The organism is Rhodococcus sp. NPDC057135, assembly GCF_042670865.1.
Taxonomy (GTDB): domain Bacteria; phylum Actinomycetota; class Actinomycetes; order Mycobacteriales; family Mycobacteriaceae; genus Rhodococcus_F.
Genome location: NZ_JBHUUU010000001.1, coordinates 497599 through 555269 on the forward strand (window position 1 = coordinate 497599; position 57671 = coordinate 555269).

Annotated in this window: 55 protein-coding genes (2 of these 55 only partly in view); 31 read left to right on the forward strand and 24 right to left on the reverse strand. The window is 62.0% G+C overall.

The window, feature by feature from the left end; all coding sequences use genetic code 11:
- On the forward strand, positions 1-1294 hold the 3' portion of the coding sequence (locus tag ACFT1A_RS02325) for an MFS transporter (protein ID WP_378445669.1). It extends 179 nt beyond the left edge of the window; only the last 1294 of its 1473 coding nucleotides appear in the window; its start codon lies beyond the left edge, outside the window; it ends in the stop codon at positions 1292-1294.
- Here the strand turns inward: ACFT1A_RS02325 and ACFT1A_RS02330 are convergent.
- Entirely contained in the window at positions 1281-1859 is a 579-nt protein-coding gene (locus ACFT1A_RS02330) for a TetR/AcrR family transcriptional regulator (RefSeq protein ID WP_378445670.1), read from the reverse strand. The two genes, ACFT1A_RS02325 and ACFT1A_RS02330, sit on opposite strands and share 14 nt — an antisense overlap.
- Before the next feature lie 200 nt (positions 1860-2059).
- Here ACFT1A_RS02330 and ACFT1A_RS02335 point away from each other — a divergent pair, with 200 nt between their 5' ends.
- The 11 genes from ACFT1A_RS02335 (at position 2060) to ACFT1A_RS02385 (ending at position 13736) form a co-directional block, all read left to right on the forward strand.
- Complete coding sequence (locus ACFT1A_RS02335) at positions 2060-2638, forward strand: MaoC family dehydratase N-terminal domain-containing protein (RefSeq protein ID WP_378445671.1); 579 nt, start codon at positions 2060-2062, stop codon at positions 2636-2638.
- Positions 2635-3063: a Zn-ribbon domain-containing OB-fold protein gene (locus tag ACFT1A_RS02340; RefSeq protein ID WP_378445672.1), complete on the forward strand. Its 429-nt coding sequence runs from the start codon at positions 2635-2637 to the stop codon at positions 3061-3063. Before ACFT1A_RS02335 ends, ACFT1A_RS02340 begins: the two co-directional genes overlap by 4 nt.
- Positions 3060-3473 carry an acyl dehydratase gene (locus ACFT1A_RS02345; RefSeq protein WP_378445673.1) on the forward strand — a complete coding sequence of 138 codons (414 nt, stop codon included), beginning with the start codon at positions 3060-3062 and terminating at the stop codon, positions 3471-3473. The genes ACFT1A_RS02340 and ACFT1A_RS02345 overlap by 4 nt, the downstream gene beginning before the upstream one ends.
- Positions 3470-4651 (forward strand): lipid-transfer protein, encoded by a 1182-nt coding sequence (locus ACFT1A_RS02350; protein ID WP_230816589.1) that lies wholly within the window; start codon positions 3470-3472, stop codon positions 4649-4651. Before ACFT1A_RS02345 ends, ACFT1A_RS02350 begins: the two co-directional genes overlap by 4 nt.
- A 34-nt stretch (positions 4652-4685) precedes the next feature.
- The gene (locus ACFT1A_RS02355; RefSeq protein ID WP_378445674.1) at positions 4686-5894 is read left to right on the forward strand and encodes a DegT/DnrJ/EryC1/StrS family aminotransferase; all 1209 of its coding nucleotides are present in this window, start codon (positions 4686-4688) and stop codon (positions 5892-5894) included.
- A gap of 1 nt (position 5895) precedes the next feature.
- Entirely contained in the window at positions 5896-6786 is an 891-nt protein-coding gene (locus tag ACFT1A_RS02360) for an SDR family NAD(P)-dependent oxidoreductase (RefSeq protein WP_378445675.1), read from the forward strand.
- Positions 6783-7913: a steroid 3-ketoacyl-CoA thiolase gene (locus ACFT1A_RS02365; protein WP_378445676.1), complete on the forward strand. Its 1131-nt coding sequence runs from the start codon at positions 6783-6785 to the stop codon at positions 7911-7913. Before ACFT1A_RS02360 ends, ACFT1A_RS02365 begins: the two co-directional genes overlap by 4 nt.
- Before the next feature lie 27 nt (positions 7914-7940).
- On the forward strand, positions 7941-10151 hold the full coding sequence (locus ACFT1A_RS02370; protein WP_378445677.1) for an acyl-CoA dehydrogenase: 2211 nt from the start codon (positions 7941-7943) through the stop codon (positions 10149-10151).
- A 17-nt stretch (positions 10152-10168) separates the two neighbouring features.
- Positions 10169-11377, forward strand: a complete 1209-nt coding sequence (locus tag ACFT1A_RS02375; protein WP_378445678.1) for an acyl-CoA dehydrogenase family protein — start codon at positions 10169-10171, stop codon at positions 11375-11377.
- Position 11378: 1 nt separating this feature from the next.
- The gene (locus tag ACFT1A_RS02380; protein ID WP_378445679.1) at positions 11379-12506 is read left to right on the forward strand and encodes an acyl-CoA dehydrogenase family protein; all 1128 of its coding nucleotides are present in this window, start codon (positions 11379-11381) and stop codon (positions 12504-12506) included.
- Between the two features lie 66 nt (positions 12507-12572).
- On the forward strand, positions 12573-13736 hold the full coding sequence (locus tag ACFT1A_RS02385) for a low temperature requirement protein A (protein WP_378445680.1): 1164 nt from the start codon (positions 12573-12575) through the stop codon (positions 13734-13736).
- Positions 13737-13740: 4 nt separating this feature from the next.
- Here ACFT1A_RS02385 and ACFT1A_RS02390 read toward each other — a convergent pair whose 3' ends face one another.
- Genes ACFT1A_RS02390 through ACFT1A_RS02410 form a run of 5 tightly spaced genes read right to left on the reverse strand, consistent with a single transcriptional unit; the run spans position 13741 to position 18445 of the window.
- The gene (locus ACFT1A_RS02390) at positions 13741-14583 is read right to left on the reverse strand and encodes a hypothetical protein (protein ID WP_378445681.1); all 843 of its coding nucleotides are present in this window, start codon (positions 14581-14583) and stop codon (positions 13741-13743) included.
- Between the two features lie 12 nt (positions 14584-14595).
- Positions 14596-15459 (reverse strand): VWA domain-containing protein, encoded by an 864-nt coding sequence (locus ACFT1A_RS02395; RefSeq protein ID WP_378445682.1) that lies wholly within the window; start codon positions 15457-15459, stop codon positions 14596-14598.
- A 59-nt stretch (positions 15460-15518) separates the two neighbouring features.
- On the reverse strand, positions 15519-16232 hold the full coding sequence (locus ACFT1A_RS02400) for a type 1 glutamine amidotransferase (RefSeq protein WP_003943465.1): 714 nt from the start codon (positions 16230-16232) through the stop codon (positions 15519-15521).
- Entirely contained in the window at positions 16225-17478 is a 1254-nt protein-coding gene (locus tag ACFT1A_RS02405) for a MurT ligase domain-containing protein (protein WP_021332917.1), read from the reverse strand. Before ACFT1A_RS02405 ends, ACFT1A_RS02400 begins: the two co-directional genes overlap by 8 nt.
- A 25-nt stretch (positions 17479-17503) precedes the next feature.
- Entirely contained in the window at positions 17504-18445 is a 942-nt protein-coding gene (locus ACFT1A_RS02410) for an EamA family transporter (RefSeq protein WP_378445683.1), read from the reverse strand.
- A gap of 90 nt (positions 18446-18535) precedes the next feature.
- On the opposite strand from ACFT1A_RS02410, the gene ACFT1A_RS02415 reads away from it, so the two are divergent.
- Complete coding sequence (locus ACFT1A_RS02415) at positions 18536-19429, forward strand: LysR family transcriptional regulator (RefSeq protein WP_378445775.1); 894 nt, start codon at positions 18536-18538, stop codon at positions 19427-19429.
- A 123-nt stretch (positions 19430-19552) separates the two neighbouring features.
- Here the strand turns inward: ACFT1A_RS02415 and ACFT1A_RS02420 are convergent, their stop codons facing one another.
- Positions 19553-19930 carry an SHOCT domain-containing protein gene (locus tag ACFT1A_RS02420; RefSeq protein ID WP_003943489.1) on the reverse strand — a complete coding sequence of 126 codons (378 nt, stop codon included), beginning with the start codon at positions 19928-19930 and terminating at the stop codon, positions 19553-19555.
- Between the two features lie 240 nt (positions 19931-20170).
- The gene (leuA, locus tag ACFT1A_RS02425) at positions 20171-21979 is read right to left on the reverse strand and encodes a 2-isopropylmalate synthase (protein ID WP_003943488.1); all 1809 of its coding nucleotides are present in this window, start codon (positions 21977-21979) and stop codon (positions 20171-20173) included.
- A gap of 270 nt (positions 21980-22249) precedes the next feature.
- Here leuA and ACFT1A_RS02430 point away from each other — a divergent pair, with 270 nt between their 5' ends.
- From ACFT1A_RS02430 to ACFT1A_RS02445, 4 genes are read left to right on the forward strand one after another with little or no spacing between them, the layout of a single operon-like run.
- Positions 22250-22615, forward strand: coding sequence for a hypothetical protein (locus ACFT1A_RS02430; RefSeq protein WP_378445684.1), 366 nt, complete (start codon positions 22250-22252; stop codon positions 22613-22615).
- Complete coding sequence (locus ACFT1A_RS02435) at positions 22612-23568, forward strand: hypothetical protein (protein WP_378445685.1); 957 nt, start codon at positions 22612-22614, stop codon at positions 23566-23568. Before ACFT1A_RS02430 ends, ACFT1A_RS02435 begins: the two co-directional genes overlap by 4 nt.
- 49 nt (positions 23569-23617) lie before the next feature.
- The gene (locus ACFT1A_RS02440; protein WP_003943494.1) at positions 23618-24883 is read left to right on the forward strand and encodes an aspartate kinase; all 1266 of its coding nucleotides are present in this window, start codon (positions 23618-23620) and stop codon (positions 24881-24883) included.
- A 6-nt stretch (positions 24884-24889) separates the two neighbouring features.
- Positions 24890-25924: an aspartate-semialdehyde dehydrogenase gene (locus tag ACFT1A_RS02445; protein WP_283306612.1), complete on the forward strand. Its 1035-nt coding sequence runs from the start codon at positions 24890-24892 to the stop codon at positions 25922-25924.
- A 62-nt stretch (positions 25925-25986) separates the two neighbouring features.
- On the opposite strand, the gene ACFT1A_RS02450 is transcribed toward ACFT1A_RS02445, so the two are convergent.
- Positions 25987-26328, reverse strand: coding sequence for an Imm51 family immunity protein (locus ACFT1A_RS02450; RefSeq protein ID WP_378445686.1), 342 nt, complete (start codon positions 26326-26328; stop codon positions 25987-25989).
- Between the two features lie 44 nt (positions 26329-26372).
- On the reverse strand, positions 26373-27014 hold the full coding sequence (locus ACFT1A_RS02455; RefSeq protein ID WP_378445687.1) for a TetR/AcrR family transcriptional regulator: 642 nt from the start codon (positions 27012-27014) through the stop codon (positions 26373-26375).
- 138 nt (positions 27015-27152) lie between these two features.
- Between ACFT1A_RS02455 and ACFT1A_RS02460 the strand changes: the two genes are divergently transcribed.
- Together ACFT1A_RS02460 and ACFT1A_RS02465 are read left to right on the forward strand one after the other, a co-directional pair.
- Positions 27153-28940: an acyl-CoA dehydrogenase gene (locus tag ACFT1A_RS02460; protein WP_378445776.1), complete on the forward strand. Its 1788-nt coding sequence runs from the start codon at positions 27153-27155 to the stop codon at positions 28938-28940.
- Between the two features lies 1 nt (position 28941).
- Positions 28942-29874, forward strand: a complete 933-nt coding sequence (locus ACFT1A_RS02465; RefSeq protein ID WP_378445688.1) for an oxygenase MpaB family protein — start codon at positions 28942-28944, stop codon at positions 29872-29874.
- Positions 29875-29963: 89 nt separating this feature from the next.
- On the opposite strand, the gene ACFT1A_RS02470 is transcribed toward ACFT1A_RS02465, so the two are convergent.
- Positions 29964-31262 carry a DUF222 domain-containing protein gene (locus tag ACFT1A_RS02470; RefSeq protein WP_378445689.1) on the reverse strand — a complete coding sequence of 433 codons (1299 nt, stop codon included), beginning with the start codon at positions 31260-31262 and terminating at the stop codon, positions 29964-29966.
- 48 nt (positions 31263-31310) lie between these two features.
- Positions 31311-32087 carry a TetR/AcrR family transcriptional regulator gene (locus ACFT1A_RS02475; RefSeq protein ID WP_378445690.1) on the reverse strand — a complete coding sequence of 259 codons (777 nt, stop codon included), beginning with the start codon at positions 32085-32087 and terminating at the stop codon, positions 31311-31313.
- Between the two features lie 66 nt (positions 32088-32153).
- Between ACFT1A_RS02475 and ACFT1A_RS02480 the strand changes: the two genes are divergently transcribed.
- The 4 genes from ACFT1A_RS02480 to ACFT1A_RS02495 are packed head-to-tail and all read left to right on the forward strand — an operon-like array spanning position 32154 to position 36992.
- Positions 32154-33005, forward strand: a complete 852-nt coding sequence (locus ACFT1A_RS02480) for an alpha/beta fold hydrolase (RefSeq protein WP_378445691.1) — start codon at positions 32154-32156, stop codon at positions 33003-33005.
- Positions 33006-33061: 56 nt separating this feature from the next.
- Positions 33062-34828 carry a multicopper oxidase family protein gene (locus tag ACFT1A_RS02485; protein WP_378445692.1) on the forward strand — a complete coding sequence of 589 codons (1767 nt, stop codon included), beginning with the start codon at positions 33062-33064 and terminating at the stop codon, positions 34826-34828.
- A gap of 36 nt (positions 34829-34864) precedes the next feature.
- Positions 34865-36079, forward strand: coding sequence for a CaiB/BaiF CoA transferase family protein (locus tag ACFT1A_RS02490; RefSeq protein ID WP_378445693.1), 1215 nt, complete (start codon positions 34865-34867; stop codon positions 36077-36079).
- 1 nt (position 36080) lies between these two features.
- A complete protein-coding gene (locus ACFT1A_RS02495; protein ID WP_378445694.1) occupies positions 36081-36992 on the forward strand; it encodes a hydroxymethylglutaryl-CoA lyase in 912 nt (303 codons plus the stop codon).
- 6 nt (positions 36993-36998) lie between these two features.
- Here ACFT1A_RS02495 and ACFT1A_RS02500 read toward each other — a convergent pair whose 3' ends face one another.
- The 5 genes from ACFT1A_RS02500 to ACFT1A_RS02520 form a co-directional block, all read right to left on the reverse strand.
- Entirely contained in the window at positions 36999-37304 is a 306-nt protein-coding gene (locus ACFT1A_RS02500; RefSeq protein ID WP_378445695.1) for a hypothetical protein, read from the reverse strand.
- Between the two features lie 112 nt (positions 37305-37416).
- A complete protein-coding gene (locus ACFT1A_RS02505; protein ID WP_378445696.1) occupies positions 37417-38463 on the reverse strand; it encodes a hypothetical protein in 1047 nt (348 codons plus the stop codon).
- The gene (locus ACFT1A_RS02510; RefSeq protein WP_378445697.1) at positions 38460-39503 is read right to left on the reverse strand and encodes a sensor histidine kinase; all 1044 of its coding nucleotides are present in this window, start codon (positions 39501-39503) and stop codon (positions 38460-38462) included. Before ACFT1A_RS02510 ends, ACFT1A_RS02505 begins: the two co-directional genes overlap by 4 nt.
- A 191-nt stretch (positions 39504-39694) precedes the next feature.
- Positions 39695-39961 (reverse strand): response regulator transcription factor, encoded by a 267-nt coding sequence (locus ACFT1A_RS02515; RefSeq protein ID WP_378445698.1) that lies wholly within the window; start codon positions 39959-39961, stop codon positions 39695-39697.
- 167 nt (positions 39962-40128) lie between these two features.
- Positions 40129-40833, reverse strand: a complete 705-nt coding sequence (locus tag ACFT1A_RS02520) for a LuxR C-terminal-related transcriptional regulator (RefSeq protein ID WP_378445699.1) — start codon at positions 40831-40833, stop codon at positions 40129-40131.
- A gap of 192 nt (positions 40834-41025) precedes the next feature.
- Here ACFT1A_RS02520 and ACFT1A_RS02525 point away from each other — a divergent pair, with 192 nt between their 5' ends.
- The 4 genes from ACFT1A_RS02525 to ACFT1A_RS02540 are packed head-to-tail and all read left to right on the forward strand — an operon-like array spanning position 41026 to position 45374.
- Entirely contained in the window at positions 41026-41550 is a 525-nt protein-coding gene (locus ACFT1A_RS02525; RefSeq protein WP_223304522.1) for a TetR/AcrR family transcriptional regulator, read from the forward strand.
- Entirely contained in the window at positions 41547-43031 is a 1485-nt protein-coding gene (locus ACFT1A_RS02530; protein ID WP_378445700.1) for a flavin-containing monooxygenase, read from the forward strand. The genes ACFT1A_RS02525 and ACFT1A_RS02530 overlap by 4 nt, the downstream gene beginning before the upstream one ends.
- The gene (locus ACFT1A_RS02535) at positions 43028-44743 is read left to right on the forward strand and encodes a GMC oxidoreductase (RefSeq protein WP_378445701.1); all 1716 of its coding nucleotides are present in this window, start codon (positions 43028-43030) and stop codon (positions 44741-44743) included. Before ACFT1A_RS02530 ends, ACFT1A_RS02535 begins: the two co-directional genes overlap by 4 nt.
- Positions 44727-45374, forward strand: coding sequence for a hypothetical protein (locus ACFT1A_RS02540; RefSeq protein ID WP_378445702.1), 648 nt, complete (start codon positions 44727-44729; stop codon positions 45372-45374). The genes ACFT1A_RS02535 and ACFT1A_RS02540 overlap by 17 nt, the downstream gene beginning before the upstream one ends.
- Positions 45375-45634: 260 nt before the next feature.
- Here ACFT1A_RS02540 and ACFT1A_RS02545 read toward each other — a convergent pair whose 3' ends face one another.
- From ACFT1A_RS02545 to ACFT1A_RS02575, 7 genes are all read right to left on the reverse strand, one after another.
- A complete protein-coding gene (locus tag ACFT1A_RS02545; RefSeq protein ID WP_378445703.1) occupies positions 45635-45937 on the reverse strand; it encodes a hypothetical protein in 303 nt (100 codons plus the stop codon).
- Between the two features lie 26 nt (positions 45938-45963).
- A complete protein-coding gene (locus ACFT1A_RS02550; protein ID WP_020905939.1) occupies positions 45964-46797 on the reverse strand; it encodes a mycofactocin-coupled SDR family oxidoreductase in 834 nt (277 codons plus the stop codon).
- 49 nt (positions 46798-46846) lie between these two features.
- Positions 46847-47698, reverse strand: a complete 852-nt coding sequence (locus tag ACFT1A_RS02555; RefSeq protein ID WP_378445704.1) for a mycofactocin-coupled SDR family oxidoreductase — start codon at positions 47696-47698, stop codon at positions 46847-46849.
- On the reverse strand, positions 47695-48708 hold the full coding sequence (locus ACFT1A_RS02560; protein WP_378445705.1) for an ABC transporter permease: 1014 nt from the start codon (positions 48706-48708) through the stop codon (positions 47695-47697). The genes ACFT1A_RS02555 and ACFT1A_RS02560 overlap by 4 nt, the downstream gene beginning before the upstream one ends.
- A gap of 8 nt (positions 48709-48716) precedes the next feature.
- On the reverse strand, positions 48717-50246 hold the full coding sequence (locus tag ACFT1A_RS02565) for a sugar ABC transporter ATP-binding protein (RefSeq protein WP_378445706.1): 1530 nt from the start codon (positions 50244-50246) through the stop codon (positions 48717-48719).
- Positions 50247-50263: 17 nt separating this feature from the next.
- The gene (locus tag ACFT1A_RS02570; RefSeq protein WP_143542547.1) at positions 50264-51562 is read right to left on the reverse strand and encodes a sugar ABC transporter substrate-binding protein; all 1299 of its coding nucleotides are present in this window, start codon (positions 51560-51562) and stop codon (positions 50264-50266) included.
- A 72-nt stretch (positions 51563-51634) separates the two neighbouring features.
- Positions 51635-52552 (reverse strand): alpha/beta hydrolase, encoded by a 918-nt coding sequence (locus ACFT1A_RS02575; protein WP_064112001.1) that lies wholly within the window; start codon positions 52550-52552, stop codon positions 51635-51637.
- 278 nt (positions 52553-52830) lie between these two features.
- On the opposite strand from ACFT1A_RS02575, the gene ACFT1A_RS02580 reads away from it, so the two are divergent.
- The 4 genes from ACFT1A_RS02580 to ACFT1A_RS02595 form a co-directional block, all read left to right on the forward strand.
- Positions 52831-54801: a thiamine pyrophosphate-dependent enzyme gene (locus ACFT1A_RS02580; protein ID WP_378445707.1), complete on the forward strand. Its 1971-nt coding sequence runs from the start codon at positions 52831-52833 to the stop codon at positions 54799-54801.
- Positions 54795-56414, forward strand: coding sequence for an AMP-binding protein (locus ACFT1A_RS02585; protein WP_378445708.1), 1620 nt, complete (start codon positions 54795-54797; stop codon positions 56412-56414). Before ACFT1A_RS02580 ends, ACFT1A_RS02585 begins: the two co-directional genes overlap by 7 nt.
- Entirely contained in the window at positions 56383-57126 is a 744-nt protein-coding gene (locus ACFT1A_RS02590; protein ID WP_378445709.1) for a cupin domain-containing protein, read from the forward strand. The genes ACFT1A_RS02585 and ACFT1A_RS02590 overlap by 32 nt, the downstream gene beginning before the upstream one ends.
- Positions 57127-57238: 112 nt before the next feature.
- A protein-coding gene (locus ACFT1A_RS02595) for a Fur family transcriptional regulator (protein ID WP_378445710.1) crosses the window boundary here: on the forward strand, positions 57239-57671 show its 5' portion. 122 nt of this gene lie beyond the right edge of the window; 433 of the gene's 555 nt are visible here — the first part of the coding sequence; it begins with the start codon at positions 57239-57241; its stop codon lies off the right edge, out of view.

Consider the following 57671-nt stretch of genomic DNA (forward strand, 5'->3'; position numbering starts at 1 on the left):
ACGCACAGCAGTGTCCTGGCTGGTGACCGTCACACTGCTGGTCGGCGCCGTGGTCACCCCCATCTTCGGCCGTCTTGCCGACATGTTCGGCAAGAAGAAGATGCTTCTGGTCGCTTTCTCCATGATGACTCTCGGCTCCATGTTGTGTGCGCTGTCCTCGGACATCGCGGTCCTCATCTTCGCGAGAGCGCTGCAAGGTGCCGGGTCGGCCGTCATCCCCATCGGAATCTCCATGCTGCGTGACGAATTGCCGCGCAACAAGGTCAACGGCGCAGTGGCCATGATGAGTTCGACGCTCGGCGTCGGAACGGCTTTGGGGATACCGTTTTCCGCGATGATCGCGCAGTACTCGAACTGGCACGTCCTGTTCTGGGTAACCACGGCTATCGGACTGTCGGTGACTCTTGCTGCGGTGCTGTTCATTCGGGAATCGGAGCCGAATCCGTCGGGGAGATTCGACGGCGTCGGCGCGGTCGGTCTGAGCGCCGCGATGATCGCTCTGCTTGTGCCGATCACGCAGGGGTCGAGTTGGGGGTGGACCAGCGGCGCGGTGATCTCGATGCTGGCCGCGTCGGCGGTGCTGTTCACGTTCTGGGTAATTCAGCAGCGGCGCAACGTCAATCCGCTGGTCGACGTCCGTGCTCTCGTCAAGCGTGCGGTGTTGATCCCGCATCTGGCCGCGCTGCTGGTCGGGTTCGCATTCTTCGGGAACACGCTGATCACCACGCAACTGCTGCAGGGGGTGAAGGGTCCGGGCGCCGGGTACGGCCTGTCGATCATCGCGGCGGCGCTCTGCCAGATTCCGGCCAGTATCGCGATGGTGCTGTTCTCTCCGGTTGCGGTGCGGATCACCGATCGCTTCGGTTCACGGACCGCGATGTTGACCGGTGCCGTATTCCTCGCCGGGGGCTACGGGATTCACGCCGTTGCGGGTAAGCCATTGTGGGGAGTGGTTGCGGCGCTCGGTATTACGGCAGTCGGGACCGCGATCGTGTACAGCACGCTCTCACTGCTGATCCTGGTTGCCGTGCCACGTCAGCGACTGGCAGCAGCCAACGGCGTGAACTCGCTCCTACGGACGTCCGGAAGCACGATCTGCAGTGCGACGGTGGCGACCGTCCTCGCCGCGTTCGTGATCAGCGGTTCGGAACATTCCACGTCGTGGACCGGATTCTCCGTCGCCTACCTGGTGTGCGCGGGTTGCGCGGTGGTCGTGTTCGCGGTGTCGATCCTGTTGCCGCAGGGACGAACCCCGAAACATCTGGATCTGCCGGATCTCGTCAGGCGACCCTGAATCCCGAGAGGAAGAGCGTGATCATCAGATCCGCGAACTCGTCGGTGGTGTATTTCTGGCGGTCCGGCCAATGCGTTGTCGACCACAGGGTGTCTCGTACCGATCGATAGAAAATCTCCGGGGCCACGTCTTGGCGGAAGATTCCCTGATCGACGCCTTCGGCAATCGCTTTCATCCAATGCTCGCGGACTTGGCGAGAAGGCCCGTCGACGGATTGCAGGAGATCGTTGTCGCGTAGATACGCCCGATCGTTCTGATAGATCGCAGTCGGGTGCGGGTGCAGTTCGATCACGATCAGCGTCTCGCGGATCAGGCCGCGTAGGACTTCCTCGGGGCCGGTTGCCGTTTTCTCGACCTGATCGAAGCGGAGCTGAATATCGGTGATGAAGCCGTGCATGAGCTCGGCCACGATCGCATTCTTCGACTTGAAGTAGTGGTAAAGGCTGCCCGAGAACACGCCGGCGGCGTCGCCGATTTCGCGAACGGTCGTGGTCGCGACACCCTTCCTGGCAAACAGCTCGGCTGAGCTCTCCAGGATTTTCTCCCGACGATCTGGTGATGCCACTGAAATCTCCGCTGGTTGTCGGTCCTGCTCAGGGCAGGGTTTCACGGGTGCCGGGCTTCCGGCGTCGAACGTAGCGCAATCCTGCCTGATGGCTCCGGCTCGAACCAATTCGTCGGTGAGATCGCGTGTTTCAACTTCCGGTTTCCTATGCTAGCTTCAAAATCAAGCGCTTGCTCAACTTTCGTTTACGGAGGATTTCAGTGCAGAGCCTGCAGACGCAGTTTCCGAACTTCATCGGCGCAGAGGCCGAACCACCCCGGGTCGCCCGCTACGCCGTCAACGAGGCGATGATCCGCAACTGGGTCGAGGCGCACGACGACCGCAACCCCATCTACGTCGACGCCGAAGCCGCCCGTAGCGTGGGTCGTCGAGATGTCGTCTGCCCACCCGCCATGATCTCGACCTGGGTGATGGCGGGCTACCGACGCTATCGCCAGGTCCAACAGCTTCGTGCCGACGGAGCCTCCGAGGACTTCGCCTATTCACGACTGCTCGCGTTGTTGGACGAGGCCGGATACACCTCGGTCGTCGCGACCAACGTCGAGCAGGAGTATTTCGCGGAGCTGAGTCCCGGAGACCACGTCACCGCACATTTCACCATCGAATCGATCTCGCCGTTCAAACAAACTGCCCTCGGTCACGGGTGCTTCATCACTCTGTTCAAGAAGTACGCCGACCAGGACGGAAAGACACTGGTCGAAGAGCGTTTTCGATTGCTCAGGTTCAAACCAGATGCCCAGACAGATACCCAGCTCGAAGTCCAGGAGGTAATCGCATGAGCGAGACTGGCTCCCGCAACACCGCTGTTCCGAGACTCACCGTCACCGACGACAACGATTTCTTCTTCTCCGCGGCCAAAGAGGGTCGCCTCGAGATCCAACGGTGTGCGGATTGCAAGACACTGCGCCACCCACCCGCGCCCGCGTGCCCGGAATGCCGCTCGTTCAGTTGGGACACAGTCGAATCCACGCGGCGATGCACGTTGCACAGCTTCACGGTCATCCATCACCCGAAGGATCCTGCTTTCGAGTACCCACTCGCCGTCGGGCTTGTCGATCTCGAAGAAGGCACGCGTCTGGTTGCCGACATCGCGGGGATCGATCACGAGGAACTCGAATTCGGCATGGAACTCGAAGTGACCTTCTCCGAGCACGCTCACGGCGAGATGCTGCCGCAACTGAGGCGACGGGGTTCGGCGGAATGACGAAACTGATTGACTGCGAAGTGGGTTCGGTCCTCCCCAACCTCGAATTGCCGTTGGATCGAACGCTGATCGTCGCCACCGCGATCTCTTCTCAGGATTTCGAGGACGTGCATCACGATCCGGGCAAGGCACAGGATCGCGGAACTCCCGACATCTTCATGAGCATCAACACCACCAACGGGCTCATCGACCGCTACATCACCGACTGGTCCGGTCCGGCGTCACGGATCGTCAAAACATCACTACGGCTTGGTGTTCCGAACTTCCCCGGAGACACCATGACATTCACCGGCAAGGTCACCGCCACAGACGGCCGGGCGCTCACCGTGACGGTTCTCGGGAAAAACGCCCGCGGAACACACGTGACGGCCGACGTGACTCTCGAACCGGTGGAAAGGGTAATCGCATGACACGAGGATTTTCGAGGCAAGCAGCCATCGCCGGAATCGGCGCCACCGAGTTCTCCAAGAACTCCGGCCGAAGCGAATGGCAGTTGGCGTGCGAATCTGTGATCGCCGCACTCGACGACGCGCACATCGAGGCAGAAGAGGTGAACGGATTTGCGCTGTTCACCATGGAGAACAATCCCGAGATTGCGGTCGCACGTGCCCTCGGGATCCCGGAACTGACGTTTTTCAGTCGTATTCCACACGGCGGCGGCGGTGCCTGTGCACCGGTTCAACAAGCAGCGCTTGCCGTCTCCAGCGGAGTTGCCGACGTTGTGGTCGTCTACCGCGCCTTCAACGAAAGATCCGGCCACCGATTCGGCGCCGGGCCGCCACCTTTTGCGTACAACGCGTCGACGGACCAGGAATACCGGAATTGGATCAACCCGTACGGGCTTCTGACGCCGGCGCAGCAGGAAGCCTTCCTGGCCAAGCTGTACATGCACAAGTACGGGGCAACCAGCGCCGACTTCGGCCAGATCTCGGTTCTTTCGCGCAAGCATGCGGCGAACAACCCCAAGGCCTGGTTCTATGAACGCCCGATCACCATCGAGGATCATCAGAACTCGCGCATGATCGCCGACCCCATCCGCCTGCTCGACTGCTGCCAGGAAAGTGACGGCGGACAGGCGCTGGTCATCGTCAGCGCGGAGCGCGCCCGCGATCTCCCTCATAAACCTGCGATCATCAGCGGTGCCGCGCAAGGTGTAGGTCCGCAACAGATTTCGATGAGCAGCTACTACCGGGACGACATCGACAGTATGCCGGAAGTCGAACTGGTCGCGCGCCAACTGTGGGACCAGGCCGGTATCGGGCCGGACGACATCGATGCCGCAATTCTCTACGACGCCTTCACTCCGATGGTTCTGCTTCAACTCGAGGAGTACGGATTCTGCGGACGGGGCGAGGCAAAAGACTTCATCGCCGACGGCAATCTCGAGCTGGACGGCCGCCTACCGATCAACACTCACGGCGGTCAACTCGGTGAGGGATATATCCACGGCGTCAACGGCATTGCCGAAGGCGTTCGTCTGATCCGCGGCACCTCCACCAACCAACCCACCAAAACTTTGGACAACGTGCTCGTGACCGGCGGTTCCCCCGTCCCGCACAGTGCACTCGTCCTCTCGGCAGATCGCTGAATCTGCCGCACACATTCGAGAAAGCAGGAACACGATGAGTGAGCGGATCACCTACGCCAGGGCCACCCACGGCGAGGAAGAAATACAGGCTGTTGTCGACGTCTTGCGCAGCGGGCATCAAGGATTGCGCATCGGCAAGAACGTCTTCGAGATGGAAGAGCGTATCGCGGCCTTGGCAGGCAAGAAGTTCGGCGTCATGTGCAACTCGGGATCCTCGGGTCTGTACTTGGCTGTCGAGCTGCTCGGACTGCCTGCCGGCAGCGAGGTCATCACATCGCCGTTGACGTTCTCCACCGACATCGCGCCGATCGTGCGTGCCGGTCTGGTGCCGGTGTTCGTGGACGTGGAACCGAACACGTTCAACGTCGACGTCACCAAGATCGAGGCCATGGTCACCGAGAAAACCGGCGCCATCCTGATGCCGAACTTGGCCGGCAACTGCCCGGACTGGGACGCCATCCGCGACATTGCAGATCGCCACGGGCTCAAGGTGATCGAAGATTCGTGTGACGCGATCGGCGCCACGCTCCGCGGCACTCCGACCGGCTCTCGGGCAGACATTGTTGTCACCAGTTTCTCGATGGCACACATCATCACGTGCGCGGGAACCGGTGGAATGGTGTGCGTCGACGACGAAGCCAGCCGTGACAAGGCTCTACTGCTCCGCCGCTGGGGCCGTCGTAGTGAGCCGAACCTGTTCGGCAGCACCAAGTCCGGCCGAGTGTTCCGTGAAGAACTCGACGGTGTCGATTACGACAACGATTTCATCTTCGAGCTCATGTCGTGGAACTTCGAGCCCTCCGAACTCGGCGCAGCCTACGGCGTCGTGCAACTCGACAAGCTGGAGGAGAACTACAAGACGCGCAAAGCCACGTTTGCGGCCTTCACGGCGGCGTATGGGGCTCATCCCGAGTTCTTCACGACGCCGGTAGAACTCGACGGTCTTGATACGGCGTGGCTGTGCTACCCCGTGATGATCAACGAGAATGCACCCTTCACGCGTAGCGACCTGCAGGAAGCCATCGAGGCCGACGGCATCGACACACGAACTGTGTGGAGCGGCAACGTCACTCGTCACCCGATGATGAAGAACATCGAATTCCGTCAGCCGGCCGAAGGTTTGCCGGAAGCCGACGCGGTTTTTGCCCGCGGCATGACGCTCGGCATGAGCCACGGCCTGCGTGAAGACGAAGTTGCTCGGATTGCGGAGAGCATCAATCGCTTCGCCTCGAAGTTCAAATAGCATGACGAGGCGTTTCGAGGGCCGCCGAGCGCTTGTCACCGGTTCCAGCCGCGGAATCGGTGCAGGCGTCGCAGAAAGGCTGGCAGCGGAAGGCGCTGACGTCGCTCTCGTGGCCCGGACGCTCGGTGCGCACGCAACCCTGCCTGGCAGTCTCGAGGAGACAGCCGCTCGCATTGCGAAGTACGGAAACAAGGTCGAGATCATTGTTGCGGATCTGACGGACGAGCAGCAGCGCGACACCGTTGTGCCGGCGGCAATCGAGAAGCTCGGCGGGACGATCGACATCCTGGTGAACAACGCGGCAGCAGCGATCTATCAACCGCTGTCGGACTACCCACTGCGTCGGCGACGTCTGATGTTCGAGGCAAATGTCCACGCACCGCTCGATCTGATGCAAGCCGTGGTGCCGGGGATGGTGGCAAACGGATACGGCTGGATCGTGAACGTGTCCAGCGGCACCGTCAAACCGTGGCAGGGCCCGCCGTTCACGTGGGTCGAACCGGGAACCACGATGACCGTGTACGGCGCGTCCAAAGCAGCGCTCAACAGGATCAGCAACGGCATGGGCGTGGAACTCTACGGCCAGGGGGTGCGTGTCAACACGGTTCAACCGCGGGCGGCGGTGCTCAGCGAGGGCGCAAGAGTCCTGGTCGGTGAGACTATCCGGCCGGATCAGGTCGAATCTATGGAAGAAATGGTGGAAGCGGTCACAGCGCTGTGTGGTTGCGACACCGAGTTCACCGCGCGCTCGTGCGTGAGCTTGGACCTGATCGACGACTGGGCTCTGACCGTGCGAGGACTGGACGGCACAGCATTACCGGAGAAAGCAGCATTACCGGCGAAAACAGCATTACCGGAGAAAGCAGCATTACGAACCGAGGAGTTGGCATGAAGCCCGTCATCGTGGACGCAGCACGAACGCCGTTCGGCAAGCGTGAGGGATGGCTGTCCGGAGTCCACGCGGCCGAACTGTTGGGTTACGCGCAGAAAGGCGTGCTGGATCGGGTTGGCCTGGATCCTGGCGCAGTCGACCAGGTCATCGGTGGTTGCGTGACGCCTCTCGGCGAGCAGTTCGGCAATATCGTGCGTACGTCCTGGATGCATGCGGGCCTTCCGCTGAAAGCGGGCTGCACCACGATCGACGCGCAGTGCGGAACCGCGCAGCAGTCGGTGCAGTTGATGGCCGGGCAAATTGCCATCGGTGCAGTCGACGTGGGAGTTGCCTGCGGTGTGGAACTGATGTCGCGGGCACCACTGACGTACAAGGTGGGTACCGGCCTTGGAACACCACGTCCCGAGTCGTGGTCACTCGACACGGTCGATCAGTACACCGCGGCCGACCGGATTGCGGTCAAGCGTGGTTTCAGCCGCGAGGACCTCGACGCCTTCGGGTTGCGCTCGCAGCAGCGAGCCGCAGCAGCCTGGGAGGCAGGACGATTCGACTCGCACATTATCGATGTGCTGGCTCCGGGCTCTGACGTTCCGGTTCATCGGGATCAGGGTCTACGCGAATCGAGTCTCGAAGGACTCGCGAAACTGCGGACCGTTCAGGAGGGCGGACTGCACACCGCTGGAACGTCTTCGCAGGTCTCGGACGGTGCGAGTGCCGCTCTGCTGATGTCCGAGGATCGAGCGAAGGCCCTCGGAGTGCGACCGCGGGCAAAGATACTGGCGCAGTGCGTCATCGGTGGTGACACCGAGTTCATGCTCGACGGCCCCGTCGACGCGGCAAACATCGTGCTCGGCCGCACCGGCCTGACGATCGACGATATCGATCTGTTCGAGGTCAACGAGGCATTTGCTTCGGTACCGATGTCGTTTGCGCAGGTTCACGGCGTCGATCCCGAATTGCTGAACGTCAACGGTGGCGCAATCGCACTGGGCCATCCGGCCGGTGCAACCGGAATCAGGCTGTTGGCCAATGTCATCGACGAACTGGAACGCCGAGACAAGTCAACCGCACTGATCGCGATCTGTGCGTCAGCCGCAACTACCTGTCTGATTCTCGAACGCATCTGACAAGAACCGAAGATTGAGGAACCTGCCATGGCACTGCCCCTGCTCGAAGATCACCGTGACCTGGCGGAAGCGGTATCCGCATTCGCGAACCGCTTCGGTGGCATCGCCGACACGCGCAGCAACGTCAAGCGCTATGCCGCCGGTGATCGGCTGGACTCCTGGGATGGATTGGTCCGTCAGGGCCTGCACGCAGTGCACCTGCCCGAGCAGTACGGCGGTGACGGGGCAGGACTTGCCGAACTGGCTGTGGTAGTCGAGCAATTGGGCGATGCGCTCTATCCGGGACCGTACGTTCCGACGGTCATCGCCAGTGGGATCCTTGCAACAGCCGCCGGCTCGGCCGCGGAGACAATGCTGACCGAATTGGCCACCGGTGCAACCGGAGCAGTCTGCACCGGCGCGGGATTGCGCGCGGCTCGCAGCGATGCCGGGTGGACGGTGAGCGGTTCTGCCGACCCCGCCCTGGGTTTGCCGGGAGCCGATGTCGTTCTCGTGCAGGCAAACAGCGAAGACGGTGAGTTGTGGTTCCGGCTCGAGCAGTCGTCTTCCGCTGCGGTGGAGGTCGAAGACGGAGTGGATCTGACACGGTCGATCGGAACACTGACGTTGACCGATCACCAGGTCGATGACGGGCTGATCGTCGACGGTCTCCAGACGCACCGAGTCGAACTGATCGTCAACACGGTGTTGGCTGCGGAGGCAAGCGGTATCGCCGGGTGGGCGCTACGCACCGCGGTCGACTATGTGAAGTCCCGTCAGCAATTCGGTCGTCCGGTCGGAAGCTTCCAGGCAGTTCAGCACAAGGCAGCCATGATGCTGGTCCGCTCCGAGATTGCCTGTGCCGCAGCGTGGGATGCGGCTCGATCCGAGGAACACGACGAGGATCAGCAGAAACTTGTCTCGGCTCAAGCCGCGTTGGCTGCACTGCCCGTCGGCATCGAGAATGCCCTCGAATGTGTGACGTTGCTCGGCGGAATCGGATTCACCTGGGAGCACGACGCGCATCTGTACTGGCGCCGGGCGATCAGTATTGCGGCGGTGGCAGGATCCGAGGTGAAGTGGGCACACGCCTTGGGCGGCCGGTCTGCCGATTCGGTCCGCGACTTCTCCTTTGTCGACCCGGACATGCTGCCGGAGTTGCGAGAGCAGGTTCGAAGGGTTCTGGACGAAGTTGCGCTGCTGCCGGACGACGGAACCACCAGCGCGAGTTGGGCGCCGGCCAAAGGTAGCGCTCGACGCGCACGATTTGCCGACGCCAAACTGGTTGCCCCACACTATCGGGCGCCGTACGGGTTGGGGGCCGGACCGAGGGAACAGGCCGTCATCGCACACGAATTCGCGATGCGAGGCTGGGCTCAACCGTCCACCGTGATCGGAGAATGGGTACTGCCCACGATCCTCGAACACGGCAACGCCGAGCAACAGGACAGGTTTGTCGAGCCTTCGCTGCGAGCCGACATCATCTGGTGCCAGCTCTTCAGTGAGCCGGGGGCGGGATCAGACCTGGCTGGTCTGAGTACCAAAGCCCGCAAGGTCGACGGTGGCTGGGTTCTCTCGGGTCAGAAAGTGTGGAACTCGGGTGCGCACGAGGCGGATTGGGGAGTCTGCCTGGCGCGTTCCGACGCGGACGCTCCGAAACATCGCGGGCTGTCGTACTTCCTGGTCGACATGACTTCGAAGGGCATCGACGTACGTCCACTCAAGCAAGCCACCGGTAAGTCGGAGTTCAACGAGGTATTTCTCGACGACGTATTCGTGCCGGACGACTGCCTGGTCGCGGAACCTGGACAGGGCTGGAAGTTGGCTGCGACAACACTGTCCAACGAGCGTCTGAGCATGGGCAGCACACTTCACCACGGTTCGAGCGATCAATTCCGTCAGGTGATTGCCGATGCGAGCCACGACTGCCCCCGTGAGGACGCGGTGGAAGGTCTCGGCCGCAGTATCTCTCGTGAACTGGCGCTGTCCGCGATGAATCTGCGTGGGGTGTCGGCGCGGCTGGCAGGTCAAGAACCGGGCGCCGAGATCAGCGTCTCGAAGGTGTACAACGCCCTGGCACAACGCGAGGGCTCGCGGGACCTGCTGCGTCTGCTCGGACCGCGCGCCGCCGTTGTCGATCCGGCAGCGAACTACGCGATAGACCACATCGGACTGCCCTCGATTCTGTTCGGCGGCGGAACCGTCGAAATTCAACTCAACGTCATCGCGCAGCGCGTACTCGGCCTGCCGCGTTCGTAGATCTTAGGAGCTTCACCATGTATTTGGATTTGTCGGAGGAGTCGAAGACTCTGCGCAAGGAATTGCGCGCGTACTTCGCGGAGATCATCAACGAGGAAGATCGTCGTGCTCTCGTGGATCAGACCGAAGGCGGCCCCGTCTTCGATCGCATCCTGCGCCGGATGGGTAAAGACGGTTGGCTGGGCTTGGGGTGGCCGGAGGAATTCGGCGGCCGGGGTGAGAACCCCGAAGCACTGTACGTGTTCTACGACGAGGTGATTCGTGCGAATGCACCGCTCTCACTGGTGACGCTGAACACCGTTGGCCCAGCGCTGATCAAGCACGGAACGCAGGCACAGAAGGACTTCTTCCTACGTCCGATCCTGGCGGGCGAGTTGATCTTTGCCATCGGCTACACCGAACCCAATGCGGGCACGGATCTCGCAGCACTCGAAACACGGGCCCGCATCGAGGGCGACGAGCTTGTCATCAACGGCAACAAGATCTTCACCAGTGCCGGTGTGTTTGCCGACTGGGTCTGGCTTGCCGTTCGTACCGATCCTGACGCGCCGACGCATCAGGGCATTTCCGTGGTCCTGGTGCCGACCAGCTCGCCGGGTTTCTCGGTAACCGAAATTCACACCGTGGGTGGAATCAGCACTTCGGCAACCTATTACGAAGATGTTCGGGTACCGATCGCCAATGTCGTCGGTGAGCTCAATCAAGGGTGGAAGCTCATCACCAACCAGCTCAACCACGAACGTGTTGCCCTGGCGGCACGCGGTGGTATAGCCAACGAGCTCTTTGCCGAGGTGGTCGAATGGGCAAAGACCGAACCCGCCGGTGACGGCCATGTCTACGACATCGGTTGGGTACGTGAGAAATTGGCAGAGGTCTACGCGCTGCTCAGTGCTGCCGACCTGATGAATCTGCGACTGGTGGCGGACGTCGCTGCCAACACGTTGGGCGGTGGCGATTCAGCTGCGGCCAAGATCTTCGGCACCGAGGCCGTCGTCAGTGCTTACGGCATGTTGCAGGAAGTGCTGGGCGCCAAGGGTTTGCTGCGCCCCGGCACACCCGGAGCGGTGCTCGAAGGACGGGTCGAGAACCTGGGTCGACGCGCACAGAACAACACCTTCGGTGGCGGTACCAACGAAGTGATGCGTGAAATCGTCGCCGCAAAATGCCTGGGCATGACGCTTGCTGCGCGTCGTCGAGCCGCGACCGCACAGAACGAGAAGAGCTGACATGGAATTCGAATTAGACGACAACTTGTCCGCCGTACGGGATCTGAGTGAATCGATCTTTGCGGCGAAGTCCGGTGTAGACCGGCTCCGGGAAGTGGAGGGCGCCGGCGGTTTCGACGCGGAACTGTGGAAGCTTCTCGCCGACTCCGACGTGCTGGGAATTGCTCTGCCGGAAGAGGTCGGGGGAGCGGGCCTCGGAATGCTCGGTCTGGCAGCGGTGCTGGAACAACAGGGTCGCCGGGTCGCCCAGGTCCCGCTCTGGTCGGTGGTGTCCACGGCGGCGCTGCCGATCGCGGAGTTCGGCAGCTCGGAGCAGAAAGCGTCGTGGCTTCCGGGACTGCTCGACGGCTCGGTGATCGTCACCGGTGCCTTCGACACCGGCTACAACGCCGAGACGGCAGTTCGCGCCGAGCCGGCGCCTGACGGTTGGGTTCTGTCCGGACGCGTCGACTCCGTACCGGCTGCCGAGTTCGCCGCAGCACTGGTTGTTCCGGTAACGATGCCGGACGGCAGTGTCACCGTCATGATCGTGCCGACGGATCGGGACGCGCTGGTGCGAACACCGCTTGCGGTGACGAACCGCGAGAGCAACAGCGCTGTGCAGTTCGACGGGGTTGCCGTCAGTGCAGCCGACGCACTTCCCGCAGACGGCACGGTAGTTCGAGACTGGACGCTGCGGCGTGCACGGGTGGCGCTGGCTGCCCTGGCCACCGGCGTCTGCGAGGAAGCGCTGGCGATGACGGCGAAATACACTTCGGAGCGAGTGCAGTTCGGTCGTCCGCTCTCGACCAATCAGGCAGTGGCAGTTCGGGCCGCCGACGCGTACCTCGACACCGAGAGCACAAGATTGACCACTCACCGCGCTGCCTGGTTGATGGACAGCGGAGTCGAGAGTGAAGCGGAAGCGGCTGCGCTGGTCGCCAAATGGTGGGCCTCGCGCGGCGGTTTGCGCGTCGTGCACGCGACCCAGCACCTGCACGGCGGGATGGGCGCGGATATCGACTACCCGATTCACCGCTACTTCCTGTGGGGACGCCAGATCGCCTTCACCTTGGGGAGCGCGGGGGCGATAGGCGCCGAACTCGCCGATCAGCTGGAAATCCGCGCTCAGATCGGGGCGTCGGCGTGAATATCTGAGGCCGCAGGTTCCAGTCACAGGCAGCGCGTCGGCAACCATCGCGCTACTCTGCCCTTCGTGAATCGCACCAGTTCGTTCATCAGGCCGTTGGTTCCTCGGGATCCGCACGAGCCGCATCGGGTGGCGACGCCGCTCGAACTGCTCACCGACCTCTGCTTCGTCGTGGCGGTCGCTCAAGCGGCCACCGGTCTGCACCATGCGATCAGCGAAGGGCACGCGGCCTCTGGCGTCGGACACTTCGCGATGGCGTTCTTCGCGATCTGGTGGACGTGGCTGAACTTCACGTGGTTCACCTCGGCGTACGACAACGACGACGGAATCGCCCGCCTGCTGACCATATTCCAGATCCTCGGGTCGCTGGTTCTTGCCGCCGGCATCGTCCGTTTCTTCAACGACGACGCCCTGCTGATCATCGTCGGCTACGTCATCATGCGAATAGCCCTGGTCATCCAATGGCTCAGGGTTTCGCGGAATGACCCGGAACACGCACTGACGGCTCGTCGATACGCTCTCGGAATCGTTCTGGTCCAGATGGGTTGGATCGGTTTCTACTTCGCGCCGTCCGCCATCTACGTCCCGACGTTCCTGGTGTTGGTTCTGTGCGAGTTCGCGGTTCCGATCTGGTCCGAGAAGCCGGGCATGACGCCGTGGCACCCGCATCACATCGCGGAGCGGTACTCGTTGTTCTTCATCATCGTTCTGGGCGAGACGATCCTCTCGACCACCATCGCGATTCAGGACGCGGTCGACGGTGAGCATCCGGCAGCGCAGGTCACCTACGTCGTGATCGGCGGCATCCTGATCGTCTTCAGCCTGTGGTGGTTGTACTTCCAACGCAATGCCGGCGAAGTGATCGGCGGTGACAATGTCTCACCCTTCGTCTGGGGGTTCGGTCATTACTTCATCTTCGCGGCCGCTGCCGCCATCGGTGCAGGATTGGCCTCACGCGTCGACTTCTGGACTCATCACGGCGACGGCAGCGCGTTGGTGACGGGTGCCGCCGTCACCGTTCCGGTCGCGGTCATCCTTGCGGCGTTGTGGTTCATCCACATTCGACTGCACGACTCGTCGATACGCACTCTCGCACCGTTCTCGGTCGCGATAGTCGTCGTCCTCGGCGGTACCTACACCGCAGTGCCCGAACTGGTCGCGGGACTGGCCTGCGCCGGGCTGTTGGCCGTGGAACTGATCTTGACCGAGGGCAAATCCGAAACCGTCTGAGCGCTCATTCGGAGGCAAGGAATATCGCCTTGGTGACCGCGACGGTCTCCAACGGTCCCTTCGACGGTCCGACCAGCACCGTCCACCGATCTTCGGAACGATCTATCGGATAGCTGCTTTCGGACCACACGATCGGGGTATCCGCCCCCTGCCCTCGGCAGGAGTAGGCGCCCGCCAGGCTTGGGTTCGATTCGGGAGAGGGCCACGAACCGCCGTGTCGGACGCGGCAGAGAAGACCGTTCTCGAGTTCGAGCCCGAACGGAGAAGGGTCGGTCGGCGGCGGATATGCCTCGACGCCGTCCACACCCCGAGCGGTGATCAGTTCTGTTCCCCAGGGAAATTGCAGGCAGAGAATCGAATCGGGCTCCGGACCGACCCAACACGCGTCCGCCCCGTCTGCGGTGCTTCCGCAGGTGATGACTCCCGGCGTGACTGCCGACTGCGATGCCGCGTAGCACTCGCTGATCTTCATGGCCGGTGTCGCGACACTCCAACCGGATTCAGGTTTGCCGGAACCGTCGACGGCAACAAGATTCACGATCTCGGTCGGGGTACCGCCTGCCGATGATCCCGCAGTCGCAGGCAAGCATCGGCAGAGGACTATGCGGGTGATCGTTCCCTCATCCGCTTTCTTACCTTCGGGTGTGAAGGTGATGCGATACCCGGTTCCCGCTTCGGCGTCGGCCGGAAAGACTGCGACGGATTCACCGTCGGAATTGGTTGTGGCAGTGAAGAGACCGTACAGTTCGGCGGCGCGCTGCATCTTCTGGCCGACGGTCAGTCCGTCCAGTGTGGCAGCGCCGGTCCGGGGCGCAATTTCGACGAGAACGCCGTCGGTGAAGGTCAATTCGCAGTCCTGTCATTCGACGACCACTGTTCCGGTCTTCGATACCGGTGCCAGGTCGCCGGCCACCTTCCGCGCCTCACCCTCGGTCATGCCGATACGAAGGTTGCGGAAACCGCTGGTGGAGAGTCGCTCTCGCGCCGAGTCGGGGTTCGAGGCAACCGCCAGCCGTGCGGTGAGTTGAGCTGCGTTGGCGGCGTCGATCGCCATTCCCCCGGTGGCATCGGCGATGCACGTCAACTGGCCGGACGCAGCGGCGTCGAGCTTGAATCCGATGGTGTGGATGGTCAGGCCAGGATCGTGAGGTATCGCTTCGGTGGACTCGCACAGAGGTTTGGGGGAGCAGGTGTCTTCCCCGTCGGAGACGAGGATGATCGTGCGCTCGCCATCGGCGGGGAGCGCGGCGGCCGCTTGCTGAAGTGCCGACAGGATCGGCGTGTATCCCGACGCGGACAGCCCGTCGATTCCCGCTGCGAATGCGTGTCGATCGAGTGGGCCGAGGGGCACGACTGTCTTGATGTCTCGGCAACCCACGTCCTTCTCGGCGTCGCTGCTACCCGTGGAGGTGCCGTACGCGATCAGGCCGAGCGTACTTTCGTCTGGAAGGCCACTGACGAGAGTGTGAATCGCGTTCTTGGCGGCGTCGATTCGAAGGCCGGGAGCGTCGTCCTGCTTCATCGACCCCGAGGCGTCCAGCACGATGACGGTAGGCGCCGTTGCGCTCACTTCTGAAGCCGGATCAGCAGCGACAGTTGCCTGCTGGGTCCCGCCTGCTTCTTGGGTCCCGCCTACTTCCTGGGTCCCACCACTGCCCTGCGTCGAACATCCGACGGCAATGATCGCAGTCGCTGCAATACAGATCGCCACACGAAGACGCATGGAACGAGGCTACGAGCTGCCGCAGTCCGCCAACAGTCGTCCGTACGGACGACACTGGCTCAGCGAATCGCGAGTCGTTCCTTGCGGAGCTTGTCGACCTCGGGCAGATGCAGGGGTTCCAGCTCGTTCACACCCAAGGCGCGCATGAGCAGGAGGTCCGCGAGTTCGGGGTTGCGAGCCAAAGCGGGTCCGTGCATGTACGTCCCGATCACCGAACCCTGCACGACGCCTTCGAATCCGTCGCCGACGCCGTTTCCGACACCATGGGTGACCCGTGCAAATCCGGAGGCCGAGCTACCCAGAGTTGTTCCGCCGCGGTGGTTCTCGAACCCCGAGAGGGGTGCGGTGAGTCCGTCGATCAGCGGCTTCGTGATGACTTCGCCGATGGAGCGCTTCTCTTGCGGTGAGGTCGTGACGTCGAGCATCGAGACACCTTCGACGCGTTCGCCGCTGGAGGTTTCGTACCAGTTGCCGAGCACCTGAATGGCAGCGCAGATCGCCAGAACCGGTGCGCCACGCTCGGCGGCGCGTTGCAGGCCAGGGTATTTCGCGAGATGGCGCGTTGCGAGTCGCTGAGCGGAATCCTCGGCGCCACCCAACGTGTACACGTCGAGCGAATCGGGCACCGGATCGCTGAGGGTGATGTCCACGATCTCGGCGTCGTAGCCACGCATCCGCAGACGCTGACGCAGGATCAGGGCATTGCCGCCGTCGCCGTAGGTACCCATCACGTCGGGGAGTACCAGACCGATGCGAACTGTCGAGTCAGACATTGCGAGACTCCTTCGCGATGGCGGTGTTGAGGTCACGGAAGGCCGTGTAGTTCGCCAGTACCTCCACACGTCCGGGAGGGCAGGAAGCAATGGCACGCAACGGGTCCGGGTCGAGAGTGTGCTCGACGCCCGCGTACGTGAGGCGAACTGCCAGATCGGTTCCGCGTTCGCCGGCGGCCACTACCTTGACGCCTTCGAAGTGCTCGAACTTCACGTCCCACAGCCAGGAGAGGTCTTCGCCGTCCGGCACCTGACCGTTCACCGCGATCACGAGTCCGTCCACCGTGGGATCGATCATCGACAGCGCTTCCTGCCAACCCGCGGGATTCTTCGCGAGCAGCATGTGAACGGAGTGCGGTCCGACCTCGACCGTGCTGTAACGGCCGGCGACTTCTTGAACCGTCGACGCGGCGGCAACTGCCCCGACCGGATCTGCGCCCAAAGCCGCTGCAGCCGCTACGGCCTGAGCTGCGTTACCGCGGTTGGCTTTTCCGGGGAGGGTCAACGTCATCGGAATCTTCAGGCCGTCGGGGCCGTAGAGATTGTCGTCGTCGAGCCACCAGGTCGGCTCGGGCCGCGCGAAGTCGGAACCGGTACTGCGCCAGTGCTTTCCCTCCCACACGATGGGTTCACCGGTGCGCGGACAGCTGACGGAATCGCCGGCCCAGCCGCCGCCGGCCGCAACCCACACGACGTTGGTGGCGTCGTATGCCACGGAGGTGACCAGTACGTCATCGCAGTTGGCGACGATCACCGCATTCGGATGCGCGTTGACACACGCGCGCAGTTTCCGTTCGATCATGTTGATCTCGCCGACCCGGTCGAGCTGATCGCGGCTGAGGTTCAGCAGCACGATTACTTCCGGGTTCACGGCGTCGGCTACGTGGGGGACGTGCAGTTCGTCGACCTCGAGTGCCGCCAGCGTCGCATCCGTACGCGCGGCCAGAGCGGCAACGATCCCGGCATCCATGTTGGCGCCGTCGGCCTGGGTCGCGACGTCACCGAGTGTGGCGAGCGCTGCAGCGGTCATCCGCGTGGTCGTCGACTTGCCGTTGGTACCGGTGACCACGACGGTGCGCTTGCCGCGTCCGAGCTGAGTCATGAGCGTCGGGTCGATCTTGAGGGCGATCAGCCCGCCGATCATCGAACCCTTGCCGCGACCGGCCTTCTGCGATGCCCAAGATGCTGCTGCGGCAGCTCGCATGGCGAGCTTTCCGCGCACTGTGATCGATAGTCCAGTTCCCACGGCCCGAGTTTCGCACAGGGCGTCGTCAGACGCCGAGTCGCGCCGGTGGTGAAGCTGCAGGTGTGTCAGAGAAAACAGTGCCAGCGGGCTTGCGCCTCATCTGTGCGGCGCTGGCACCGGCAATTACGATGACCGCCCCGACCAGCGACAACGGGCTCGGATCCTCGTGCAGGAACAGCCAGGACGCGCCGATTCCCACCACCGGCACCAGGAGGGAGAGTGGCGCCACCATGCCGGCCGGGTAGCGGCCCATGAGCATCGTCCAGAGCCCGGATCCGGCGATGGTGCCGAGCACGATGATGTAGGCCAGCCCGACCAGCGACGGCCAGGCGTCGGCGCTGAATGCGGTGCCGAGTGCGTGCCAGCCGACGGTGGGGCCTTCGACCACGGCTGACAGTGCGAGCATCGGCAACGGCGGGATGACACACATCCACAACATCAAGCGCATCGGTGCGGGCTCGCCGACGGTGTTCGCCGCGGCCAAGCGGCTGCCGAGATTGCCGAATGCCCAGGACAGACCGCCGAGGAGCGTGAGGATCACGGGCAACAGTGCCGCATGGTGCGAGCGGTCCCAGCCGATCAAGGACATACCGGCAACGGCGACGGCGATACCGGAGACCTGCCAGACGCTGAGCTTCTCGCGGAGCAGGAATGCGCCGAGTAGGACGGTGAACGGTGCTGACGACTGCAGGACAAGTGATGCAAGGCCCGTCGGCATCCCCGAATGCATCGCCCAGAAGAGGAAGACGAACTGGCCGAATCCGAAACCGAATCCGTAGAGCAGCAGCCAACGGAGCGGTACCTGCGGACGCGGTACGAAGATGACCACCGGAATCGCGATGATCAGAAACCGCAGCGCTGCGAAGAAGAACGGCGGGAAATGATCCAGGCCGACGCGAATGGCCAGGAAGTTCAGACCCCACAAGACGATCACGGTCAGGCCGAGGAGACGGTCGCGGGGAGTCATGCCGTTAATCGTGAGCCTTACGAAGCATCAGAACAAGCGAATATAGATGCACTATCCATGTAGTTTTGCTACATGGATATTCGTCACCGTATGGATGCCACGCGCCTGCGAATCCTCCGCGAGCTCGCCGACCGAGGAACCGTCGGCGCTACTGCTCTCGCCCTCTCGATGACGCCGTCCGCCGTCTCGCAACAACTCAAGATCCTCGGACGAGAGGCGGGGGTCTCGCTCCTCGAGCCGGACGGGCGCACGCTGCGCCTCACCGACGCGGGTCGAGCGCTGGTGCTTCGCGCCGACGACGTGGTGGCGGCGCTCGACCGGGCAGCGGACGAGATGGCGTCGTACCGAGGCTCGCCGCGGGGAAAGGTGCGAGTCGCGTTCTTTCCCTCCGGCGCGGCACTCCTGCTGCCCGGTGTCCTGACGGCGCTGAAGAACTCGGACGTGGACATCGACGCCTACGACGTCGACAAACCGGCGTCGGCAGTCCCTGGGCTGTTGGCCGATCACGATGTGATCCTCACTCACCGTGACGAACGCGGAGCTGAGACGTCATTTCCCCGGGTCAGCGTGCAACCGGTGATGCGTGAACCGATCGATCTGGTGCTGCGGCCTGATCATCCACTCGCCGAGCAGAATTCGGTTCGGTTGGAACAATTGGCCGATGAGAACTGGATAAGCGTGCGCGGCGGGTTTCCGGTCGACGACGTTCTGCTGTCGGTTGCGTCGGTAACCGGGGTCCAGCCTCGCGTCGCTCATCGGATAAACGATTTCCGCGTCATCGAAGAGTTGGTGGCGGCGGGTCACGGTGTGGCTTTGATGCCGCGTTACGCGATCACGCATCCCGGAGTATCGAGGAAACCGGTGGCGGGAGTGCGCGCTGCACGCGTTTATGAATTGGCAACTCGATTACATTCCGATCGCAGTCCGGCAATCGGAGTGGTACTCGACGCCTTTCGCGACGTCGCACGTGCTGTTGGTGAATGAACGACTGTTGGTGAATGAACACAAAACGGGAGCGACACGATTAGTGTCGCTCCCGCTTCGGTAGTGCAATCTCCACCGACTATTGAGGCCCGGTTAGTGGAGGCCGGTTATCGAGGGCCGGAATCAGGCGAGGGCCTTGGCCTTCAGTGCTGCGAATTCTTCTTCGCTGATGGTGCCGGCGTCGAGAAGTGCCTTTGCATCTGCGATGGATTCGGCCGGGGACTTTCCGGCAACCTCACGGATGTAGCTGTCCTGTGCGTTCTTGACCTGCTGCGCAGCCTCGAGGGACCGCTGTGCCATTCCGTCGCTGCGAACGATCAGGTAGACGAGCGAGGTGAGCAGCGGAATGAAGAACAGGAAGACGATCCAGATTGCCTTCACCCAGCCGGAGGTCTTGTGATCGCGGAACAGGTCGGTGATGATCGAGAAGAGCAGGATCAAGTACGCGATGAACGCGAAGCTGATGATGATCAGCCAGAGGAAGTCCCAAAAGGAATCCATTGTCGAGCTCCATTTCACAAGTCGGATTTGTCTGAGCTGACTATCTCACGCGCACGTGGCGTCTGCATCATCCTCGATGGGTGAATTCTTTTTGTTAACTTCGCTAACCGACTCTTTCGGGACCAATGTCATGCCCAATCGAAAACATGGACCGAAAATCTTCAGTGCCCCGAAAACGACCCTGGTCTCACCCGAAAATCGGGTGAGACCAGGGATTGTTCACGAGTCGGGTGCTGAGTGTCAGCTGGCGCGGTTCACTGCCGAGACCACAGCGCGCAGCGAGGCCGTCGTGATCGACGTGGCGATACCCACACCCCAGACGACGGTGCTCTGACCCTCCGGGCCCGTCACGGCGCACTCGACGTAGGCCGCGGCCTGGGCGTCGTCACCGGCGGACATCGCGTGCTCGGAGTAGTCGAGGACACGAACGTCGAAGTTGATGCTTCCCAGCGCGTCGACGAAGGCAGCGAGCGGGCCGTTGCCGGTTCCCGAGATCTCCTGCTCCTTGCCGTTCACCTTGACGATCGCGGTGATCGCATCGGTGCCGCCGTCTTCCTCGGACGCGGTGACCTTCTGCTTCATGCGCTCGAGCGGGGTGATGGGAGCGAGGTACTCCTCGTGGAAGACGTCCCACATTTCCTTCGGCGAAACCTCGCCGCCCTCACCGTCGGTGATCTTCTGGACCGACTGCGAGAACTCGACCTGCAGACGACGCGGCAGCACGAGACCGTGATCGGCCTTCATGATGTACGCGACGCCGCCCTTGCCGGACTGCGAGTTCACGCGGATGACGGCCTCGTAGCTGCGGCCGACGTCCTTCGGGTCGATCGGCAGGTAGGGGACCTGCCAGAGAATGTCGTCGACGTCGGAGTTCTGGCTGTCGGCGTCGACCTTCATGGCGTCGAGGCCCTTGTTGATGGCGTCCTGGTGGCTGCCGGAGAATGCGGTGTAGACCAGGTCGCCGCCGTACGGATGACGCTCGTGGACGGGCAGCTGGTTGCAGTACTCGACCGTGCGACGGATTTCGTCGATGTTCGAGAAATCGATCTGCGGGTCGACGCCACGCGTGAACATGTTCAGAGCGAGAGTGACCAGGCAGACGTTGCCGGTGCGCTCACCGTTGCCGAACAGGCAGCCTTCGATGCGGTCTGCGCCGGCCTGGTAGCCCAGCTCGGCTGCAGCGACGCCGGTGCCGCGGTCGTTGTGGGGGTGCAGCGACAGAATGACCGAATCGCGGCGAGCCAGGTTGCGGTGCATCCACTCGATGGAGTCGGCGTACACGTTGGGCGTGGCCATCTCGACGGTGGCAGGCAGGTTCAGGATGACCGGGTTGGCAGGCGTCGCACCCAGGGTTTCGGTGACGGCGTCACAAACTTCCTTGGCGTACTCGAGCTCGGTGCCGGTGTAGGACTCGGGGGAGTACTCCCAGCGCCAGTTTGTGTCCGGGTACTTCTTGGACTCGGCCAGGACCAGCTCGGCGGCGTCGGTGGCGATCTTCTTGATCGTGTCCTTGTCGGCGCGGAACACGACGCGGCGCTGCAGGATCGAGGTGGAGTTGTAGAAGTGCACGATCGCGTTTTCGGCACCTTCACAGGCCTCGAACGTGCGCTTGATCAGCTCGGGACGCGACTGCGTCAGCACCTGGATGGTGACGTCGGACGGGATGGCGCCGTCTTCGATGATCTCGCGAACGAAATCGAAGTCCGTCTGGCTCGCGGACGGGAATCCGACCTCGATCTCCTTGTAGCCCATACGAACCAGGAGATCGAACATACGACGCTTGCGCGCCGGGCTCATCGGATCGATCAGCGCCTGGTTGCCGTCGCGCAGGTCAACGGCACACCACTGGGGTGCTCGGTCGATGATCTTGTCCGGCCAGGTGCGGTCGGGCAGCGTGACTGTCTCGACCTCTTCGGCGAACGGGCGGTAGCGGAACGTCGGCATCGACGAGTTCTTCTGCGTGTTCCACGCAGGCTGGTCGGAAGGTGCCGGCTTCGTGGGCGGGGTGATGGTGCGAGTGCCGGTGGTGAATGCGTCAGCGGGGGACATGGGTGTGATCTCCAGGATTGTGGACCCGGCCTGTTGACCTGTTGGTCAAGACCATGAGTCCGGAAGGCTTGGTCGACCGGCGCACAAAAACCCCGCGGCGGGAGGCCAGTCTGGATCAGACCCCGTCGCGGCAACCAAGAAGGAGTGCGCGCTGCATGGACAGCACTCTACTCCTGGATTTCGCGAGAAAACGGTGGGGTTCGCCCTCATGTCCAATTTGTCGCCGAATTGTGCTGCCGTTTCAGCCCCGAAAATGGTGGACTGTCGTCCATGGATCCCCGAATCGCCGTGGCGAGCACGTACCTCGACGCGCTCCGCAGTCACGATGGCAGTTCCGTACCGCTGGCTCCGGACGCGGTACGCCACGAGGTCGGGCTCAAGACCGGATTCTCGGGGAATCATCTGCGGCGCAGCCTTTCCGGAGGTCCTCAGTATCGCGTGATCCGCGACATTCGTGAGGTGGAGTGGACGGTCGACGGGGACGACCTGACGGCTGACTACCTCCTTGACGCCGGGTTGTTCGGGCGCAACCTGATGACCGTTCGGGTTATCGAGACTTTCCGGATACCCGCTGACGATCACCGCATTCACCGCATCACCGCACAGATCCGACCGGCGCGCGCCAAGCACACGTGAGGCGCGCGATCCGCTGGATCGTCTGTTCACTACTGATCGTTCTCGCCGGTCTCGGTTCTGCCGGCTCGGTGGTTGCGCTGTTCGTCCACACCCAGGTGAACGACACCGACAGCTACGTCGAGACGGTTGCCCCGTTGGCTTCCGAACCTGCTGTCCAATCGGCGGTCGTTGACCGGCTCACCGAGGAATTGACGCAGCGGTTGGACCGGTTTCCGCAGGTGGTGACGAGACAAGCCGAGAAACTCGTTCGGGAGGCGGCTCAGTCGTTGGTCTCGAGCGAGAAGTTTGCGACGCTCTGGACCGCGGCCAACCGTCAGGCGCACGCGCAACTTGCCGCGATGGTGACCGGCCGGGCCACCGACGGCATCGTTCGGTCCGACGACAGCGGAACAGTCACCTTGTCCCTCGAACCGGTCATGACAGAACTGCGGACGAACCTCCGCGATCGCGGATTCACCATCGTCGATCGTCTCCCGACGTTCGATCCGCAGTTCGAGATCCTGCAATCCGACGAGCTGGTGCGGGCCCAGGACCTCTCGAACACTCTCGACCGAGCAGCGGCCTGGCTGCCGTGGGTGTCGGTGGCCTGTGCGATCGCGGCGGTCGCAGTTGCGCCGAGGCGAATGCGCGGGCTGTCCCTGCTCGGGCTGGCGACGGCGGTGGCGATGATCGCCCTGCTGGTGGCGCTGACCGTCGTGCGTCGGGTCTATTTACAGAATTCAGACATACCGTCATCTGAGGCGGCCGTCGCGGTGCACGACGCGCTGGCAGTTTCGCTGGTCAGCAGTATCCGCGTGCTTCTCGCCTGCGGAGTTGCCGTCGCGGTGGTCGGTTACGTTGCCGGTGGCTCGCGTTCTGCGACGTTGATGCGAGCGCGGATCTCACAACTGATCCCGCGCGGATCTGAGGCGAACAGCAGTACGCATCGGGAAGTCCCAGGACCACCTCGGTAAGCTCGACCTCTGGTATCTGTAAACAATTTCGACCTGGAGGTAGAAACGCGTGGCTCTCGTCGTCCAGAAGTACGGCGGATCCTCGGTGGCAACCGCCGAGCGCATCCGACGAGTCGCTGAACGGATCGTCGAGACCAAGAAGGCCGGCAATGATGTCGTCGTCGTGGTGTCAGCGATGGGCGATACCACCGATGAGCTGCTCGATCTTGCTCAGCAGGTGTGCCCTTCCCCGCCGGCCCGTGAAATGGACATGCTGCTGACCTCGGGTGAGCGCATCTCCAACTCCTTGGTAGCGATGGCAATTCACTCCCTCGGCGCCGAAGCTCGTTCGTTCTCGGGCTCACAAGCTGGAGTCATCACGACCGGCAGCCACGGAAACGCCAAGATCATCGACGTCACGCCCGGCCGTGTTCGCACTGCGCTGGACGAAGGCTCGATCGTTCTGGTCGCCGGATTCCAAGGCGTCAGCCAGGACAGCAAGGACATCACGACGCTCGGACGCGGTGGCTCGGACACCACTGCCGTGGCGTTGGCAGCTGCGCTCAACGCTGACGTCTGCGAGATCTACACCGACGTCGACGGCGTGTTCTCCGCCGATCCGCGCATCGTCCCCGACGCTCACCGCCTCGAGACGGTTTCCTTCGAGGAAATGCTCGAACTCGCAGCATGTGGTGCCAAGGTGCTCATGCTCCGGTGCGTCGAGTACGCCCGTCGTTACAACGTGCCAGTGCACGTCCGTTCGTCATACACCACCAAGCCCGGAACAATCGTGTCCGGATCGATGGAGGACATTCCTGTGGAAGAGGCCCTGATCACCGGAGTCGCGCACGATCGCGGCGAAGCCAAGATCACCGTTGTCGGATTGCCGGACACACCGGGACACGCTGCCAAGGTGTTCCGCGCAGTCTCCGATGCCGAGATCAACATCGACATGGTGCTGCAGAACATCTCCAAGGTGGAGACCAACAAGACGGACATCACCTTCACACTGCCGACCGCCGACGGCCCCCGCGCCGTCGAGATCCTGACCAAGCGCCAGGAAGACATCGGCTTCACGCAGATCTTGTTCGACGACCACATCGGCAAGGTTTCCCTGGTCGGCGCCGGAATGCGGAGCCACCCGGGCGTCACCGCCACGTTCTGCGAGGCGCTGGCCAAGGCTGACATCAACATCGACCTCATCTCGACCTCTGAGATTCGCATCTCAGTGCTGGTCAAGGACACCGAATTGGACGACGCTGTACGTGTCATCCACGACGCTTTCGGGCTCGGTGGCGAAGAAGAAGCAGTAGTACACGCTGGAACGGGACGGTAATTTCTCATGACGACTATCGCTGTTGTCGGTGCGACCGGTCAGGTCGGCATCGTCATGCGCACTTTGCTCGAAGAGCGGAACTTCCCCGCGGACAAGGTGCGGTTCTTCGCATCGGCACGCTCCGCCGGTAAGAAGCTTCCCTTCCGCGGCGAAGAGATCATCGTCGAGGATGCGGCCGCCACGTCGGACGAGGATCTCAAGGGCATCGACATCGCCCTCTTCTCCGCTGGTGCGACGCTCTCGCGCGCCCAGGCTCCGCGTTTCGCTGCTGCCGGCGCGACGGTTGTCGACAACTCTTCGGCATGGCGCAAGGATCCCGAGGTTCCCCTCGTGGTCAGCGAGGTCAACCCGCAGGACACCAAGAACCTGGTCAAGGGCATCATCGCGAACCCCAACTGCACCACCATGGCAGCGATGCCGGTGCTGAAGGTTCTGCATGACGAAGCCGGTCTGCAGCGTCTGATCGTCTCCAGCTACCAGGCCGTGTCCGGTAGCGGCATCGCCGGCGTCGAGGAACTCCTCGGCCAGGTGCGCGCCGTAGTCGGCGACGCCGAGAAGCTGGTTCACGACGGCAGCGCTGTCGACTTCCCGGCCCCGAACAACTATGTCGCCCCCATCGCGTTCAACGTCCTGCCTCTCGCAGGTTCGCTGGTCGACGACGGAAGCGGCGAGACCGACGAAGATCAGAAGCTCCGCAACGAGAGCCGCAAGATCCTCGGACTTCCCGATCTGTTGGTTTCGGGCACCTGCGTGCGCGTTCCCGTCGTGACCGGGCACTCGCTCGCGATCAACGCAGAGTTCGCGAACCCGCTCTCGGTCGCTCGTGCGAAGGAAATCCTCGCCGACGCTCCCGGTGTGGAGCTGGTAGAGGTTCCGACGCCGCTGGCCGCTGCCGGTGGCAACGCGTCGCTGGTCGGTCGCATCCGTCAGGACGAGGGTGTTCCGGAGGGCCGCGGACTCGCGCTCTTCGTCTCGGGTGACAACCTCCGTAAGGGCGCCGCTCTCAACACGATTCAGATTGCCGAGCTGTTGGTCGGCTAAGCATCTTTTTGTCAGTGACCCCGCGCTTTCCGGTGCGGGGTCACTGTCGTTTGTCAGGAGTTCTAGTCGAGTTCGGAGATCGCGACCAGACCGCCGAGGTAGTCGGCATCCGAATACGCTTTGGCGAGAAGCACTCCGAGTTCACCGAGAGCTTTGTTGTCGCTGCCGTACGCGACAAACATGCCCGCTTCGGGATCGGTGCCGAATCGGCCTTCCAGATGCGGTGCATCGCGGCCTATCACTGCGTGGGCGACCGAAGCCCAGTCGTAGCCGGAGCCTTCGAAGCCTTCTACCTGCTCGAATACAGCTGCCACCTTGCCGAAATGCTGGTCGGTGAGCATCAGTGACCAGTTGCCGGGAGACGTTTCGAAAAGCTGCAGCGGTTCGATCGATGGTGATGTCATGTGAGTATTGAAGCAGATCCGACCGACAGGTTTCAGTCGTCTTTCTAGCGACCTACCGATTGGGCGAGAGCTACGGCGAAGCTGGAAAGTCGTTCTCGGGTATAGCTTTCGGGGTCGCTGACGGCCAACCGTCCGAGCATTTCGGCAAACGACATCATCGTGTGGGCGAGGAGTACCGGATCCAGTCCTTCGAGTTTCGGTTCGATGGCAATTCCGGCGCGGGCCAGTTCTTCGGCGCGAGCGAAAACGGCTCCGCGTGAGAGCTTCAACAGACCGTGATACTCGCTGGGTGCGTTCTCGACAGACGTGAGAATCAGGCGCCAGCGCGTCGGGTTCGCGAGTACGGCGTCGACGAAGGCTCCAACGGTTCCGGTGTACGACGCGGCTGGGCCGAGCTCGCTCAGATCTGTCGGCATGGTTTCGAGCACCTGAGCGATGGCTCGCTCGTGCTCGCGGCGCAGCAGTGCGGCGACGAGATCGGTCCTCGTGTCGAAAATTGTGTAGAGGACGGGCTTGCCGACGCCGGCTTCGGCGGCCACTGATTCCATGCTGAGGTTGTGCAGGCCAACGCGGCCGGTGACCTCGAATGCTGCGTCGAGGAGCTGTTCGCGACGTTGCTCGGGCGCCATGCGCGGAGCGTACTTTCGACGCGGTGTGTCCGTTGTGTCTGCCTGTGACCTGGTCATCGTGTGCCTCACCTCCGCTCCCACCCTAATCTGCCAGCCACTTCTGCATGAATCATACGCAACCGTTGTATTCGGCGTCTGCAATTGTTACGGTGGCGTTGTATTCGAAGGGGTGCTCAGTGAGGCGCCTCTGCCGAGATCTCGAGGAGAACAACCGCTATGACAGCGCCGAATGATCTGTTGCTCCATCCCTCCACTTACGATCGGCCGGAGTTCGACGCGACCACGCGGAGACTGCTGGGCGCGACCGTCGACTGGTTCGAGGCACGTGGAAAGGGTCGGCTCCTGGCCGACTATCACGACAAGACCTTCTACTCCGATTTCCTCGATTTCGCGGCGAAGGAAGGGCTGTTCGCCACATTTCTGACGCCGGCCCGCGACAGCGGCGGCGACTCCGACAAGCGCTGGGATACCAGTCGTATCGCCGCGCTGTCCGAGATCCTCGGCTTCTACGGACTCAACTACTGGTACCCGTGGCAGGTGACCATTCTCGGTCTCGGGCCGGTGTGGCAGAGCGACAACGAGACGGCAAGGGCGCGAGCAGCTTCCGCGTTGAATTCCGGAGGTGTTGCGGCATTCGGATTGTCCGAGAAAGAGCACGGCGCCGACGTCTACTCCACCGACATGGTCTTGACGCCGAACGGCGGTGGCGGCTACCTGGCCAGCGGTTCGAAGTATTACATCGGAAATGGCAACTGTGCCAACACTGTTTCCGTCTTCGGTCGCGTCGACGGAGTGGAGGGTGCTGATCAGTACGTCTTCTTCTACGCTGACTCGGACCATCCGGCATTCACCGTGGTGAAGAACATCGTTCCGGCGCAGATGTACGTAGCGGAGTTCTCTCTCGCCGACTATCCCGTTGCGGCAGAAGATATTCTGCATACCGGTGAGGCAGCATTCAGTGCCGCACTCAACACGGTGAACATCGGAAAATTCAACCTGTGCTTCGGCGGAATCGGTATGTCGACGCATGCGTTGTACGAGACGATCACCCACGCGCACAATCGAATTCTGTTCGGCAATCCAGTCACTGCCTTCCCTCACGTCCGACGTGAATTCGTCGACGCGTACGCGCGCCTGCTGGCAATGAGGCTTTTCTCGGATCGAGCGGTGGACTATTTCCGTACTGCATCGCCCGAAGACCGCCGCTATCTCTTGTTCAACCCCGTCACCAAGATGAAGGTGACAACCGAAGCGCAGAAAGTGATCGGACTGCTCTCCGATATCGCTGCGGCAAAGGGTTTCGAGAAGGACAGCTACCTCGCGGTGGCCAAGATGGATGTCGACGGGTTGCCCAAACTCGAGGGAACCGTCGCCGTCAATCTCGCCCTTATCGCCAAGTTCATGCCGGCGTACCTCTTTGCCCCCGCGTCATTTCCGGCGATTCCGACGCGCAATGACGCCGCCGACGACGAGTTCCTGTTCCGTCAGGGCCCGGCACGCGGGCTGTCGAAGGTTCGATTCGATGACTGGCGAGCGGTGTACGCGAAGTTCGCGGATGTTCCCAACGTCGCGCTGTTCGTCGAGCAGGCAGAAGCGCTCGTGACCCTTTTGGCCGAAGCTGCACCGGATGCGGCGCAGCAGGTCGACTTGGACTTCGGCTTGGCGATCACCGAACTCTTCACGCTCGTCGTCTATGGCCAGCTGATCCTCGAACAAGCCGAGATCTTGGGATTGGACGAGGGGGAGCGCGACGGTGGGGTTCTGGATCAGATCTTCGATGTCCTGGTCCGCGACTTCAGCGCTGCGGCGGTGGAGTTGTACGGCAAGCCCAGCGCCAGTGAAGATCAACAACGGTTGGCTCTCGCATCCATTCGGCGCCCCGCGTTTGCGGCCGAGCGATTCGAGTACGTCTGGCAGCAGGTTGTTGCTCTGTCCGGTGCATACGAAATGAACGGTGCTCGCGAAACGAACGGGGAGGAATGAAATGTTCGAACTGACAATGAATCGACCGCGTGAGGATTACGGCTTCTTCGGCCCAGGATCACCCAGTTGGAAAATATGGGCGGCTCCGACAGCATTGATCGGTTTCCAGCGGTCGGTGGTGCTCGAGCACTTCGACCCCTTCCTTGCTGCCGCTGTGGCAGACATGAGCGGGATCTACAGCGATCCGGCCGGGCGACTCGACCGAACCTTGGCCTACTTCCTGACCGTCGCCACTGCCGACGGGCGGACGGCACTGGCCTTGTCCGACCATCTCATGACGGTTCACGCTCAGGCTTCGGGCATCGAACCGATCACCGGAACTCGTTACAGTGCAAACAATCCGGCGTCACAACTGTGGATCCACGTGACCGGTTGGCATTCGGTGCTCAAGTGCTACGAGATGTACGGGCCGGGACCACTCTCCGCCGTCGAAGAGCAGCGGTACTGGGAAGAATGTGTGATCGCTGCCGAACTACAGACATGCAAGACCTCCGACGTTCCACGCTCCCGAGACGAGGTACGTGAGTACTTCGCAGAAGTCAGGCCCAGATTGTGTACCTCTGAGCGTGCCAACCGGGCGATGCACTACTTGTTGAGAACTCCGAGAGCGCAGGGGAAGACGAAGTTCGCGGCCTTCAGCCGATTGGTCGCGCCGGCCACTATCGCGACGTTGCCCGGCTGGATGCGAACGATGGGTGGGTTCGATCAGCCCGCGTTGTTGGACAGGGCAATTGCGCCCGCGGTGCGAACTGCAGTCCGGGTGGGCAGTTCACCGAAGAACATGACCACTGCTCTGAAAGTCATTGCGCCGATGACGGGCAAGGTGTTGGAGCGCCACCTGCGTGACGAGCAACCCCTCGACCCGAGGGTTGTCACCCCAGCGGAGATTCGGGAGCGATTCCCGCGAGCCGCCAAGGTTCCGCAGGCAGTCTGACGGGTTCACCACGACCTGTGGGCTCCGTATCGGGTGCTGATGTCCGATGCGGAGCCTGGCCGTATTCTGTTGCGCCTGAGAAGCTGTTCTCAGGTTTTGAAGGTGGTGTTCGCCGGCCGGGGGTGCTGTCCGGGGTCGATGGAGGGCGGCGGGATGAACCACGGTTTGTTGTCGACACCGATTCGGATTTCCCACTTGCCGACGAACCCCGATTTGCGGTGCATCAGCCGGTGGTGGGAACGGCACAGCAGGACAAGGTTGTTCATCACCGTCGGGCCGCCGTTCGCCCAGTGCCTGATATGGTGCGCATCGGTCCAGGCTGGTACGCATGAACACCCCGGGAACGCGCAGCCCTTGTCTCGGGCGATCAGGGCGACGCGTTGTTCGGCGTTGACCAACCGTTTTCCGGGTTTCGCATCGAGCGGTGCGCCGTGATCGTCGAGTAGGACGGTGGACAGGAAACAATCGCAGCCGAGAAGCCTCGTCTGCGACACCGACAGCGGTCCGAGCCATGGCATGTGCCCGACATCGAGATCCGACGGGGACTCTTCACCATTCGAGGGCGCGGCGGCGCAGTCCCGATGCTCAGCGAGGTCGCGGGCGTTGATGTGCACGTTCACGTGTGGGCGTTGGCCGCCGTCGGTTCCGGTTTTTGCGCAGTCGAGGTATCGGCGGATCAGTTCGGTGAACCCGTCCGCGGTCCGCTTTGCCGCCGACCGTGCGTCGGGGGTTCCGTCGGGCGCGGGGGTGGGCATCGTCAGATTCGACAACGCCGAGAGCAGCATTTCACCGGTGAGGGCGTCGAAATCCCCGCGCACCACCACCCGACCATTAAGTGTCGAGGCGATGCGGAGCTCGTTCCGGTCGACGTCTTCGGCGGGCGGAATCTCATCTGATTCGAACAACCGCTCCAACGTCGCAATCACATGCCGCACCTTCGTCGTCGTCGCCTCCACCCCCGACGCAGCCGCCAACAACAAATCGATGCAGCGAGGCATCGCTTCCTCCGGCATCCCCTTCGGCGGAGATTCACAAAACGCCACGATCAAGACTGCGTGATCGAACGAGCAATCCCCGCAATCGAACCGAGCCGCTACCGCCGGAAACGGCCGCAGCGCTGCGCCCAGGGCGGCGATTTTCTTCCCGTCCCGAACCTGCAGCATCGTGTTCGCCGCCAACCAAGAACCGACACCGCGGCTGGCAATCACCTGATCATCCGGACGCATCGACAGTTCGTCTACCACCGCAACCCGAACGGCTTCCAGCCGCAGAATCTCCGCACTCGTCTCGACAGCCGCAGCGCGTAACTCCGCAGCAGTCAACTGCCACAGGCGTCCGCGTAATCCCACCGCAGAACCCGACACCACGTCCGACAACAAGACACTCATTGAATACCCCGATCCCCACCCCCAACAATACTCGAACACGCGTTCGAGTCAAGAGCGTTTTCGAATCCTCGATTCGATCCCGTCGAGGAGGATCTGGAGTCCCTGAGTAAATGACTCCTCGGCTTCTCGTTCGAGATAGAAGTCGCCGCCCGGTGTTGGTGGGGCCTCCCGACCCAACTGCATTGTGTGCGGGAAGTGGTCCGCGAAGTCCGGTGCAGCGTCGGCGAGTGCAGCAGAAGACTCTGCCCACCAATGAGATTCGGAATCGCCGATGGTCGACGCGCTCCGGATGTCCACAAGTGTCCGGGCGGACCCCCGGATGAAATGGAAAAGCATGCTCACCGATCTGCGGATGGTCGGTGCATCGAGACCTGTGGAGTAGAGGATGGACAGAAGCGATTCGAGTCCCGCTTGCTCGTGCGGACCCAGGACAGGGCGCGCCAACGAGACGTCCAATGTCCACGGATGGCGTGTGTGTAGTGCGAAGAGTTCGGCGGCCCAGGCAGACAATGCGATACGCCAGTCGTTGATGACTTCGATCGTCGGTAACTCGGCATGGACCCGGTCGTACATGAGGTCCAGTAACTCGTCCTTTCCCGGTATGTAGGTGTACAGCGACATCGCTGTGCGGCCGAGGTGCTCGCCGATCATGCGCATCGAGAGCGGGGTCGTGGGGTTGGCGTCGGCAACCTCGATTGCGGCGTCAACGACCGTGTCCGTGGACAGCGCAGGCTTCGGTCCTCGGCGTCCGGAAGTCGCTATGGGTTGACGCCACAGAAGTGAAATCGTGCGTGCGATATCGCGTTGGCCTGTCTGTTTGCTCATCTTGCCGCTTTCGTTGGGTCGCGCTATTCTAATTACTTTACAGTGTAAATATTTCGAGGAGTCAACATGGCGGAAGCAAGACTTCACGACGGGACAACTATCGACGTCGAGATCCTCGGGCGTGGCCCGGCCCTTTTGATGCCCGTGAACCCGGTTCCGGCAACCGGAAGCAATGCGGAAGAATTGCGCGCCTGGGGCGTCGACCCTTCGCTGGGCCGAACGATCATGGAAGAACTGGCATCGAAATTCACGGTGGTTGCCTTCGACTACGAAGGTCACCGGATGGCATCGCCCGCCCCGGACACGCTCACTCCCGTCAACATCGCGTCGGACTTTCTGTCCGTGGCAGATTCGGCCGGGATTGACCAGTTCGCCTACTACGGATACTCCTGGCTGGCCGTGTGTGGATTGCAGTTGGTGCTGCGCACCGATCGTCTGACTGCCCTGGCCATGGGTGGTTTCCCGCCATTGAATGGGCCCTACAGAGCGATGCTCCAGGTAACCGAAGCTACACACCGCATGGCGAGCGAACCGCCCCGGCGCACATCGCCACCCACTGCGTCACAGCCGGCATCACCGGACGACTTCGATTGGAACTCCATCGACATTGCATTGACCGAAGCGCAGACCCGCCAGTTCGTGACGTTGTACCGCGCACTGAGTGATTTCGACGACCGGAAGGCTCAAGAGCACATCCGTTGTCCGCGAATGTGTTTCGTCGGGGCGGAAGACGTCATCGAGTACGGTGACCGGTGGGGTGGAGTACGAGTCGCGCCTGGCGATCTCGACGTCGACGCGACTCGGTTGGCAGGGTGGCATGTCGAGGTGCTCGACGGTCTCAATCACACGCGGGCAATGCAACCGGCTAATGTTCTGCCAATTCTCAAACCCTGGTTGGAGAATGCGGTCGGTGTTTGACCGCGTGCGCACACGGGTAACCCGCTCCGGATGCCGTCAGCGTGAGGGGGCCGTGAGTGGACGAGTCACACAAGATCCGTCGCCGATCGTTTGTTCAAGGGCTTGGCCTGCTCGCTGGACTGAGTGCATTGTCCGCTGGATCTGCGACGGCTCGACCTCCTGATATCGATCCACTGCGCCCATTCCAACTTCCGTCACCCCGGCTGGAACCGTTCCGGGAGCCCCTTCCTGTCCTGCCGGGCATTTCGGGTGGCAATCTGGAGCTTCGCGCGGCGTCGTCGATGCACCGGTTCCATCCGGACCTACCGTCGTCGCCGTCGCTGGGATACGGCGGGTTGGACTATCTGGGCCCCACCATCGAGGCGCACGTCGATCAACTCGTGACAGTGCGATACGCCAATGGCATTGCTGCGTATCCGCTTGCCGCGGATGTCGATCCGGGTCTACACGGTGTGAGCGACCTCGACCGCACACAGGTCCCCACCTCGCTTCACCTGCATGGAGGAGTTACTGCACCACAGTTCGACGGACATCCGGAGTTGATTCAACGGCCGGGCGAAGGTTTGGTCCACGAATACACGAATGGTCGTGCGGCCGGTAATCTCTGGTACCACGATCACGCCATGGGGATGACTCGCCTCAACGTCTACGCCGGGCTGGTAGGGATGTATTTTCTCCGTGACGACGCTGACACAGGCACCGCCGGGAACTCTCTCGGCTTGCCGTCCGGTGAGTTCGAGCTTCCGATGATTCTGCAGGACAAGGTATTCACCTCCGACGGTCAGCAGAGTGTCCGTTCCACGTGGCTCACTCCGCAAGGTTCATGGGATCCGGCGACTCCCGGTGACGTGGGCGTGGTGAACGGCGTCGTATGGCCGAAAGTGGAGGTGGCTCGCGGACTGTATCGATTGCGACTGCTCAATGCCGCAACCTATTCGGTGTGGAATCTGCACTTCGCAAATCGTATGCGGTTCTGGGTGATCGGTTCCGAAGGTGGGTTACTGGCCGCTCCTGCGCCGACGGATCACGTCCGGTTGAGTCCAGGTGAACGCGCTGATTTGCTGGTCGACTTCAGCATGCTCGAGCCGGGCACGACGGTGGAATTGCGCAACGACGAACCGGTACCTCTTGCGGTGGCTCAACGCGGCACGCAGGTGATGCCGGTCTTCTGCCGGTTCGACGTGGGCAGTGCAGTAGGGTTCACCGGCACGATTCCCCAGAAGTTGAATTCCGTTGCCGCCGAGCCTGCGTCCCCGGATGTGGTGCGAAATCTAACGATCATGCAGCTGTCGCGTCCCTCGGATTATCCCTCGATCACCATGTCGCTCAACAATTTGCGGTTCACCGATTCGGATATCGAACTACCGCGCCAGGGGACCGTCGAACAATGGAATCTGATCAACATCACCACGGAACCGCATCCGATTCATCTGCATCTGGTGGCGTTCCGCGTTGTGGGACGCCAGAACATCGACACTGCAGCGCTGATGCAGCGGTATCCGGTACCTGACCTGGGGGTCCGGTGGACGCCGTCGGCCGAGGAGTTCGTGACCTCCCCGCTGCGGCCTCCCGAAGTGTGGGAAACGGGGGAGAAAGACACTGTCATCGTGGATGCCAACTCGATTACCCGCGTGATCGTTCGCTTTCCGACGGCGGACGAGCTGGGCTTCGATCCGGATGCAACATTCGCGCGAGGTTCCATGGCGGATCACTCGGCACACGGTGAGGCCGGCATGGAGGACCTGCAGGGGTACGTCTGGCACTGCCACATGCTCGATCACGAAGACCACGACATGATGTTGCGATATCGGGTGGTGACGTAGCCTTCAAAGGGAGAAAAGTTCCCAGAGGAGGCAGCTGTGTCGGAAGGTGCGCCCACCGGGCCCCTGGACGGATATCGGGTGATTGAACTCGGAACCTTGATCGCCGGGCCCTTCGCCGGGAAATTGCTCGGCGACATGGGAGCCGACGTGATCAAGATCGAATCACCGGACCGCCCAGACCCGCTTCGTACCTGGGGTCAGGCTGAGCAGGACGGTCATCGATTCTTCTGGACGGTTCACGCCCGCAACAAGCGGTGTGTGACGTTGGATCTTCGCGTCGACGCGGGGCGAGACCTGTTTTTGAATCTGGTCGAACATGCGGACGTGGTGGTCGAGAACTTCCGGCCGGGAACCCTCGAGAAGTGGGGTCTGGGATTCGAAGTTCTCAGTGCGCGCAATCCGAAGTTGGTGTTGGCCAGGGTATCCGGGTACGGGCAGAGCGGACCGCAAGCCAAGAGCGCCGGCTACGCCTCGGTTGCCGAAGCGGTCAGCGGATTTCGGCATCTGAACGGTTATCCAGGGCAGGCACCTCCGCGTATTGCCCTTTCGCTCGGAGATTCCCTCGGCGGGATGTTCGCCGTTCAGGGAGTGTTGGCGGCGTTGCTCTCGCGAGAGCGGACCGGCCGCGGTCAGGTCGTCGACGTTGCTCTCACGGAATCCTGTCTGGCGGTGCAGGAATCCACGATTCCGGATTACGACCGCGGCGGCATCATCCGACAGCCCTCGGGAACGAGGTTGGAGGGTATCGCGCCGTCCAACATCTATCAGACCTCTGAAGGAAACTGGGTGGTGATCGCGGCCAATCAGGACACGTTGTTCGCTCGGCTGTGCAGCATCATGGGTTCACCGGAACTTGCTCAGGACGAGCGTTTCGCGGATCACGTTGCGCGGGGAAAGCACCAGGATGAACTCGACGAACTGATCGCCGAATGGGTTGTGGCACAGGATCCCGCGACGCTGGTGGAACGGCTGACCGAGGTGGGAGTTGTTGCCGGACCGATCAATACGGTTGAAGACGTCGTCAAGGATCCTCAGTTGATCGAACGGGGAATGCTTGTCGACCACTACGACGAGCGGATCGGGGAAAACGTCCTCGGCTTGGGCGTCGTGCCTACCTTCAGTGAGACCCCTGGATCCGTGCGCAACGCGGGAGCGTCGGCGCCGGGTCACGACAACTCCTCGGTCTGGGGTGGGCTCCTCGGACTCTCGGACGACGAGCAGGCAGAACTGAAAACGAAGGGCGTGATCTGACATGTCGGTCCCTGACGCGGGTATTCCAGCAGTCAGTATTCGTGAAGTCGGGCCACGGGACGGGTTGCAGATCGAAGACCCGGTGTCGCTGGCGGAGAAACTTCGACTTGTCGAAGCTCTGGCTGCGACGGGTGTTTCGCGCATCGAGGCGACGTCGTTCGTCTCACCGCGCGCTGTGCCGGCATTGGCGGACGCGGAGTTATTGGCCGCAGAACTGCACCAGTGGCCGGGCATCGAGTTCTCGGCATTGGTCGCCGGAATCGGAGGAGCGAAACGGGCCGTCGCCGCAGGAATGAAAACCGTCGAATACGTTGTGTCGGCATCGAATGGACACAGCGAAGCCAACACTCGGTCGACCACGGAGCAAGCGACCGAACGTATCGGAGAGGTCGTCCAGATCGTCCACGACGCCGGTGGGCGGGTAGAGGTCATCGTGGCCACAGCCTGGGACTGCCCGTTCGACGGTCCCACCGATCCGGATCGTGTTCTGCGGATTGCGGAGCAGGCCAAAGAGTTCGGCGCTGATCAGTTCTCGATCGCGGACACCATCGGTACTGCCACGCCGGGGCGTGTCGGACGGTTGATCGACGCTGTGGGCGAAAGAGTGGGCGACTTCGGCTTGGGTGTGCACTTCCACAACACTCGCGGCGCTGGTCTTGCCTGCGCGTTGGCGGCTGTGCAGCACGGTGTTCGAAACCTGGACGCGTCCACCGGCGGTCTGGGCGGTTGTCCGTTCGCTCCAGGTGCCAGTGGCAATATTGCGACTGAGGAACTGGTCTACATGCTCGAAGACATGGGCATTGCGACAGGTATCGACCTGGATGCGAGCATTCGTGCCGCTGCCGTTGCGGAAGAGATTGTGGGCCATGCAGTTCCCAGTAATCTCCTCCGCGCGGGTGATCGGAAGCGATAGGGCGCCTTACTCGTCTCGGCTGGGTGACGCGAGCTGCAGTTTGACCAACTGTTCGTGTGCCGCCGGCGGCCAACCGATGCGCTGCTTCTCCAGATACCATGCACCGGCGGCAAAAATGATCGCTAGGACGATCCAGATCGCGACACTTCCGATCTGGGAGCCCAGGTCGCTCGACGAGGACGCTTCGCCTGTGCTGTAGTCGTATTCCGTTGTCGTTGTGATTCCCTCGACCGCGAAGGTCCACAGAATCGGAAGTGCGCACAGCGCGGCGAGGGCGCGAGCGATATGTGCTGGACGCAGTTCGAAGATCATTCTTTTCTCCTGGTGATCGACCCGGTGAATCTCATTCTCCTCGAAAGCTATTAGGGATCGATGGTGCTGTCTGTAGTCGGATCGACGGACACGGATGCGGTGCCGAGCTCCGCTAACCCTTCTGTCGTATCAGTTGCATTCCGTTGTGATCGAACTCGATTCGTCGAACGTCCTCGGTGTCGACCAGCATCGTGGCCATGGCGGTGCGCCGTGGTGGGAGGATCCGAATAGTCACTTTGCCTCGCGTGATCGCGGTGAGTTCCCGGACGATGCTCGAGTGGATTCGGTCGCGCACAGCGGGGTTCGCGTCATCCATTCCGTGGTCGTCGAGCAGTACCACCTCGACGCCACGGCTCCGCGCAAGGGCAACGGCATCGACTACGTGATTCTTCTGAAATCCTGGCGCTCGGAGCGAGTCACGTAGTTGAGCTTCGAGAAGCTCACAGGCCAATTTCTCGGTGGAATTCATCGGCACGCCTGAAGCAATCCGCTCGAGCAGGGGCCGGGCCAGCATGTTGAGTCTGTCGAGTTGGGCGTCTCGTTCTTCGATGACTGCCGAAGTGGCTGCTTCCGCGGCGATGCGTTCGGTAGATGCTTGGCGTAGTGCGAAGATCATCTTGGCTCGTGGCCGAATCGTGAGGGCGAAGACCGTCGACATCAGGACTGGCCCGACGTTGGCGAAGGATTCGGAAAAGCCGTACATCGGCCCTTGGCCTGTGACAGTCGACCAGGCAATCGAGGAAGCAATTAGTAGAATCACACCGAGCCAGGCGTAGCCCGTTCTTCCCCGCACGCACATGAAGGTGAAGACGACAGTACACATTCCGAAAGGCCAGAGTTGTGCCGGATTATGCACCGGTACCGGCAATACCATGAACACCGCGCCGCAGGCGACCAAGCCAGTGGCACTGAGAAGGATGCCCTGGGGCAGGGGCATGGGATCCCCGTCGGTCAGGACGATGGAGAAAGCAGCTGCCGACCCAACGAGTACCGCGACCGCCAGCGGCCACCAGGACTTGACTCCGCTTGTCCCGTACGCGGCGGAAATCGAGTATGTGACGGTGAAGCAGACAACCAGAACGAGAGCGGATCTGCTACGCATTCCGAGTAGGTCGCGGATGTCTTTGCCGGCGGTGATGCTCCCCGCGGCGTTGTTCATCGAGGAGCCCTCTCAGGTCTCTGCCAGGACAGAGTGACTGTGGTTCCTGCTCCCGGAGTAGACCCGACGTGCGCTGCACCTCCGGGGATATTGCGTACCCTGGCATGAATGCTCACGGCGATGCCGAGTCGATGTGTCGGTACGGTGCGCGGATCGAAACCGATTCCGTTGTCACGTACCGTCACCTCGATTCGAGTTTCTTCGACAATTGCGTCGACTGAACGGCGTGCGTCCGGCCCTGCGTGATTCTTACTGTTCCGCAGCGCTTCACTCAAGGCTGCGGCGAGAGCACTCACCGGTTCCGACGGAAACTCGGCAGTGTTGGCGTCTGGCCCGACGTGTGACGTGAAGGCGACGTTCTCGTCAACTTCCGATGCCGCCGAACGGAGTTGAGCGAGAACCGCATCCGGGTGCAATCGTTCTGCGGACTCGACTCCAGACCGAAGATGGTCCAGGCGGGTCAGTGTGCGTCGGGACTGCTCGGCGACTGTGGAATCGGAGTCGTTTCGCGCCGCAGCCAACAAGGTCGACATCACGGTGTCGTGGATCAGGGCGTTGAAACGTTCCCGTTCGACGTCCTTGGCAGCTGCAGCCGCGGCGCCGGCGGCCGCAGCGTGGGTAGTGGCAATGGTGGCGTCAAGGGTTTGTCCGGTGCGAAGTGCGACGACGGACGCTGCAACAAAAACTGTGCAGAACATCAGCGCAGCGCTGAGGTCCGGAATCAGGAGATAGAACAGGGGTGCTTCACGGATGGTGTGATTGATCAGTTGGACAAGCGAGACTCCAACTCCGAGGTACAGCAGAGCCCAGGCAGGCTGCCATGCAGCTGCGGCCGCGAGCCCGGCGACACCAGGGATGTTGGCGAGCCACGTCCCGAAGCCTTGGACATGTTCGCCGGTCCAGGCGGGCCACCACGCGCACGCAACGAGAATGTAGGCGATTGCATTGACTGCGGCAGCTCGACGAATCCAGATCGTCTGGGGGAGGAACGTCGAAAGCCCCAATGCCACGGCTGTTCCGAATATCGCGAAGATTGCCACCGGTGTCCACCAGGCCGCGGTGGTTGCTGCTGCGTCCCTGATATTCGGAATCAGGATGAGCAGGTAAAACAAGTAGCCGGTACATACGAATCTACCGAACAGTCGAAGGATCTTGTCGGTGAAGGTGGAATCGGTAGCACTTGATTGACTCTCTGCTGAATCATCCGTCAGGGACGGGCGAGGCAGTCTGGTCAGAGTTCGTCGATCGTGACTATCTGATCTTGTATCGCTCGCACGAGTAGTTCGCATTTCGTCGGTGCGTTCCTTCCAACGTAGGCATACTTCTCGCGAATGCGGGACAGGTGGGTTCCCACTGTTCCCACGCTTATGTAGAGGTTTTGAGCGACGCGTGACTTCGAATCACTGAGTAGCCACGCCCTGAGAACCTCGACTTCGCGCTCCGAAAGGTGTGGTCCGAGGGGTTCTTGTGCCATGCAGTTTTCCACAGTGACGCTCATGAGTTTCGTCTTTCTTTCGAATGGCGGAATGACAGACTCCCCGACAGCGCCGTCTTCTTACCAGGAGAATGTAAGTCGAAGTTGACCCTTTGTCCCAGACATCAATTCCTATGCCCATATTTCCAGGGGCAGCCTTAGCGAAAGTAATTGTCAGCGAAACAGCTTCATTACTGAAGGTCATTGTTTGTCAATGTCAGATTGCTCCCGAAATTCGTCCGTTCCGGAATCGGCAACACCCCGTCCTCGACCGCGCGTTTGTACAGATCAGTCTTTGTGGGGGCCGGCCGTCCGGCGGCCGCATATTTCTGCCTGATGCGCTGGAGGTAGTCGTTGACCGTTTGCGGCGACAATCCGGTGAGCCGCGCAACGCGATCCGCCTTCTCTCCGGATGCGTAAAGTTCGAGTACCTCGAGTTGTCGAGGACTCAGACCCACCTCACCTAGACCTGGATCCCCGTCAATGGCGGCGGCCCACTCCGTCGTCACCACCTGCCCTCCCGACGCGGCGGAACGTATCGCATCAACCACGACGGCAGTCGGCTCGGATTTGCGTACAACACCCAGCACACCGGCACGGGCGGCCGAGCGAACGAGAAACGGGTTCTCTGCTCCGGTGAAGATCAATGTCTCGAGCCCGGCTGCCCGCAGTTGCTCGACGTTGCTCTTGGGCGATGACCCGTCAGCCAGCCGGAGGTCGAGAATTGCCAGATCCAAGGCGACGTTCTGAGCGAGCAGTTCGGACACGGTGGTCGCGATGCACACCAACTCGAGATCTGGTTCGTCCTTCAGCATCACGGACAAGCCGATAGCCACCGACTCGTGGTCTTCGACCAGCCCTACGCGGCGATGTGGAAATGCAGTTTGCTCCGACATACGAACGATCCCCTCCTCTCGATGCGAAGACGTTATCAGGGAAGCTGACCGGTTGGTCTGGATAGCGTTATCGGCTGGCTAAGTTTTGAAGTCAGCCTGGACTGTTTTGCGTTTCGGCTCTACAGTTGTCTTGTGACCGAGACCACGTCTGACGCGAAAGTAAGCCGTACGCAGGCCGAACGAACTGCCGCGATGCGTGGGCGCCTGCTCGACGCCGCCGTCGAGTCGCTGGTCGAACTGGGCTACGCACGGACCAGTACGCAAGAGATCGCCCGCCGCGCAGGCGTTTCGCGGGGTACGCAACTGCACCATTTTCCGACAAAGGAATCGCTGGTCGTTGCGGCCGTCGAGTATCTGGTCGACAAGCGACTGGAAGAAATCCTCACCGCTGAAGTGGATCGCGGTCGAGGCCTCGAGGTCCTGGCGGACGCGTTTTCCGGGCCGCTTTTCTATGCAGCCCTCGAATTGTGGGTCGCGGCGCGAACCGATCCCGTTCTGCACGCGGCGACGGTGCCCCTCGAACGCAAGGTGAGTGAGGCGCTCGAGTTCGGTAGCGCGGAGTTGTTCGGTGATCGGTTCGATTCCGAGTCGGTCGAACTCACCATCGAACTCGTCCGTGGGCTTGCCGTCTCAGCCCTTTTCCGTACATCCGAAGCCGACGACGCGCTCAGAGCGCGACTGTTGCCGGCCTGGCAATCCCGAGTGGAGAAGAAGTGAAGCTTCCCGAACATGTCGAAACGTTGATCGTCGGTGCCGGATTCGCGGGTATGGGCTTGGCGGCCAGAATGCTTCGCGACAACCGAGCAGCGGACGTCGTGTTGATCGAGCGTGGAGCTGATATCGGTGGCACCTGGCGAGATAACACCTACCCCGGTTGTGCCTGTGACGTGCCGACGGCGTTGTACTCGTATTCGTTTGCGCCGAGCGCAGATTGGAGTCACACGTTCGCTCGTCAGCCCGAGATTTACGCCTACCTGAAGAAGGTGGCTGCAGACACCGGCATCGAGGATCGAGTAGTCCTGAACTGCGAACTCGAAGCGGCTGTCTGGGACGAGGATGCGGCGCTGTGGCGTATTCGAACATCCCGAGGCTCCTTGACGGCCAAGACGTTGGTCGCCGCAACAGGGGCGTTGTCGACACCCAAGATTCCGGACTTTCCCGGTCTCGACCAATTCTCTGGTACCACTTTCCATTCGGCGACGTGGAACCACGAACACGAACTGCATGGTGAGCGCGTAGCCGTGATCGGAACGGGAGCGTCGGCGGTTCAGTTCGTTCCTGAAATTGCCGATCCGGCGGCCCATGTCACCGTGTTCCAGAGAACTCCGGCCTGGGTGATCCCGCGAATGGATCGCACCCTACCTGCCGCACAGAAGGCCGTGTACTCGCGGATTCCCGCTACACAGAAGGTGATGCGGGGATGGGTTTACGGCTTCCGTGAGCTACTCGGTGCCGCGATGTCGCACGCGACGTGGGTGCTGCCGGCCTTCGAGGCGGCCGCGCGCGTCCATCTGCGCAGACAGGTGAAAGATCCGGAGTTGCGCCGGAAACTGACTCCCGATTTCACGATCGGCTGCAAGCGAATGCTCCTGTCCAACGACTGGTTGCGCACACTCGACCGCGCGGACGTGAGCCTGGTCGACAGCGGGCTCGTCTCGGTCACCGAAAACGGAGTGGTCGACGGACGCGGCGTCGAGCACAAGGTCGACACCATCATCTTCGCCACGGGGTTCACGCCGACGGAACCTCCTGTAGCGCATCTGATCACAGGAAAACGGGGAGAGACACTTGCCGCGCATTGGGACGGAAGCCCCAATGCGTACAAAGGCACTGCGGTGAGCGGGTTCCCGAATCTGTTCCTCATGTACGGTCCGAACACCAACCTCGGTCACAGTTCGATCGTGTACATGCTCGAGTCCCAGGCCGAGTACGTCAACGATGCGTTGAACACCATGAAGCGTGAGCGACTGGATGCTCTCGACGTCAACGAGTCGGTGCAGGTGCACTACAACAAGGGAATTCAGCACGAGTTGCAGCACACCGTGTGGAACAAGGGCGGATGCTCGAGCTGGTACATCGATCCGGAGGGACGCAACTCGGTGCAGTGGCCGACATTCACTTTCAAATTCCGGTCGCTGCTGGAGCATTTCGATCGTGAGAACTACTCGGCTCGCAAGATCGAGAGCGTAGAGGCATGACCACGACGCACTACGACGTGGTGGTGGTCGGATCGGGATTCGGTGGCAGTGTCGCCGCTCTTCGACTGACGGAGAAGGGTTACCGCGTCGGGGTGCTTGAAGCCGGTCGACGGTTTTCCGACGACGAGCTACCCGAAACCAGTTGGCGACTGCGAAAGTATCTGTGGGCGCCGTGGATTGGGTGCTACGGCGTGCAGCGCATCCATCTGCTTCCGGATGTGCTGGTGATGGCGGGATCCGGAGTTGGCGGAGGATCGTTGAACTACGCCAACACGTTGTATCAGCCACCCAAGCGGTTCTTCGAAGACCGTCAGTGGGCGCACATCACGGACTGGCACGACGAGCTGGCGCCGTACTACGACCAGGCCAAGCGGATGTTGGGTGTTCGCACCAATCCGTCCTTCACTCCCGCCGATGCGGCGATGAAGGAGGTAGCGGAAGAAATGGGTGTGGGGGAGACCTTCACGTCCACACCTGTCGGCGTCTTCTTCGGGGAGGCGGGAGTTTCCGTGCCGGACCCGTTCTTCGGCGGGAAGGGACCCGAGCGCACCGGCTGCACCGAATGTGGGGGATGCATGACCGGGTGCCGCGTCGGGGCAAAGAATACGCTGGTCAAGAACTACCTCCATCTTGCCGAGCAGGCGGGCGCCAGAGTGCATCCGCTCACGACCGTCACCGACCTGCGGCCGGCGGCAAGCGGTGGGTACCACCTGCTGGCGAGGCGAACGGATGGCGTCCGCCGCCGAGAAGTTCGGTTCACCGCCGACCAGGTGGTGGTTGCCGCCGGAACGTACGGAACGGCGAGACTGCTGCTCGGTATGAAGGAATCCGGTGCCTTGCCGGGCCTGTCGGACACTCTGGGCACCGTCGTACGTACCAATTCGGAGGCCGTGCTGGCCGCAACGTCGAAGTCGCGTCGACAGAACTTCACGCAGGGTGTCGCGATCACATCGTCATTTCACCCCGACGATCACACGCACATCGAACCGGTGCGATACGGCAAGGGCAGCAATGCAATAGGGCTTCTGCAGACCGTCCTGAGTGACGGGGGTGGGCGAACTCCCCGGGTGCTGAAGACCCTGGCTGTCGCGGCCCGGCACCCAGGGGCGTTCTTGCGATCGTTGTCGGTGCGGAACTGGTCCGAGCGAACCGTCATCGCGCTGGTGATGCAGACCGACGACAACTCCCTCGAACTCTCGAAGAACACCAAACGATTCGGACGCGCACTCACCAGCAGGCCGGGGCCGGGTGATCCGCCTCCTCAGTGGATTCCGCAGGGCCATACAGCTATTCGGAAGGTGGCCGCGAAGATCGACGGCGATCCGGGCGGTTCCATCGCCGAGATCGTGAACATCCCGATGACGGCGCACTTTCTGGGCGGCTGCGCGATCGGTGACGACGCGTCCAGTGGCGTCGTGGACCCGTATCTGCGTGCATACGGTCATGAGGGACTGCACGTCATGGACGGTTCGGTGGTGAGCGCGAATCTCGGAGTGAACCCTTCCCTGACCATCACGGCGCAGGCGGAACGAGCGTGCGCGATGTGGCCGAACAAAGGTGGCGCGGACGCCCGCCCGGAGACCGGCGAGCCATACGTACGTATCGATCCGACTTTGCCGTCCGATCCGGTGGTGCCGACGCATGCACCAGGAGCTTTGCGGCTTCCCCTGACCATCCGAGCTGAGAAGGTGTCCGATGTGGAGCGTGCCTGAATCGACAAGTGACCGCGTCGACTGGCCGGTGAGTGATCCACCGCCATGGCCGGCTAGCGTTCGCGCGACATTGTGGTGGCACCGCAGCACGTCGGCGGCGCGCGAGCTCGGGCCCGACGGTCGAACGATCCCGATGACGGTGGCCATGATGGTGGACTACCTCGATTCTCCGGTCGGTCCGTATCGCGAGATCCTCGCCAGCCCCGTCTTGCATGCGCCCGGAAAACGGATCGGGCCGATGCCGCGTATGGCGGTCCCTTTCATCGCGGTGGATTCGGAACCGTCGGTGCACGGCGGACGGGTCCACTGGCAACTGCCTAAGGTTCTTGCCGAGTTCGACGGAGACGTGCAGCGGAAATTCACGGCAGCCGGTGACGGATGGCGCGTGCGCTCGGACACGCGGATGTTCGGGCCGCGTCTGCCGATTGCCGGGGCGTTGGGGTTTGCACAGCCGGAATCCGGCGGCGGTGTGGCGATTGCGTCGGCGAGGCTGACCGGATCGTTCCGATACGCGCGCGTGAGCATCGAGTCGGAGGGGCCGACACTGCCGAGCTGGTTGGCGGCGGGCACCCATCACGGCGTCGTGATTCTGGGCGGAAAAATGACTACGGGAGCAGCCAAGCACAGGTAGTAGTTGGTTTGACCCGCGGAAAAGCGACCAAGGCCGCCCCTGTCAGTGACCGGGCGGCCTTGGTCGTGTGGTGTGAAAGTTAGGTGTCGACGTCCCACAGGCGCCTCTCGGCGGGTGGTCGCTCGCAGCGACAAAAGGGGTGGGGCCCGGGGCTTGTTCGGACGCCGACAGGGTGTTCAACGGTGATCTGCCCGGATTTGTTCCCGGGGATCGTCAAGTAATTTCCGACCTGGTGCAGTGAGTACGGGCGGGCGACGAGTTCAGACAGGGCCGAGTTGTGCGAGTTCCTTTTTCAGTGCCGTGCACAGGTCCGATCCCGCCGGCCCGCTCAGCGCTGACCGCAGTCGGTTGAAATAAGTTCGCGGCGACAGACCGAAAGTGACGAAGATGTCCTCGGCAGTGGCACCGTTCCACGGGCGCCACAGGATTGCGAAGTCGATGAGGTCGTCCGCATACGATCCACGATTTCGCGAGCGCTTGGCGCGTCGAACCTGACATTCGTGGGTGGTTGCGACGCTCGTCCCTGCACAGGGCTGAGGTGGCATCTTCGTCACTCGGTTCACAGGAGTCTCCTGAGCTGGTCGGGCACTCACATGACCAGCACGCCGCCGTCCACGGGCAGTGCGACGCCGGTGATGTAACGCGCTTCGTCGGAGGCGAGGAATTTGACGGCGTTGGTGACATCGTCGTTCTCGACCCACGGGATCGGGTAGAGGATCATGTCGCCGGAGGCCTTGGCGAAGTCGTCGCGACCCGGATTGTCCGTGCCGGGAACGAACTGGTTGTACATCGCCTGGTTCTGCACCATCTCGGTGTCGACCTGCGTCGGGTTTACGGTATTGACGCGAATACGATGCGGAGCGAGTTCCTGGGCGAGGGTCTTCATCAATCCCACGACGCCGTGCTTGGCCGAAACATAGTGTCCGACGCCCGTGTACGCGCGTAGCCCGGCAACGGAGGCAGTGAGAACGATCGCGCCGCCGGTGCCCTGTTCGATCATGTGGGGGATCGCGGCCTTGACGGTGCGCCACACACCGCTGAGGTTGACGTCGATCATTTCGCCCCACTTCTCCTCGTCCAACTCGTGCGCGTTCCCGAAGGAGAGGATGCCTGCGTTGGCGATGACGATGTCGACGTGACCGAAGCGATCGAGCCCGGCTTCAAGGGCCAGCTTGACCGAGTCGAAGTTGCGCACGTCGGCGTGCGAGAAGATGATCTTGCCGCCTGCTTCTTCGACGAGACGGATTGTTTCCTGGACGTCGTCCTCCGTGGCCAAGGGGTACGGCACGGTGTCGTTGTCCTTGACGGAGTCGAGAGCGATGATGTTCGCGCCCTCCTGCGCCAGCCGCAATGCGTGATTACGCCCTTGTCCGCGAGCAGCACCCGTGATGAATGCGACCTTGCCTTCGAATCGTCCGGTCATGGGGATCCTCCTGTTGCTGAAATTGTTGTGTACGTGGGTGATCGGAGAGCTATTTGACGAGTACGCCTGCATCGACAGGCAGTGCGACGCCAGTGATGTACCTGGCTTCGTCGGACGCGAGGAAAAGCACGGCATTGCTGACGTCGACGGATTCGACCCACGGGATGGGCAGCGCATTCATTGCTTGCGACAACGGGGCGAAATCCTTACGGGTCGGCTTGTCGATGTCCGGACAGAACAACTTGTACATCGCGTCGTTCATGATCATCGGAGTGTCGACCTGGGTGGGGTTCACCGTGTTGACCCGGATTCGGTGGGGGGCGAGTTCTTGGGCGAGGGTTTTCATCAATCCGTTGACGCCATGTTTTGCGGCTGTGTAGTGCGCGATGTTTCCGTATCCCTTGAGTCCGGCCGCCGAACTGGTCAGGATGATCGCGCCCCCGACGCCCTGTTCGATGAGGTAGGGGATTGTTGCTTTGGCGGTTCGCCACGTGCCGCTGAGATCGATGTCGACGACAGTGCCCCACTGGCTTTCGGTGAGTTCGTGCGTAGGCGAGGGGATGTTGATACCGACGTTGGCACAGACGATGTCGACGTGACCGAACTGGTCGACTCCGCGGCCGAGGACATCCTTGATCGCGGTGAAGTCGCGAACATCGGCCACCTCGGCCAGAATTCGTCCACCGACGGCCTCGACCGACCGGACGGTCTCGGCGAGGTCGGCTTCGCTTGCCAGCGAGTACGGAACGCCTTCGACGTCGGAGCAGATGTCGAGCGCGATGATGTCTGCGCCTTCCTCGGCCAAGCGGATCGCATGTGCCCGGCCCTGGCCGCGTGCTGCGCCGGTGACGAACGCGACCTTGCCCGAAACTCTTCCGGTGGTGCGTGCTCTGGTGGTCACTTGATCACTCCGTATCGGCGTCGGTCGATGGTGAGGGCAACTGCGGCAATCACCACGATGCCCTTGATGACGAGTTGTGTGTAGGGGTCGACGGAGGTCAGGTCCATTCCCGCGCTCAGCAACACGATCACGAGAGCGCCGAGGATCGTTCGATGTGGGCCGCCGACGCCACCGGACAGTGCGGTGCCGCCCACCACCACGGCTGCGATGGAATTGAGCAGGCTGGGGCCTGCACCCATCGGGACGCCGGTGCTGGCCTGGCCGGTGAAGATGATTCCGGCAATCGCGGCGACGGCTCCGGCGACCGCGAAGACCGCAAGTTTGGTGCGTCGTACGCGAACACCGACGAGTGCCGCGGCACGTTCGTTGCCACCGACCGCATACATGTGGCGACCGAACGACGTACCGAACGCCAGGACTGTCGCGCCGATGGTCAGCAGGATTGCGATCAGTGCCCCGTTGGGGACGTTGGGAATCATCGACTCGTTCACCAGGCTCTGGAGAAGATTCGAATTATAGGAAACAGGACCGCCTTTGGAGACGGTGTTGGAAATTCCGTCGAGTACGGACATCATTCCCAGCGTCACCAGGAACGACGGAACCTTGAGCATTGTCGTGATCAGTCCGTTGACCAGTCCGACCAGGGCCCCGGCGACGATCACCATGACTATCGCCAACGGGCCACCGAACTTGTCGATCCACGTGGCGATCAGAATTCCGGCGAGAGTGGCAGTCGCCGCGACCGAAAGATCGATACCACCGATCAGGATGACAAACGTGCCGGCGAGCGCGAGCACGGTCAGGAAAGCCATCTGGTTGAGAATGTTCTGCGCGGACGACGCAGTGATGAAACTTTCCGTGCGCCACTGGAAATAGATGATCAGGACCAGCACCGCAACCGTCGGAACAACTATGTTGCGGTGCTGATCGAGTCGACTCAGCAGACCGCGCGCGCCTGACGGCGCTGCGGCATCGCTGGCCGGCGATTGCTTCGAGAGTGTCTGGGTCACTGCATTCCTCACATCATGTGCTTGATCACGTCGACTTCGGCGGGCTTGTGCTCTGCAGGGGCCGCCAGCTCTGCGCTGATGACCCCGTCCTTCATGACCACGATTCGGTCGGACATTCCGATCACTTCTTCGAGAGATTCGGCGCACAGCAGCACACCGACCCCCGACGCAGCCATCGATCGGACCAAACCGTAGATCTCCTCTCGCGTTCCGACGTCGATTCCGCGCGTCGGATCGCTGAGGACCAGCACTTTGCATTCGCGACCTTGCCACCGAGCGAAGATCGCCTTCTGTTGGTTTCCGCCACTGAGTTCCCCGATGGGCGTCGACAACGACGGGGCCTTGACCTGCAGCGCGCGGGCCAGCTGCGTCGTCCGTTCCCTTTCGGTGCGCAGACGCAGTAGCCGCGTCCACGGGTGGCGGAGGAGATCGAGGAAGCCGATCGAGATGTTGTTTCTGATCGATGCGCTGCGGAACAGGGAGTCCTGGGCGCGCTCCGGTGGGACGTACAGGACTCCGGCTGCCACGGCGGCGGGAACCGACCAGTGCTCGTGCGCAGTACCTTCGACGTGAATCGAACCCGTCGACAACGACTCCGCACCCGCGACTGCTGCAGCCACCGACGCTTTCCCCGAACCGATGACTCCAGCCAGTCCCACTACCTCGCCCGGTCGCACAACAAGATCGACCGACTCGAACTCGCCTGCGCTGCTTGCATCTCGGAGTTCGATCAACGGCTTCGTCGACAGTGCTCCGGTCTGTTCGCCTTCGCGGTAGTAGTCGGCGCTGCGCTCGCTACCCACCATCAATTCGTGCAGTCGCTCGGCCGTGACGCCGTCAGCGGAGAGCGTTTCGATGGACCGCCCGTCGCGAAGTACGAGTAGCCGTGTGCTGATCCGCAGGACGTCTTGCAGGATGTGGGAGACGAAGATGAACGACACCCGATCGCGCCACCCTTCGATCAACGCGAAGAGGATTTCCACCTCGGTCTCGGTCAACGCGCTTGTCGGCTCGTCGAGCAGGATCACCGGCGCTTCGGTGGCGTCGGTGATCCGCGAGAAGGCGCGTGCGATCTCGACCAGTTGCCTTTGCGGGTAGGTCAATTCGGCGACGACGGCGTCGGCGCGCAGCCCCTCGATGCCGAGTGTGTCGAGTAGCGACTGGGCGGCGTCGCGCATTCTCCGACGCCGGCCGGGTCCCCAACCACCTATCTCGCCCTCACGTCCGAGATAGATGTTCTCGTACACCCGCAGTGCATCGACCAATGACTGTTCCTGGACCACCACGGAGATTCCGAGTTCGCGGAGAGTACGCGAGTCACCGAGTTCCACGTGTGTCCCGTTGACATCGAGGCTCCCGGCGTCGGGACGCACCGTTCCCGTCAAAACGCCGATCAGCGTTGACTTTCCGGCGCCGTTCTCACCGATCAAGCCGAGAACGTCACCTCGGCTGACGTCGAGTGAGACGTCCTGGAGGGCGTGAACGGGTCCGTAACTCTTGCAGACCCCACGCAAGCTGATGGTTGCTGTGTCGCTCACCTTCGTATCACTCATTCTCAGGCCACGAGTTGGTCTTTGTACTGCAGCAACGGGCCCGAGCGGAATGCAGCTGCGTACTCGGTGCGTACTCCGGTGATATCTGCAGAGTTCCACGCGCTGTTCAGCGTGTATTGGTCCTGCGATACGCCGGCGTAGTACTCCCGCGGATCGATCGGGTTGAGTACGGTCTGCGGGTCCCAGTCGTCAGGATGCAGGGCCTTGCTCATTTTTGCCCAGTCGAACGGAAGTGTGGGTGCGTACACGGTTTTCAGTACGTCGTCGGCGATCTCCGGAGTCACCAGGAGTGCTCCCTGTGAAAGGAAGCGCTCCGGCAGAGACAGGTCGACGCCGTTGAGTTGATCGAAGATAGTGACACCGAGAATTCCTGCCGTGAGTCCGCCGACCGTCGCACTGGTCAGGTATTGCTTTCCCTGCGCGATGTATTCGACGTTCTGCTTGTTACCGTCGAATCCGACCACGATCTTGCCCGTGATCTTCGCAGCGTCCAGTGCCGCGATGACTCCTGCAGCTTGACTGTCGTTCTGCGCGAACACCCCGACGAAGTCCGGCACTGAGGGCAAGATGTTCGTGAACGCCTTTCTCGCGTCTTCCGAAGTCCAGTTGCCCGGCGACGCGGTGACGATCTTGATTCCCGGGTAGTCCTTGGCCGCGGCGTTCAGGCCAGCTGTCCGTTGATCGTCGGAAGACGAACCCTTCTGCCCCGGAACATGAATGATGGTTCCGTTGCCGCCGACCTTGTCGAACAGAGCCTTGGCGGTTGCGACGGCGATCTTGGTGGACGGCGGTGTGATGAAGCGGACCCACTTGTCCGCATCGGCCGGTGTGTACCAGGCGGGCGCCGTGTACGAGCTGGCATACAGAATCCCGGCTGCCTGGCAGGCTTTCGTGACAGCTGCCGCTTGAGCTTCGGTGGCGGGAGTACCGAAGATCGACTTGCCGCCCGAAGCGCGGACGTTGCCTACCTGTCCCAGCGCAGTGTTGACGTTGCCCTGGTCCTCCACCGAGGACATGCTCACGCCCAGCGCGTCCATCGCCTGCTTGCCGCCGTCCGAGAACGCGACGAAGTAGTCGTTGGAGAGAGTTGTGACCTGGCAGAGGGTCTTTTCCTGGACTTTGCCCGCGCCGGCGCCACCGCCGGCGGCGGTACTGGTGGAACTGCCGCCTGCTCCGCAGGCCACTGCGCCGAGGGTGATGCCTGCTGCGCCCATTGCGGCGAAGAAGGAACGTCGGGTCAGTGGATGAGAGAACGTCGCGTTTCGTGCGACGTCCACGATCTTCGATTCGATCGAAGGCATGATCACATCCTTGGTCTCACAAGAGGGGGCTCGAGAGGTTGTCTCGAGGTGTGGAGGAAACGGGAGATTTCGCTACTTCGCCAGCAGATGCGTTGTGAACCAACGGGAAGCGTGTTCGGCCGCTACTGCGAGCTTGGACTGATCGCTGTAGAGCGTCATGTGCGACGTGTGCGGTAGGACGACAAGTTCTTTCTTCGGAGTCGGGATGTTGTTGAAACTCTCGATCTCCAAGTCCCACAACGTGAGGTCGTCGCCTTCGGCCACGATCATCATCGACGGCGTGTCGAGAATCCGGGGTACGAAGTAGTTGACGTCGTAGTCGAGCAGGAGATCGACGGATTCCATGGTCGAACTGTTCTGGTAGAGAGGAGCTTCGGTGGCTTGAAGTGCCGCGAAGGTCGTCTTCGTCTCGGGGAACGGCCAGGACGACAGTTCTTCCTCGGGGTTCTCGCTCGCATGCGCGATGTGCAGTCGCTGATCCAGATCGTCGAAGCGGAGTCGGCGATCTTCGAGAATTGCGTCCCACAGCTTTCGATAACCCATGGTCCCGTGGATCCGACGCATGTTGCGGTACCCGTCGATCACCGGAATCTGAGACACGATGGCCTTCACCCGGGGATCGGTCGCGGCGAGAATCATCACGTGGCCGCCGGAGTAGGAAATTCCCCAGGCGCCGAGACGGTCGTTGTCGATGCCGGGAGTGCGCTCGAGGAAGCTGAGCGCGTTCTGATAGTCACGAATCTGTTGCTTCGGGTCCAGATGTTGGCGAGGCTCACCGTCCGAGACGCCCAGGTTGCGGTAGTCGAAGACCAGCGCAGCCATACCGGCCGTCACGAAGGCCTCGGCGTAATAGGGCATGACCAATTCGCGGACGTAGCACCAACCGCCTGCCAGTACGACGGCCGGAACGTCGTCGTCGGTGTCGGGTCGGTACAGCCAACCGCGAACGGTGACTCCGTCGCTGGAGAATTCGACATCTTCACGGCGCATTGCGCGACTCCTCATGTAACGAGTGAAAGCTGAACGGAAGTAGGTACGAAAAAAACGGACGGTCTTGTCGCCGTGCGTATTACGGCATCGACGCGGTTCGCTCGTGCCAACTGCCCCGAGCGGATCGTCGCGGATCCGAAGTACTCCGTAATCGTGAGTCACCTCACAGCCTTTGTCAAGTGTCACTGGACAGCAAGGAAAATCCGTCGGTATAGTCCTGCTCACCTACTGCGCATGTATTCGTAACGAGCGCAGCATTATTGGAGGTGTTCCGGCTCGTGAACGGCGAAGAAGTTCTGTGTGCCTACGAAAAGATGTTGTTGATCCGGGTGATGGAGGAGCGCATCTCGGCGCTCTACAAGGGCGACACCATTCCGGGGTTCGTTCACACTTCGATAGGTCAAGAGGCGTGCGCGGTGGGGGCTCTCACTCATGCGCGGGTCAGTGACGTCATCACCTCGACGCACCGCGGGCACGGCCATGTTCTGGCAAAAGGTCTCGAGCCCGACCGGATGATGGCGGAGTTGATGGGCAAGGTCACCGGAGCCAACAACGGCCGGGGTGGCTCGATGCACGTGGCGGATCCCCGCTTGGGGATCTTCGGTGCGAACGGGATCGTGGGCGCGGGGTTGCCGATTGCCGTCGGTGCGGCTTTCGCTGCCAAGGATCGCGGTGAGGGCGATCTGGTGGTGGCGTTCTTCGGTGACGGGGCGATTGCGACCGGTGCGTTCCACGAGGCGATGAACATGGCTGCGCTGTGGAAACTGCCGATCATCTTCCTGTGCGAGAACAACGGATTCTCGGAGTTTTCCTCGACGATGGATCAGCATCCTGTCCCGATCTCTGCGCGCGCAGCGGGATACGGGATGGAATCGATCACGCTGGCAGGCAACGACGTCGAGGCGGTCGCCGACGGTATTCGGCACGTGTACGAGCAGGTGCGAGGCGGCGGTGGTCCGGTGTTCGTGGAGGTCACGACCCTGCGGGTGCACGGGCACTACGAGGGCGATCCGCAGGTGTACCGCGACAAGGACGAGATGGCGCGAGACATTCTCGCGGCCGATCCACTGACGCTGACGCGTGGCCGACTCCGAGAGCTCGGCATCGGGGACGAAGTCCTCGATCTGGTGGACAAGCGAGTGAGGGCGGTGGTCGACGAAGCGGAGCGTTTCGCGCGGTCGTCGCCGCAACCGGAGGCGTCGAGCGTGATGGAGTACATCTTTTCGCCGCGTCGCATCTACCCGCCGGACCGCCTCGACGTGGGTGTCGGCGCGGGCGGCGCGGCCGTGTCGCAGTCCAAGATCCTCAAGGCGGCGCTCGACGACTCTCTGGCGGCCGATCCGGATGTGTTTCTTGCCGGTATCGATGTAGCCGGCGGGAACGTTTTCGGTCTTACCAGGGGATTAGCCGCGAAGTATCCGGGGCGAGTGCTCGATACGCCGATCTCTGAATCGGCGATCATGGGTCTCGCCGTCGGCTCGGCGATGGCAGGCCGTAGACCCGTCGTGGAACTGATGTACCTCGACTTCCTCGGGGTATGCCTGGATCAACTGATGAATCAGGCGGCAAAGCTCCGGTTCATGACGGGCGGTGCGGTGAGCCTGCCGTTGGTGGTGCGGACGCAGTTCGGTTCCGGCAGATCATCGGGTGGGCAGCATTCGCAGAGTCTCGAGGCACTGTTGGCGCACATCCCGGGACTGACTGTTCTCATGCCCAGTTCGGGCGCTGATGCGTACGGTCTGCTGCGGGCGGCGATCGAGGACGACAATCCGGTGATGTTCATCGAACACCGTCTGCTGTACGAGAAGAAAAGTTTGTTGCCGAGCAAGGATTTTCGGGTTCCGATCGGAAAGGCGGCGGTGACGAGACCTGGTTCGGACGTCACTATTGTCTCGTGGTCGCGTATGGCGATGCACGCCTTGGTCGCGGCACAGACGTTGGCAGAGGAAGGGATCGATGCCGAGGTCATCGATCTACGAACGATTGCTCCGCTCGATCGGGAGACGATTCTCGAATCATTCAGTCGGACGAACCGGATGGTCATTGCCCAGGAAGCCGTCGTGGACTTCGGCGTCGGAGCCGAGATCGCAGCTATGGCAGTAGATTCCGGGTTCTATTCGCTGGACGCGCCGGTAGTGCGGGTGGGAGCACGGTACGCGCCTGCGCCCTATGCGCCGGTGCTCGAACGTGAGTGGGAAGTCGGACCTGACGACATCGTTGCAGCCGTTCGGCGGGTGATGTCGTGCTGAGCGCTACCCGCCCGCGGGCAATGACCGGCGGCGGGGTGCTGCCAGAGATGCTTCTCGACGCTCTGCGTCGAGATCCCGAAGCACTGGCCCTTGTCGACGAGAGTGTGCGGTGGACTTACCAGGAATTGGTGGACGCGTCGACGAGATTTGCAGGCGCACTGCATAAATCAGGATTCGAGCCCGGAGAAGTGGTACTCGTTCAACTGCCGAACTGGTGGGAATCCGTCGTTGCGGCCTGGGGCACGTGGCTTGCCGGCGGCATTCTCCTTCCGGTGGTCCCGATTTACCGCGCACACGAGCTGTCCTTCATCATCGAGCAAGCTGAGCCGTCGGTGATCGTCGCCCCGCAGGAATACCGCGGATATCGTCACGTCGAGGAGCTCGGGACGGCGCTCCGTGATCTGGGCCGAGAGGTTCTTCTGGTGGAGGCGCGAGGCGAAGGTGGGTTGCGGCGCACTACGTTCGACGACTTCCTGGACTTCGGGATGGAGTCGAACGGGCCCGACCACTGCGCGGATCCCGACGATGTCGCCCTCGTTCTCTACACGTCGGGTACCACTTCCGCTCCGAAAGGCGTGCTGCACACTCATCGGACTCTGATGGCCGAGAGTTCGAGCATGATCGCGCATTGCGGCGTGGATTCGCAGGATCGAATCTTCATGCCTTCGCCGTTACCCCACATCACGGGGATTTCGTATGCGGTAGTTCTGCCGGCAGCGGCAGCCTGCTCGACAGTTCTGATGCAACGCTGGGTTCCCGAAGAGGCAGTTGCGTTGATCGAACGCGAGCAATGCACGTTCACCGTGAGCGCGACACCGTTTCTCCGTGGTCTTGCCGACGCCTACGAGAAGGGCGGATATCGACGATCCCAGCTGACCCGATTCGTGTGTGGTGGGGCCGGGATTCCGCCCGAGTTGGTGCGTCGGGCCCATCGCGTGATGGGGACGGCGGTTGTTCGTACCTACGGATCGACGGAGCTTCCGACCCTCGTCATGGGTGATCCTTTCGGTGACATCGACCTGCAGGCAGAGGACGAAGGAGCGGTGATCGGCGGAAACGAATTCCGGCTCGGCGAAGACGACGAGCTGTTGGTGCGGGGTCCGGAACTGTTCGTCGGCTACGTCGACAGCTCGATCAACGAGGAATCGTTCACCGAGGACGGCTTTTTCCGGACCGGCGACGTAGCCGCCGTGGACGAGCCAGGTCAGATCCGGATCACGTCACGGATCAAGGACATCATCAACCGGGGCGGAGAGAAATTCAGCGCTGCCGACATCGAGTGGGCCCTCGAGGCTCATCCCAATGTGGGAGAGGTGGCAGTGGTCGGATATCCGGACGAGGAACTGGGGGAGCGCGCGTGCGCCTTCGTCGTTCCGGACGGTGATCCGCCAAGCGTTCGAGATCTGCGGATCTTCCTGCTGTCCGAAGGATTTGCCGTTCAGAAAGCTCCGGAGAGAGTCGAGACCGTTGCGTCGCTTCCTCGGACGGAGAGTGGGAAGGTTCAGAAGTTTCTCCTGCGTCGAGCGTTAGGCTTGGGCTCCGCACAGGCGGTCCCCGAGACCTACGGAAGCGAGTTCGGACATGACGGCAACCGGCGCAAAGCCACCTCGTAAGGCGGCTGAGTCGACAGCGGCTGCATCGAAGAAATCGCAACCGCGCAAGACGACTCCCCAAAAGACGACGGCGCAGAAGAAGTCGGCACAGCAGAAGTCGGCGCCGGCCAAGGTGGCGGCGCGCAAACAGAAGGCGGAGGACAACGGTTTGGGGACGTCGGTAGGCAAGACGGTTCGTGCCGAACGCACGAGACAGGGAATCCCGGTTCGTGAATTGGCGAGGCGGCTCGGCGTATCGCCGTCCTTCCTGTCGCAGTTCGAACTGGGGCAGAGTCAGGCCGCGGTGAATACGCTTTTTGCAATCGCGACCGAACTCAACCTGTCGTTGGACGTGCTGCTCGGCAACAGCGTCGATCCGGAACGTGAATCCGCATCCGAAACGAAGACTCACGAACCGCGGATCTCCGACTGCCTCACCTTTCGGTCGGGTGTTCGCTGGCAACGGTTGGCGAATACTCCCGCGAACCATCACGTCCAATTCCTCCTCACGGAGTACGAGCCCGGCGCCGATTCCGCGCCGGGCGATGCACCGCAGACCCATTCGGGTGACGACTACGGGTACGTGCTGGAAGGGACTTTGACGATCGACATCGACGGAATGCGTCGGCTGCTCAAGGCGGGTGAAGCGATACACCTGGTCGGGAATGTTCCCCACCGGTTGCGCAACGAGACGGACGAGACGGTCAAGGCGATCTGGTTCGTCCTGGGCTGAGTAACCGGGTGCGGTGCACTGGGTGTGACGCCACTGGGTGTGACGCCGGTCTCGATTCAACTTAGGCAATCCTTTTCTTGACTAATTCCAGAAAAGCGGCATACTGGGAAACATGCGAGACGGAGAGCATGACTTCGACCCCCGAGCGCAACTGCGCGCCGTCGGGTTGAGGGTTACTGCTCCGCGCCTCGCCGTGCTGGATGCGGTTACAGCCCAACCGCATTCAGACGCCGATTCTGTTGCAGCACTCGTGCGGCAGCAGCTCGGATCGGTATCCACACAGGCCGTTTACGACGTGCTGAAGGCATGCGTGAACGCAGGATTGCTGCGACGCATCGAGCCGGCGGGTTCACCCGCCCGGTTCGAGACGAGGACTGGTGACAACCACCATCACCTCGTCTGTCGCGGCTGCGGCAAGGTCGTCGACGTCGATTGTGTTGTCGGCCAAGCTCCCTGCCTCGAACCTTCCGATAATCACGGCTTCGAAATCGACGAAGCCGAGGTCGTGTTCTGGGGCCGTTGCCAAGATTGCCTGAAGAATTCTG

Excerpts from the sequence above, each read along its gene's own strand:
- ACFT1A_RS02340 (WP_378445672.1), top strand. The coding sequence starts at position 2,635 with ATGAGCGAGACTGGCTCCCGCAACACCGCTGTTCCGAGACTCACCGTC.
- ACFT1A_RS02345 (WP_378445673.1), top strand. The coding sequence starts at position 3,060 with ATGACGAAACTGATTGACTGCGAAGTGGGTTCGGTCCTCCCCAACCTC.
- ACFT1A_RS02350 (WP_230816589.1), top strand. The coding sequence starts at position 3,470 with ATGACACGAGGATTTTCGAGGCAAGCAGCCATCGCCGGAATCGGCGCC.
- ACFT1A_RS02355 (WP_378445674.1), top strand. The coding sequence starts at position 4,686 with ATGAGTGAGCGGATCACCTACGCCAGGGCCACCCACGGCGAGGAAGAA.
- ACFT1A_RS02360 (WP_378445675.1), top strand. The coding sequence starts at position 5,896 with ATGACGAGGCGTTTCGAGGGCCGCCGAGCGCTTGTCACCGGTTCCAGC.
- ACFT1A_RS02365 (WP_378445676.1), top strand. The coding sequence starts at position 6,783 with ATGAAGCCCGTCATCGTGGACGCAGCACGAACGCCGTTCGGCAAGCGT.
- ACFT1A_RS02370 (WP_378445677.1), top strand. The coding sequence starts at position 7,941 with ATGGCACTGCCCCTGCTCGAAGATCACCGTGACCTGGCGGAAGCGGTA.
- ACFT1A_RS02375 (WP_378445678.1), top strand. The coding sequence starts at position 10,169 with ATGTATTTGGATTTGTCGGAGGAGTCGAAGACTCTGCGCAAGGAATTG.
- ACFT1A_RS02380 (WP_378445679.1), top strand. The coding sequence starts at position 11,379 with ATGGAATTCGAATTAGACGACAACTTGTCCGCCGTACGGGATCTGAGT.
- ACFT1A_RS02395 (WP_378445682.1), bottom strand. The coding sequence starts at position 15,459 with ATGCGTCTTCGTGTGGCGATCTGTATTGCAGCGACTGCGATCATTGCC.
- ACFT1A_RS02400 (WP_003943465.1), bottom strand. The coding sequence starts at position 16,232 with ATGTCTGACTCGACAGTTCGCATCGGTCTGGTACTCCCCGACGTGATG.
- ACFT1A_RS02410 (WP_378445683.1), bottom strand. The coding sequence starts at position 18,445 with ATGACTCCCCGCGACCGTCTCCTCGGCCTGACCGTGATCGTCTTGTGG.
- ACFT1A_RS02415 (WP_378445775.1), top strand. The coding sequence starts at position 18,536 with ATGGATGCCACGCGCCTGCGAATCCTCCGCGAGCTCGCCGACCGAGGA.
- ACFT1A_RS02420 (WP_003943489.1), bottom strand. The coding sequence starts at position 19,930 with ATGGATTCCTTTTGGGACTTCCTCTGGCTGATCATCATCAGCTTCGCG.
- leuA (WP_003943488.1), bottom strand. The coding sequence starts at position 21,979 with ATGTCCCCCGCTGACGCATTCACCACCGGCACTCGCACCATCACCCCG.
- ACFT1A_RS02430 (WP_378445684.1), top strand. The coding sequence starts at position 22,250 with ATGGATCCCCGAATCGCCGTGGCGAGCACGTACCTCGACGCGCTCCGC.
- ACFT1A_RS02445 (WP_283306612.1), top strand. The coding sequence starts at position 24,890 with ATGACGACTATCGCTGTTGTCGGTGCGACCGGTCAGGTCGGCATCGTC.
- ACFT1A_RS02450 (WP_378445686.1), bottom strand. The coding sequence starts at position 26,328 with ATGACATCACCATCGATCGAACCGCTGCAGCTTTTCGAAACGTCTCCC.
- ACFT1A_RS02455 (WP_378445687.1), bottom strand. The coding sequence starts at position 27,014 with ATGACCAGGTCACAGGCAGACACAACGGACACACCGCGTCGAAAGTAC.
- ACFT1A_RS02465 (WP_378445688.1), top strand. The coding sequence starts at position 28,942 with ATGTTCGAACTGACAATGAATCGACCGCGTGAGGATTACGGCTTCTTC.
- ACFT1A_RS02470 (WP_378445689.1), bottom strand. The coding sequence starts at position 31,262 with ATGAGTGTCTTGTTGTCGGACGTGGTGTCGGGTTCTGCGGTGGGATTA.
- ACFT1A_RS02475 (WP_378445690.1), bottom strand. The coding sequence starts at position 32,087 with ATGAGCAAACAGACAGGCCAACGCGATATCGCACGCACGATTTCACTT.
- ACFT1A_RS02480 (WP_378445691.1), top strand. The coding sequence starts at position 32,154 with ATGGCGGAAGCAAGACTTCACGACGGGACAACTATCGACGTCGAGATC.
- ACFT1A_RS02495 (WP_378445694.1), top strand. The coding sequence starts at position 36,081 with ATGTCGGTCCCTGACGCGGGTATTCCAGCAGTCAGTATTCGTGAAGTC.
- ACFT1A_RS02500 (WP_378445695.1), bottom strand. The coding sequence starts at position 37,304 with ATGATCTTCGAACTGCGTCCAGCACATATCGCTCGCGCCCTCGCCGCG.
- ACFT1A_RS02505 (WP_378445696.1), bottom strand. The coding sequence starts at position 38,463 with ATGAACAACGCCGCGGGGAGCATCACCGCCGGCAAAGACATCCGCGAC.
- ACFT1A_RS02515 (WP_378445698.1), bottom strand. The coding sequence starts at position 39,961 with ATGAGCGTCACTGTGGAAAACTGCATGGCACAAGAACCCCTCGGACCA.
- ACFT1A_RS02520 (WP_378445699.1), bottom strand. The coding sequence starts at position 40,833 with ATGTCGGAGCAAACTGCATTTCCACATCGCCGCGTAGGGCTGGTCGAA.
- ACFT1A_RS02525 (WP_223304522.1), top strand. The coding sequence starts at position 41,026 with ATGCGTGGGCGCCTGCTCGACGCCGCCGTCGAGTCGCTGGTCGAACTG.
- ACFT1A_RS02535 (WP_378445701.1), top strand. The coding sequence starts at position 43,028 with ATGACCACGACGCACTACGACGTGGTGGTGGTCGGATCGGGATTCGGT.
- ACFT1A_RS02540 (WP_378445702.1), top strand. The coding sequence starts at position 44,727 with ATGTGGAGCGTGCCTGAATCGACAAGTGACCGCGTCGACTGGCCGGTG.
- ACFT1A_RS02550 (WP_020905939.1), bottom strand. The coding sequence starts at position 46,797 with ATGACCGGACGATTCGAAGGCAAGGTCGCATTCATCACGGGTGCTGCT.
- ACFT1A_RS02570 (WP_143542547.1), bottom strand. The coding sequence starts at position 51,562 with ATGCCTTCGATCGAATCGAAGATCGTGGACGTCGCACGAAACGCGACG.
- ACFT1A_RS02575 (WP_064112001.1), bottom strand. The coding sequence starts at position 52,552 with ATGCGCCGTGAAGATGTCGAATTCTCCAGCGACGGAGTCACCGTTCGC.
- ACFT1A_RS02590 (WP_378445709.1), top strand. The coding sequence starts at position 56,383 with ATGACGGCAACCGGCGCAAAGCCACCTCGTAAGGCGGCTGAGTCGACA.